40 protein-coding genes, 1 tRNA gene and 3 pseudogenes (1 of these 44 cut by a window edge) are annotated in these 57,671 nt (G+C 66.5%); 26 read left to right on the plus strand and 18 right to left on the minus strand.

Annotated features, from left to right (window positions below; translation table 11 throughout):
- The first annotated feature begins 43 nt into the window (after window positions 1-43).
- The 4 genes from fdhE (at window position 44) to WS69_RS22550 (ending at window position 4,521) form a co-directional block, all read left to right on the plus strand.
- Window positions 44-1,003: a formate dehydrogenase accessory protein FdhE gene (gene fdhE, locus WS69_RS22535; protein WP_059472879.1), complete on the plus strand. Its 960-nt coding sequence runs from the start codon at window positions 44-46 to the stop codon at window positions 1,001-1,003.
- Entirely contained in the window at window positions 1,000-2,442 is a 1,443-nt protein-coding gene (gene selA, locus WS69_RS22540; protein WP_059472880.1) for an L-seryl-tRNA(Sec) selenium transferase, read from the plus strand. The genes fdhE and selA overlap by 4 nt, the downstream gene beginning before the upstream one ends.
- The gene (gene selB / locus WS69_RS22545; RefSeq protein WP_059472939.1) at window positions 2,439-4,361 is read left to right on the plus strand and encodes a selenocysteine-specific translation elongation factor; all 1,923 of its coding nucleotides are present in this window, start codon (window positions 2,439-2,441) and stop codon (window positions 4,359-4,361) included. Before selA ends, selB begins: the two co-directional genes overlap by 4 nt.
- Before the next feature lie 64 nt (window positions 4,362-4,425).
- A tRNA-Sec gene (locus tag WS69_RS22550) sits at window positions 4,426-4,521 on the plus strand.
- A gap of 166 nt (window positions 4,522-4,687) precedes the next feature.
- On the opposite strand, the gene WS69_RS35030 is transcribed toward WS69_RS22550, so the two are convergent.
- Window positions 4,688-5,206 carry a hypothetical protein gene (locus tag WS69_RS35030; RefSeq protein WP_226382871.1) on the minus strand — a complete coding sequence of 173 codons (519 nt, stop codon included), beginning with the start codon at window positions 5,204-5,206 and terminating at the stop codon, window positions 4,688-4,690.
- A 398-nt stretch (window positions 5,207-5,604) separates the two neighbouring features.
- On the opposite strand from WS69_RS35030, the gene WS69_RS22565 reads away from it, so the two are divergent.
- Entirely contained in the window at window positions 5,605-5,934 is a 330-nt protein-coding gene (locus WS69_RS22565) for a hypothetical protein (RefSeq protein WP_059472883.1), read from the plus strand.
- Here WS69_RS22565 and WS69_RS22570 read toward each other — a convergent pair.
- Window positions 5,931-6,344, minus strand: coding sequence for a hypothetical protein (locus WS69_RS22570; protein WP_059472884.1), 414 nt, complete (start codon window positions 6,342-6,344; stop codon window positions 5,931-5,933). The two genes, WS69_RS22565 and WS69_RS22570, sit on opposite strands and share 4 nt — an antisense overlap.
- A 128-nt stretch (window positions 6,345-6,472) precedes the next feature.
- Between WS69_RS22570 and WS69_RS22575 the strand changes: the two genes are divergently transcribed.
- Both WS69_RS22575 and WS69_RS22580 read left to right on the plus strand, forming a co-directional pair.
- Entirely contained in the window at window positions 6,473-6,742 is a 270-nt protein-coding gene (locus tag WS69_RS22575; RefSeq protein WP_059472885.1) for a BrnT family toxin, read from the plus strand.
- Window positions 6,726-7,010, plus strand: a complete 285-nt coding sequence (locus tag WS69_RS22580; protein WP_059472886.1) for a BrnA antitoxin family protein — start codon at window positions 6,726-6,728, stop codon at window positions 7,008-7,010. Before WS69_RS22575 ends, WS69_RS22580 begins: the two co-directional genes overlap by 17 nt.
- Window positions 7,011-7,259: 249 nt before the next feature.
- On the opposite strand, the gene WS69_RS31905 is transcribed toward WS69_RS22580, so the two are convergent.
- Window positions 7,260-7,718: an avidin/streptavidin family protein gene (locus WS69_RS31905; RefSeq protein WP_162499003.1), complete on the minus strand. Its 459-nt coding sequence runs from the start codon at window positions 7,716-7,718 to the stop codon at window positions 7,260-7,262.
- 743 nt (window positions 7,719-8,461) lie between these two features.
- On the opposite strand from WS69_RS31905, the gene WS69_RS33670 reads away from it, so the two are divergent.
- Complete coding sequence (locus tag WS69_RS33670; RefSeq protein ID WP_156438324.1) at window positions 8,462-8,749, plus strand: hypothetical protein; 288 nt, start codon at window positions 8,462-8,464, stop codon at window positions 8,747-8,749.
- A 779-nt stretch (window positions 8,750-9,528) separates the two neighbouring features.
- Here WS69_RS33670 and WS69_RS22590 read toward each other — a convergent pair.
- A complete protein-coding gene (locus WS69_RS22590; protein WP_059472888.1) occupies window positions 9,529-10,020 on the minus strand; it encodes a hypothetical protein in 492 nt (163 codons plus the stop codon).
- Here WS69_RS22590 and WS69_RS34265 point away from each other — a divergent pair.
- Entirely contained in the window at window positions 9,973-10,359 is a 387-nt protein-coding gene (locus WS69_RS34265) for a hypothetical protein (protein WP_162499002.1), read from the plus strand. The two genes, WS69_RS22590 and WS69_RS34265, sit on opposite strands and share 48 nt — an antisense overlap.
- Window positions 10,360-10,377: 18 nt before the next feature.
- Here WS69_RS34265 and WS69_RS22595 read toward each other — a convergent pair.
- From WS69_RS22595 to WS69_RS22605, 3 genes and pseudogenes are all read right to left on the minus strand, one after another.
- A pseudogene (locus WS69_RS22595) lies at window positions 10,378-10,572 on the minus strand (helix-turn-helix domain-containing protein); the annotation flags it as partial.
- 210 nt (window positions 10,573-10,782) lie between these two features.
- A complete protein-coding gene (locus WS69_RS22600) occupies window positions 10,783-13,176 on the minus strand; it encodes a sensor histidine kinase (RefSeq protein ID WP_059472940.1) in 2,394 nt (797 codons plus the stop codon).
- Window positions 13,169-14,002, minus strand: a complete 834-nt coding sequence (locus WS69_RS22605) for a response regulator transcription factor (protein WP_059472890.1) — start codon at window positions 14,000-14,002, stop codon at window positions 13,169-13,171. The genes WS69_RS22600 and WS69_RS22605 overlap by 8 nt, the downstream gene beginning before the upstream one ends.
- A 1,499-nt stretch (window positions 14,003-15,501) precedes the next feature.
- Between WS69_RS22605 and WS69_RS31915 the strand changes: the two genes are divergently transcribed.
- On the plus strand, window positions 15,502-21,669 hold the full coding sequence (locus WS69_RS31915; protein WP_442854920.1) for a YadA-like family protein: 6,168 nt from the start codon (window positions 15,502-15,504) through the stop codon (window positions 21,667-21,669).
- A 163-nt stretch (window positions 21,670-21,832) separates the two neighbouring features.
- Window positions 21,833-22,495, plus strand: a complete 663-nt coding sequence (locus WS69_RS22620; RefSeq protein WP_059472892.1) for an OmpA family protein — start codon at window positions 21,833-21,835, stop codon at window positions 22,493-22,495.
- Window positions 22,496-22,648: 153 nt separating this feature from the next.
- On the opposite strand, the gene WS69_RS22625 is transcribed toward WS69_RS22620, so the two are convergent.
- A complete protein-coding gene (locus WS69_RS22625; protein WP_082716375.1) occupies window positions 22,649-23,530 on the minus strand; it encodes an IclR family transcriptional regulator in 882 nt (293 codons plus the stop codon).
- Between the two features lie 174 nt (window positions 23,531-23,704).
- On the opposite strand from WS69_RS22625, the gene WS69_RS22630 reads away from it, so the two are divergent.
- The 3 genes from WS69_RS22630 to WS69_RS22640 all read left to right on the plus strand — a co-directional run bounded on the left by WS69_RS22630 (window position 23,705) and on the right by WS69_RS22640 (window position 29,113).
- Entirely contained in the window at window positions 23,705-26,053 is a 2,349-nt protein-coding gene (locus WS69_RS22630) for a cytochrome P450/oxidoreductase (protein WP_059472894.1), read from the plus strand.
- Between the two features lie 60 nt (window positions 26,054-26,113).
- Complete coding sequence (locus WS69_RS22635) at window positions 26,114-27,481, plus strand: MFS transporter (RefSeq protein WP_059472895.1); 1,368 nt, start codon at window positions 26,114-26,116, stop codon at window positions 27,479-27,481.
- Window positions 27,482-28,111: 630 nt separating this feature from the next.
- Window positions 28,112-29,113, plus strand: a complete 1,002-nt coding sequence (locus tag WS69_RS22640; protein ID WP_059472896.1) for a patatin-like phospholipase family protein — start codon at window positions 28,112-28,114, stop codon at window positions 29,111-29,113.
- 220 nt (window positions 29,114-29,333) lie between these two features.
- Here WS69_RS22640 and WS69_RS22645 read toward each other — a convergent pair.
- The 3 genes and pseudogenes from WS69_RS22645 to WS69_RS22660 all read right to left on the minus strand — a co-directional run.
- Window positions 29,334-29,756, minus strand: a pseudogene (locus WS69_RS22645) (RICIN domain-containing protein); the annotation flags it as partial.
- A 415-nt stretch (window positions 29,757-30,171) separates the two neighbouring features.
- Window positions 30,172-30,402 carry a hypothetical protein gene (locus tag WS69_RS22655; RefSeq protein WP_059472899.1) on the minus strand — a complete coding sequence of 77 codons (231 nt, stop codon included), beginning with the start codon at window positions 30,400-30,402 and terminating at the stop codon, window positions 30,172-30,174.
- Window positions 30,403-30,653: 251 nt separating this feature from the next.
- The gene (locus WS69_RS22660; RefSeq protein ID WP_059472942.1) at window positions 30,654-31,454 is read right to left on the minus strand and encodes a hypothetical protein; all 801 of its coding nucleotides are present in this window, start codon (window positions 31,452-31,454) and stop codon (window positions 30,654-30,656) included.
- A 79-nt stretch (window positions 31,455-31,533) separates the two neighbouring features.
- On the opposite strand from WS69_RS22660, the gene WS69_RS31925 reads away from it, so the two are divergent.
- On the plus strand, window positions 31,534-31,875 hold the full coding sequence (locus tag WS69_RS31925) for a DNA-binding protein (protein ID WP_082716391.1): 342 nt from the start codon (window positions 31,534-31,536) through the stop codon (window positions 31,873-31,875).
- Between the two features lie 575 nt (window positions 31,876-32,450).
- Here WS69_RS31925 and WS69_RS22670 read toward each other — a convergent pair.
- Window positions 32,451-33,854 carry a hypothetical protein gene (locus WS69_RS22670; RefSeq protein ID WP_059472900.1) on the minus strand — a complete coding sequence of 468 codons (1,404 nt, stop codon included), beginning with the start codon at window positions 33,852-33,854 and terminating at the stop codon, window positions 32,451-32,453.
- 414 nt (window positions 33,855-34,268) lie between these two features.
- Entirely contained in the window at window positions 34,269-35,222 is a 954-nt protein-coding gene (gene speB, locus WS69_RS22675; RefSeq protein WP_059472943.1) for an agmatinase, read from the minus strand.
- 152 nt (window positions 35,223-35,374) lie between these two features.
- Here speB and WS69_RS22680 point away from each other — a divergent pair, with 152 nt between their 5' ends.
- Together WS69_RS22680 and WS69_RS22685 are read left to right on the plus strand one after the other, a co-directional pair.
- The gene (locus WS69_RS22680) at window positions 35,375-36,289 is read left to right on the plus strand and encodes a LysR family transcriptional regulator (RefSeq protein ID WP_059472901.1); all 915 of its coding nucleotides are present in this window, start codon (window positions 35,375-35,377) and stop codon (window positions 36,287-36,289) included.
- Window positions 36,290-36,521: 232 nt separating this feature from the next.
- A complete protein-coding gene (locus tag WS69_RS22685; protein WP_059472902.1) occupies window positions 36,522-36,965 on the plus strand; it encodes a hypothetical protein in 444 nt (147 codons plus the stop codon).
- Here the strand turns inward: WS69_RS22685 and WS69_RS35720 are convergent.
- Genes WS69_RS35720 through WS69_RS22700 form a run of 3 tightly spaced genes read right to left on the minus strand, consistent with a single transcriptional unit; the run spans window position 36,860 to window position 39,205 of the window.
- Window positions 36,860-37,480, minus strand: a complete 621-nt coding sequence (locus tag WS69_RS35720; protein WP_231747192.1) for a haloacid dehalogenase-like hydrolase — start codon at window positions 37,478-37,480, stop codon at window positions 36,860-36,862. The genes WS69_RS22685 and WS69_RS35720 overlap by 106 nt on opposite strands.
- The gene (locus WS69_RS22695; RefSeq protein ID WP_418230175.1) at window positions 37,443-38,747 is read right to left on the minus strand and encodes a type II toxin-antitoxin system HipA family toxin; all 1,305 of its coding nucleotides are present in this window, start codon (window positions 38,745-38,747) and stop codon (window positions 37,443-37,445) included. The genes WS69_RS35720 and WS69_RS22695 overlap by 38 nt, the downstream gene beginning before the upstream one ends.
- 29 nt (window positions 38,748-38,776) lie before the next feature.
- Window positions 38,777-39,205 carry a helix-turn-helix transcriptional regulator gene (locus WS69_RS22700; protein WP_059472905.1) on the minus strand — a complete coding sequence of 143 codons (429 nt, stop codon included), beginning with the start codon at window positions 39,203-39,205 and terminating at the stop codon, window positions 38,777-38,779.
- A 1,026-nt stretch (window positions 39,206-40,231) separates the two neighbouring features.
- Here WS69_RS22700 and bcsB point away from each other — a divergent pair.
- From bcsB to WS69_RS22745, 9 genes are all read left to right on the plus strand, one after another.
- The gene (bcsB, locus tag WS69_RS22705) at window positions 40,232-42,523 is read left to right on the plus strand and encodes a cellulose biosynthesis cyclic di-GMP-binding regulatory protein BcsB (RefSeq protein WP_059472906.1); all 2,292 of its coding nucleotides are present in this window, start codon (window positions 40,232-40,234) and stop codon (window positions 42,521-42,523) included.
- Window positions 42,524-42,863: 340 nt separating this feature from the next.
- Entirely contained in the window at window positions 42,864-44,243 is a 1,380-nt protein-coding gene (bcsZ, locus tag WS69_RS22710) for a cellulose synthase complex periplasmic endoglucanase BcsZ (RefSeq protein ID WP_162499001.1), read from the plus strand.
- Window positions 44,244-44,446: 203 nt separating this feature from the next.
- A complete protein-coding gene (locus tag WS69_RS22715) occupies window positions 44,447-48,484 on the plus strand; it encodes a cellulose synthase subunit BcsC-related outer membrane protein (protein ID WP_442854921.1) in 4,038 nt (1,345 codons plus the stop codon).
- Window positions 48,485-48,494: 10 nt separating this feature from the next.
- Window positions 48,495-51,014, plus strand: coding sequence for a cellulose biosynthesis protein BcsE (gene bcsE / locus WS69_RS22720; RefSeq protein ID WP_059472908.1), 2,520 nt, complete (start codon window positions 48,495-48,497; stop codon window positions 51,012-51,014).
- On the plus strand, window positions 51,011-51,223 hold the full coding sequence (locus tag WS69_RS22725) for a hypothetical protein (protein ID WP_059472909.1): 213 nt from the start codon (window positions 51,011-51,013) through the stop codon (window positions 51,221-51,223). The genes bcsE and WS69_RS22725 overlap by 4 nt, the downstream gene beginning before the upstream one ends.
- Entirely contained in the window at window positions 51,220-52,005 is a 786-nt protein-coding gene (gene bcsQ, locus WS69_RS22730; RefSeq protein WP_059472910.1) for a cellulose biosynthesis protein BcsQ, read from the plus strand. The genes WS69_RS22725 and bcsQ overlap by 4 nt, the downstream gene beginning before the upstream one ends.
- Window positions 52,002-54,536, plus strand: coding sequence for a UDP-forming cellulose synthase catalytic subunit (gene bcsA, locus WS69_RS22735; protein ID WP_059472911.1), 2,535 nt, complete (start codon window positions 52,002-52,004; stop codon window positions 54,534-54,536). The genes bcsQ and bcsA overlap by 4 nt, the downstream gene beginning before the upstream one ends.
- A 33-nt stretch (window positions 54,537-54,569) precedes the next feature.
- Complete coding sequence (gene bcsG, locus WS69_RS22740; RefSeq protein WP_059472912.1) at window positions 54,570-56,129, plus strand: cellulose biosynthesis protein BcsG; 1,560 nt, start codon at window positions 54,570-54,572, stop codon at window positions 56,127-56,129.
- On the plus strand, window positions 56,126-56,317 hold the full coding sequence (locus tag WS69_RS22745) for a hypothetical protein (RefSeq protein ID WP_059472913.1): 192 nt from the start codon (window positions 56,126-56,128) through the stop codon (window positions 56,315-56,317). The genes bcsG and WS69_RS22745 overlap by 4 nt, the downstream gene beginning before the upstream one ends.
- Before the next feature lie 179 nt (window positions 56,318-56,496).
- Here WS69_RS22745 and WS69_RS35035 read toward each other — a convergent pair.
- Window positions 56,497-56,809, minus strand: a pseudogene (locus tag WS69_RS35035) (ATP-binding cassette domain-containing protein); the annotation flags it as partial.
- Between the two features lie 30 nt (window positions 56,810-56,839).
- On the minus strand, window positions 56,840-57,671 hold the final stretch of the coding sequence (locus WS69_RS22755) for a tetratricopeptide repeat protein (protein WP_231747193.1). The gene runs 1,070 nt beyond the window's last position; the window shows 832 of its 1,902 coding nt (coding positions 1,071-1,902); the start codon falls outside the window, past its right edge; it ends in the stop codon at window positions 56,840-56,842.

The following is a 57,671-nucleotide window of genomic DNA, read 5'->3' on the forward strand; positions in this document are numbered from 1 at the left end:
AAAAGCGCCGACGATTCGGCGCTTGTTTTTTTAGGGCACTCACGTGACTGACGCAACCCAACGTATTCTCGAACCGAGCGAAATCGCGTCGCTCGATCAATCGGCCATTCCGCGCGTGCGGATGCCCGAGCGCGGCATTGTGTTCGCCGCGCGCGCCGCGCGGCTGCGCAAGCTCGCCGACCTGAGCCCGATTGCCGGCTATCTGCGGCTGATGGCGGTCGTCGCCGATGCGCAGCACGAATTGCTGCAGGCATTCGACGCGAACGCGCCCGCGAATGAATCGATCGAGCAGGCGCAGCGCCATTCGATGCCGCTCGCGCCGGCGCTCGGCGGCGAGCGCGACCCGCGCTGGCGCGACGTGCTGCAAGGCCTGCTCGACCGCATCGAAAGCGCGGGCCTCGTGAATCCGCCGCTCGCGAAGCTGATCGACGGGCTGCGGCTGCGCGCGGGCGCCGAGCTCGACGCGCAGGCCGACGCGCTGCTCGCGCAGCGCTTCGCCGAAATCGAGCCGGCGTCGGCGCCGTTCCTGATGGCCGCGCTGCAGGTCGTGTGGACCGCGCTCGCGAGCCGCATTTCGCCCGCCGACGTCCCGTATCTCGAGCAGCCCGGCCTGTGCCCCGTGTGCGGCGCGCAGCCGGTCGCGAGCATCGTGCGCGTCGGCGGCCCGTATCAGGGCTACCGCTTCCTCCAGTGCGGGCTGTGCTCGACCGAGTGGCACATGGTCCGCACGAAGTGCTCGCACTGCGATTCGACGAAGGGCATCGCGTATCACGGGATCGAAGGCGGCAGCGAAGCGATCAAGGCCGAATCGTGCGACGAGTGCCATACGTATCGCAAGATCGGCTATCAGGACAAGGATTACGACGTCGAGCCGCTCGCGGACGATCTCGCGAGCCTCACGCTCGATCTGCTGATGGGCGAGGCGGGCTACCGGCGCGCGTCGCCGAATCCGCTGCTGTGGCCGGATCTGCCGGCCGAATCCGCAGGAGACGACCGGACGTGAGCGAACCCGGCGCGAACGAGCTGAACGTGCTGCTGGCGCGCGTGCCGTCGGTCGAGCGCGTGCTGTCGTCGGACGAGATGAAGCCGCTCGTCGACGAGTACGGGCGCACGCGCGCGCTCGCCGCGGTGCGCGCGTCGCTCGACGCGTGGCGCGACGCCGCGCGGCGCGATCCGGCCGCGGCCGAGACGCTCGACGATGCGCGGATCGCCGCCGACGTGCGCGCGCGGCTCGCGGCCGACGCCGCGGGCGCGATCCGCGCGGTGTTCAACCTGACGGGCACCGTGCTGCACACGAATCTCGGCCGCGCACTGCTGCCGGACGAGGCGGTGCGCGCGGTCGTGCAGGCGCTCACGCAGCCGATGAATCTCGAATTCGATCTCGCGACCGGCCGCCGCGGCGATCGCGACGATCTGATCGACGATCTCATTTGCGAGTTGACGGGCGCGGAGGCGGCGACCGTCGTCAACAACAATGCGGCCGCGGTGCTGCTCGCGCTGTCCGCGCTCGCGCCGAAGCAGGAAGTGATCGTGTCGCGCGGCGAGCTCGTCGAGATCGGCGGCGCGTTCCGCATCCCCGACATCATGAGTCGCGCGGGCGCGAAGCTGCGCGAGGTCGGCACGACGAACCGCACGCATCTCGCGGACTACGCGGAAGCGATCGGACCGCGCACCGCGCTCCTGATGAAGGTGCATTGCAGCAACTACGCAATCAGCGGCTTCACGAAGGAAGTGACATTGCAGGAACTCGCGCCGCTCGCGCGCGAGCGCGGGCTGCCCGTGGCCGTCGATCTCGGCAGCGGCACGCTCGTCGACCTGACGCGCTGGGGGCTGCCGAAGGAGACGACGGTGCGCGAGACGGTCGAAGCGGGTGCCGATCTCGTCACGTTCAGCGGCGACAAGCTGCTCGGCGGCCCGCAGGCGGGCCTGATCGTCGGCCGGCGCGACCTGATCGGGAAGATCAAGCGGCATCCGCTGAAGCGCGCGCTGCGCGTCGGCAAGCTGACGCTCGCGGCGCTCGAGCCGGTGCTGCGCCTGTACCAGGCGCCGGAATTCCTGCGCGAGCGGCTGACGACGCTGCGGCTCCTGACGCGTCCGCAGGCGGACATCGCGGCGGCGGCCGAGCGCGTGCGCCCGGCGCTGCAACGCGCGATCGGCGCGGCGTTCGTCGTGAACGTCGAGCCGATGTTCAGCCAGATCGGCAGTGGCGCGCTGCCCGTCGATCAACTGCCGAGCTGCGGCGTCGTCGTGCGCGCGGCCGACGGCAAGCGCAGCGGCCGCGCGCTCGCGCAGCTCGAGAAACGCCTGCGCGGCTGGCCGCGCCCGGTGCTCGGCCGCGTCGCCGACGACGCACTGCGGCTCGACCTGCGCTGCCTCGAAGCGGACGATGAGACCGCGTTCGTCGCGCAATGCGCGCAAGCGTCGACGGATACGCACGCATGATCGTCGGAACCGCGGGCCACATTGATCACGGGAAGACGACGCTCGTGCGCGCGCTGACGGGCGTCGACACCGATCGGCTGAAGGAAGAGAAGGCACGCGGCATCTCGATCGAGCTCGGCTATGCATATACGCCGCTGCCGAACGGCGACGTGCTCGGCTTCATCGACGTGCCCGGCCACGAGAAGCTCGTCCATACGATGGCGGCGGGCGCGTGCGGGATCGACTTCGCGCTCGTCGTGATCGCCGCCGACGACGGCGTGATGCCGCAAACGCGCGAGCATCTCGCGATCCTGCAATTGCTCGGCGTCGCGCACGGCGCGGTCGCGCTGACGAAATGCGATCGCGTCGATGTGGCGCGCATCGCGCAGGTGCGCGACGAGATCCGCGCGTGGCTCGCGACGTCGCCGCTCGCCGATGCGCCGATCGTCGAGACGCGCGCGACCGAGCCCGATGACGTGGGTGTCGCCGCGCTGAACGCGCATCTGCGCGACACTGCGCTTGCGTGGCGCGCGCGGCGCGACGACGGCCTGTTCCGGCTCGCGGTCGATCGCGTGTTCACGCTCGCGGGGCAAGGCACCGTCGTGACGGGCACCGCGTTCGCGGGGCGCGTGGGCGTCGGCGATACGCTCGCCGTCGCGCGCACAGGCGAATCCGTGCGCGTGCGCAGCATCCATGCGCAGAACCGCGCGACCGACGTTGGCCACGCGGGCGAGCGCTGCGCGCTGAACCTCGCGGGCATCGACAAGGCGGCGCTCGCGCGCGGCGACGCGATCGTCGACGCGCGGCTCGCGACGCTGTCGCCGCGCCTCGACGTCGAGCTGACGCTGACGGCGGACGCCGATCTGACGATCTCGCACTGGACGCCGCTGCACGTGCATCTCGGCACGCTGCACCGGGTTGCGCACGTCGCGCTGCTCGAAGGCGATACGCTCGGGCCGAGCCAGCGCGCGCGCGCGCAGTTGAATTTCACGGAGCCGGTGTTCGCGGCGCCGGGCGACCGCTTCATCGTGCGCAACGCGCAGGCGACGCGCACGGTGGGCGGCGGGCGCGTGCTCGATCCGTTCGGACCGGCGCGCAAGCGGCGCACGAGCGCGCGCCGCGCGTGGCTCGACGCGCTCGCGACATGGCTCGACGAAGGCCGGCTCGACGCATTGCTCGACGAAGCGCCGCTCGGTGTCACGCGCGCGATGCTGATGCATCTGACCGGCTTGCCATCGGGCGCGCTTGCGCTGCCCGCCGATGCGGTGAACATTGCCGTGCCGGGCAAGCATGCGGACGACGCGCGCGTCGTCGCGCGCGGGCATTGGGATGCGCTGCGCACGCGCGTGCTCGACGCGCTCGCGACGTTCCACCAGCGTTCGCCGGACGAGCAGGGGCCCGATGTCGCACGGCTGCGCCGGATCGCGGCGCCGCTCGCGGACGATGCGTTGTGGCGCGCGCTGACCGATGCGTTGATCGCCGAAGGCGCGATCGCGCGCAGCGGGCCGTGGCTGCATCTGCCGTCGCACGCGGTGAGCTTCGATGCGAGCGAGGAGGCGCTGGCCGGGCGCTTGCTGCCGCTCGTCGCGGCGGGGCGCTACGATCCGCCCTGGGTGCGGGATCTCGCGACGACGACGGGCGTTGCGGAAGATGCGGTGCGCGCGCTGCTGCGCAAGCTTGCGCGGCGCGGCGACGTGCATCAGGTCGTGCGCGACCTGTTCTACCATCGCGACGTGATCGCGCAGCTCGCGCGGTTGATCTCGCAGCTCGTGCATGAGCACGGCGGCGCGCTCGACGCGGCGACGTTTCGCGACGCGACGGGCCTCGGCCGCAAGCGCGCGATTCAAATCCTCGAATTCTTCGATCGCGTTGGGTATACTCGCTTCCAGCGCGATCTTCACTGGTTGCGCGCCGACAGTCGGTTGCTCGGCTCGCCATAGTTCTCAATCGTTCGCGACGATTCTCGACGGGACCGCGTACGCGGTTTCCGCTCTCGTTTTCGCAGGAAGGCATCCGTATCCGGTGGTGCGGCTGGGCTTCAAACCCAGTTGGTGCGGTCAGCCCGCGCTAGGTAGGTTCGACTCCTGCTGCCTTCCGCCACAAGGCTTTGCGGCAGATTGGATGAACCCCATTCGGCGATTATTCGCCCTACGGTGGGGGTTTTTCTGCCCGATCCTTGTTGCGCCGATCTTTTTCACCGCGTCGGCGAGTTTGTCGGTCACCAGATGGGCGTACCGTTTGGATTTCCACGGAGCGATCGTGAACATCACTCGGCGCGCAGTGACCGCGATACGGGAATGGATCGGAACGATTCTCGGTCGCCCATTTTTTTCGTCCCCAGCGAAAATCCATTCTTGGTTGGCTTCGCCCGCAGGATCTCGTTGAATCGCATCCCCGAGTAGAAGGCCGCCCGAATGGCTGCGCGAGCCTGCCGATTTGGGCACGCACGCGCGATCTCCAGCATTTCTCGACGGCCTTTGTACACGTGACGCTCGTCGCTGGCCTGGGGGATCACCATTCCGACGGAAGTCGCCGACGCCGATTTTTTGTGATGGTTTCGATTGGCATGATGCGAGGTGTCGGTAGAGGGAATCGAGGTCGTAGACGTCAGTTTTATGACCGAGACGGAAGCGCTGGATAACGTTGCAATCTTTGTCGATGCGGCTGATGTTCCGATATGGGGCGTCAAGGATATCGGCGCGACGAGGCACGTCGGCATGTCGATAATGCGCCCTTGTGATTCGAAGATACTTCGCTTTGCTATATTTATTTGATTGATCCCCATCAGTGCCTGTTCCAAACAGTCAAAAGCCAACGGAGACGCATCATGTCGTCATGCGTTTACTTGTCCGCGTTGGGCGTGCCAGTATTGTTTTCGGGCTGTATCGCCCTCGATCGGTTTTACACGCGAGAGAATGGCGCGTCCCAGCTCGAACTGTCTCGCACAATTGAAGGTAAGATTTATACGTTCGCTGGCGCTATTTCGGAGAGCGTTATTACTTCCGCAAGTGCTCCTGCAAGTGCTCCTTGGGAGCTGACCAGCGCTTGAGGGGAACGATATATTTTGATGTATCGATACGTCGAAAGGTGAAACTACGCGGAAGCCATGTTACACGAGGCTTCTTCGCCCAGCAGGCAAGAGCTATATAACTGCTAGCATAAAGATCCACAACGGAGGCCGATATGTCTCGCGAGTCCGAATGGTTGGATTTCATACTGCATGACGATTTTCCATCAGACGTAGAGTTTCTGGAAGGGAATCGGAGTAACCATGTCATCGTCAGATGGCAGGTCGCAGATCGAGACGATTCGCTGCGTCGCAATACGCCGATGGTGATCGTGATCGATGTCGGCGCGATCAATCGCCATGAAACCAGCGATGTGATCGAGCAGACCAGAATCGAGAAACGCATACGCGAGATCGTCGCGGTGCGCATGGTGCAGTACGATCCGCTTGGCCCAGTCGATGTCCCTGAACCCTTCGTGATCCAGATCGATGAAGGGGATCTTTAGTATCCGAACAACTTTGCGAACTCGACGACCCAGACCCACGGATTCGCATTCCATTCGAAGCCGCGCGAGGCGTTGAGGCTATTCCAGAGGCATGGGAACGACTTGCGCGCGCTTTCGGTGCCCTCGCCGTTGCCGTACTCGTAGGCGCTTGCAAACATCCCCTCCGCCTCTGCGTCGTTCTCGGTGATGTCCCGCAGCCGCTCGACGCGCACGCTTGTGACTGCGAGCGTGATGCGGGACGTTGCGCGCGGCATGTGGATCGACGGCCGCGATGTCCAGTACTTTCCTTCCGGCGACTTCTCGCCGTCCGGCTCATGCGGATCATCGAAGTAGTCGGCGCGATGGAAGATCTCGCAATCTGGCTCGTATGGCCCGAGCGGGAAGTTTGAGTGCTGCCACGTCTTGCGCACCCGTATGCCAGCAGGCGAAGTGCTTGATTCTTGGGCCGCTAAAGCGCCGCGGATTGCTGAAGTGTTCCGAAATAGTGTGGTTACAAAAACCCCTGCATTCGATGATTATCGTAACTACACTAATTCAAATGGATATCGCTTTCGACCCGGCCAAGAACGAAACGAACGTTGCCAAGCATGGGGTTTCGTTGGCGTTTGCGGCGCAGCTGGATTGGGCGGATGTGTTGTCCTACGTGGATGCCCGACGCGACTACGATGAAGTTCGCGAGGTCGGGTTCGGTGTGATCGGCGATCGCTTTTACTGCATGATGTTCAAGCAGCGTCGCGACTCAATGCACATCATCAGCATTCGCAAGGCGAACAAGTGGGAGGCCAAGAGCTATGTCGAGCAACCGTAAGATCGTCATGCCGACGGACGGCGAAGATGCGGCAATCAACCGCGGCATCGCGGCCGACTCCGACACGTTCGAAGTGCCGGCAGAGGACTTTGCGAAGATGGCGCGTCGAGATAAGCGCGGCCGTCCGCCGCTTGAGGCTCCAAAGATGCAATTGACCGTGCGCTACGACATCGACATCGTCGACGCCTTCAAGGCGACAGGCGAAGGTTGGCAGACGCGCATGAACGACGCGCTGCGTGAATGGTTGAAGGAACATCAGCCGGCGTAGTCCTCATTCGATGACGTAATTGAAAAGGGGTTGTAAACCGCATCGTGTTTCTCTATATTGATGACATCGGGCGCAGGGTGCGCCCAAACGAAGCCCTGAGTGCGAAAGCCTCGGGGCTTACTTATGCAGTTCAGCCTGCGCCCCGCGCCGATTTTTCGGTAGCGGGGCGTTTTCTTTTTAGGTCCAGATGCTGGTACGCAAGGATGCTGGTACGCAAGCAAGTTCACGAAACTATCGGATGGCGTTCCCTTATTGCGAGCCAATTGGCTGGAAAATATCCTGCCCCACATTGATGTGCTTCCACGAATATTGGGCGAAAGCATTTGAGTAGTAGTAAAGCGCTGTGATCGTCGGCACGTTGTTCGTTACTCGGCAAAGCCCCGACCACGTCGTAATGCTGTTGTAGCGGGCCGCGGCATTGTTCCAATTTACGGAAAACGTGACCAATGTCACTTGATCTAGGCCGTTATTCGTAGGTGGCGCTGCATAGAACCAGCCAGAAAGCGAAAAAGTCTGTCCGGTTGTTCCAGAGGGGGAAACGTACGTGCCGGTAATGGCTCCAGTCCCATTGATGGAAGTGATCTTCATGGTCGAGCCCAATTCATTGAGCCATGAGCCGGATGGGTTCTGGCAATTCGGTGGAGTGTCAGCCCACGCGGGTGACGCGAGAATCCCCAGCATAGCGAGCGATGCGAGCATCTTTTTCATTTTCAGTTCCTTCTTTGTGATAGTGCGGATCTCTTGTATTGGCCGAGCCATGCTATGGCTGACCTCACACCCAATCCGACACGCATATTGCGCGAGCTCGACTGATGATGTCTGGTGTCGGCGATCATCTTTTTAATAAGCTTGGTCGAGCGGGTGTTGTATTTGTGTGATTGGTTTGTTAAAAAATCACGCGCAGAATGAAGCTTGAATTGAATTTAACTATTTAATCGCTAAATTAATTGATTTTCATATTCGATGTGCGGAAATGGCAAAAATTCAGCATAGGTTGAAAGGTCATGTTTGGCAAGTGTGCAATTTGATCGAGAGCGAATTCTGAAATCAATGTGGTAGTTTTTGTGGGGACGGCATGGCGTCGAATTTTAACGTTGTCAGATAAGTAAGAGTTAAATTAATAAGAGGCCGATCGATGTGTCTTCGATTGTTTTGATCGTGCCTTGATGACTGATGCTGATTAAGTGAAAAATCCGTCCCAGTGGTGATAGATACGCCAATAGAAAGCGAAGTCCGTAAGGTGAAAGCCCGCAGGCTTGCATTGGGGCGTAGAAATGCGAATGGAATCTGCGAACGCCGGCCTGAGCGAATTGTGGGCAGTGTGGGATGAGGATCGGGGCTGTGGCGTCACCGCGCGTTGCACCGTTCAAGACAGCTTACTGGATCAGATCGTGCGGGGCCGAGACGCGCGAAGCGAGGATTCGGCTCGGGGAACTAACGTTTGAGTGAGCATGCGTGTGACCTGCCTGATTTCTTCGAGCCATTTCAATCCTGGGGACCGCTCCCATTTTCTTACACAGTCTCTGCCTGTAGAGAGTTGCATCGGCCGGCTGTTCACCTCGCACGAAAGTCAATTTGTCCGGACCCGTTCGCATCAGCACCTGCTCGATCGTAACGGCTTTTTGCGGATTGTCGGGATCGGTGGTGAGGATGGTGCAACGTACTCTCGCCGGACCCGCCGGCATCCTGAATTCCTCATGGCTGATCAAGCTGCCCTGCGCGTCGACGGCGGCGGATGAGACAGTGGGTTCTTGTCTGGCACAAACAAGGGGGCAACCAAAGCGGCAAGCAACGTGACGACCAGAAGTTTCTTCATGTAATCGCGTTCACGATGGTGGATTGGCTCGCCTGTATCGAGGTGGCAATGCATCGCAAACTCGCGGCATCGCATTTGACCGGCATTGATTACTTGCCCATGTAAAAGACATCACGTTAATGTCCTGATATACGGCAAGAAACTGGCATTTCGCGGCCTCGTTTAGGTCTGGCGAGTGTAGATGGAGTGGCAGGGCGTCGCGAGAAATTTGTATTACTTTTTTGTCTGGAATGGCGCGTGAGTGAATGGCGGGGAATGGCTATTGTGAATAAAATAACTGACTAGTTTTTGGGTTTTGGAAACGAAATAAGGCCGCCAATCAAATTGCCTTTGATGAGAATCGCTCCACGCATTAACCGCCGGAATCGCTCGGTATCTTTTCAGCCGGATATTTCCTGAACCGGCGATGCGCGGTCGTCCGCATTTCGCTTATCCGCTCCGCTTTGCAGGCTTCTGCACCTGATTGGATAGAGGCGAGCGTGTGCGCGGCCCTGGAATCGGCCGATGGCCATCGGGCGGGTGCTTTGAGGCGCACGCGATGATTTCCCGATGCGATCAGCGCCGATTTCCGATGTCGTTCTGGAAAATCGACGGCGCCGGCGACATTGCATCGCCGGCGCGTCATCGGTCACTGCTCATCGCGTCCGAAGGTTTCTTGAAGTGATCGAGTGCCTTTCGAACGTTGAGGATCCGGTCGCGCGATCAGAGCAGCAATTGGCGGATCGTCGCGTCGGCCACGGAGACGGCGCTTTCGGGATCGTGGGGGAGGCCGTAGCTGTAGGCGGCATACCCGGTTTTCGATCCGACGGGAATCACCGCGTTGAGGTTGAAAATGACCTGGAGTTGAGGGCCGATGCCCCAGCGCGGATTCCAGTGCAGATTGGGATACCCGACCAGGCTGAATTGAAGGGTTCTGACCAGAAAATTCGGATCGTTTTGCTTCGAAATGGGCGGGACGTATCCGTAATCGCCGTGGATGATGAGATCGACGAAATCCGAGGTGACTTTCGGCGGCTTGACCTTGCCCCAGACGACTCGGCCGAACCCGGAAATGCGGTGATTGGCGTCGTCGAACTGCAGCTTGAGCTCGACGGCCGGGGTCGAGACGGACGACGGATTCACTTCTCCGCCGGTCACGCTGTAAATGTGATGAAGGATCTGCGGCAGGATTTCTTCTTCGGTGGTCGTGGCCATGATGCGAACTCCTTTCTTGAAGGTGATGACGGCGGTCGTGCCGATTTGGCGCTTTCGATCGCGCCATGTGTAAACCCGCTGCAGACGGGCTATGCTCCGATTCGTGAAATGAGCGGCGTCTTGAATGGATGGATGTTGATTAAAATCGCATTTTATGAATTTATTTTCTGTTTTATTGAGATGGTCTTGCTTTCTAATTTTTATGAGATGGGCGTATGTTGTGCTGAATGTGTGCTTGTTGGATTAATCATAGCTTGGAATGGCAGGTGTTCGAAACTACAATTTTTTGTAGTTTCGTTTGGAAAATATTTAAAGAAAGTCAATTTCGAGATGGGATGAGAGGGGGTGTTTGGCAGCCGATTTCAGGGGGGGCTGCTCCGGGGAAATCGCCTGCAGTGCAGCCTTTCCGCCCCGATCGTTCAGTTCCTTGAACCGGTAGACGCTGTCGCGCGAGTACCTCATCACGCGACAGGCCTGGCTGACGTTTCCGAGTTGCCGGGCCAGCTCGAGCGTGCCGACCTTGGCACGGATGACTTTCTGTTCCTGAGTCATGGCGGATTCCCTGCTGTTCGCGGCGCACATCGCCTCCACGGGCTACGCCCTCCGCGCCAATGTGCGCGAGCATGAGAAACCAACCACTGTCAGATTTAGTCTGGTTCACTGCAATTCAAGCGTTACCCCGTGTCTGGTTTTCGCGGGGGCCAGCCCAGGGCGCTTGTCCGCGCTTCGACGCGTCGCAGCGGCGTGGGACTCATGAGTGAATCATTGCGGACATTCGTCTTCAGCAGGATCGCTCGCGCCGGCCTCCGTTACCGGTGAAGGCCCGGCCGCTTCCGGCTCGTCGTCGACCGACGAACCGGCGTTGCCCGCGCGTTTGAGCGAGCCGACCAGCATCTCGATTCCATGAAGATCCAGCACGTCGAGATACTCTCGCACATCCTGGACGAACGCGGCGTAGCCGGAGTCGCCCACATGTTGAGCGAGCCATTCCTCGACATCAGTGAGGCGACCCTCCCTGGCCAACCGTGTGAGTTCGTCGAGTGCATGGGCGGGTGGGTGGCGCGTCGTGCGCGATGCGATCGCCCGTACGGCCTCAGCCTTGGTGCGAACCGGACGCAGGAGCTCCGACGGCGGCACGAGCGTGTGCCCGATGGCCGGCGCGACGGTCTGGAATGAAAACGACGTGCCGACGCCCGGCTTGCTGGAGACGACCAGCTCGCCCTGCATCGCCCTGACGATACGCTGCGCGATGAACAGGCCGAGCCCGGTGCTCCCGTTGACGGACTGGACCTGCTGATACGCGCGGAAAATATCGGACGTCCGGGTTATGTCGATCCCGATACCTGTATCGGCGACCTCGAAGACCATACGGTACGCGTCCTCGTCCCGGAACGCGTGGACCGACAGCGTCACCGTGCCGTTGCGCGTGAATTTCGACGCATTGGACAACAGGTTGAGCAGAACCTGCTGGAGGCGGGTGCCGTCGATCGACAGCGTTTTGGGCAGCGGCGTCAGCGGCCGATAGGCGAATCGATTGTGCTGCTGCGCGCATAACGCCATCGCATAGCTGCCGATGTCGTCCAGGAGACCGGGCAGATCGGTCGCGTCCGGAGCAATGCCGAGCGGCTGCAACTCGGCCTTCGTATAGGCGAGCAATTCGTCGATGAGCGTGAGCTGGTAGCGGATGCTTCGATCGATCGACTGGATCAGCCGGGTCTGGCTGCGCGTCGCGCTTTGCAACAGGAGCTTCGCGTATCCGTTGATCGTGGAAAGTGGCGCGCGCAGATCGTGGCTGACGTAGCCGAGCGTCTCGATCTTCTGCTGCATGCTGGTCTTCACTTGCTGCAATGCTTCGTTCAATGCAACCGTGCGTTTTTCGACTTCTTCCCGCAGGCGATCCTGTTCGGTGAGCTGCCAATGTTCGAGCCGTTTCCTCGCCTCGGTGCGCTGACGGCCCACGTGGTCGATCCATGCGGCCAGGACGAGCAGGTGCGTGGCGAGACCGATGATGGCGATCACCGGGTTGGGGTAGATGTCGGACTTCAGCCACGACAGCGCCGACGGTATTGCGTCCAGCCCGTCGAGCATGCGTATCAGGATATTGAAGCTCGCAAACGTGACCGCGATCAGCATCACGCGGCCCGTCGGCGTTCTGCGTATCGCGAGCGTTAGCGCAATGCCGATGTTCACGATCGACAGCACGGTGTTCAGTCGCAGGCAGAACCACGTGAAGGTGAGCAGATCGCCGAACGCAGCGCCGGCCATCCCGACGCATTCGAGGCAGAGGATCGTCACGTAGACCGCGCGCATCGGGATTCTGGCCTTCTCGCCGCGCGCGACCTTCAGGATGAAGACGATGAAGAGCGCCACGGCCAGGTAGGCGAAGATCACCTCGCTGCGCGCCGACCATTCCGTGGCGCCGGGCCACAGATACATCCCCTTATAGCCGCGGGTCGCTGCTTCGAACAGCGTCGTGCTCAGGCCCATCGCCGCCAGCACGTGGAACACGCCGTTGCCCGAAAAGAAACCGATCAGCAGTGCGCACCACGCGAGCGCCAGCAGCCCGCCGAAGAAGCCGAAGTTCCACATGGCGGCGCGCATCTCCTGCGCATGCCACGCGTCCTGCGTGAACGCGGCCGGCGCGAGCCGCATTTCCTTGCGCGACGTGACGCGTATCAGCACGGACATGCTTTCGCCCGGAAGCAGCGTCACGTCGAGCGTTGGGTATCGGGCAACTGGCCGGTTCGCGTTGCCGTCGTCGCCGGGAAATCGGCTGCCGAGCGTCCATCGACCGCTCCGGAGCATATGGAAGTCGACCCGGTCGACGCGTGCATCGCGAAGCACCAGCACGAGCGGGCGCGCAGCGCTGTCGCGATTGACCAGCGTCGCGTGGATCCACCATGCCGAGCGGGAAAACGCGATGTTGAACCGCGCGCCGGCTGCCGGCAAGAATCCGTGCTGCGGATCGCCGAACCGCGTCAGCACCTGATCGACGGACATCGTCGCGGTGGCATCCTCGAAGATCGATATCGTTTCTAGGCGCGCCGGGTTTTCGGTCGTCGCTGCTCGCGCGGTCGCGCACGCGAACGCCGCCACCAGCGGAAGAAGCAGCACGACGCGCCATCCCGGCGCGCATGCCGCGTATAGCCTATGCATCGCGCTGCAGTTCGGAAGCCATGCCGCGCGCATCGACCGAACTGTGCTGCCGTCGCCAATCGGACGGCGTGATGCCGAAACGTTCGCGGAATGCCGTCGCGAAATTGCCCTGTGTGGAAAAGCCGATCTCTTCGGCGATGTCGCCTATGCCCATCGACGTCTCGGCGAGAAAGTGCATTGCGGCACGCAAGCGCGTGTCGCGCAGATACTCGAAGACGGTCTGGCCGAGATTGTCGCGGAACACGCGCGACAGGCGCTTTTCGTGCGTGCCGACCAGCCTCGCGAGATCTTCGAGCGCGGGCGGATTGCGCAGGTCGCTCAGCAGGATCTCACTCGCGGCGCGCACCAGCGAGGCATCCAGATTGTCGGGAAGGGCGGGCAGATGCGCAAACGGTCGGCTGCGCACCGCCCTCTTCAGGTGATTGTGGATCCGGGCGATGACTTCGGCTGGCTCGAACGGCTTGACGATGTAGTCGATCGCGCCCGTCTCGAGCCCTGCAATGCGATCTTCGAGGTCACCTGCGGCGGTCAGGATGATGACCGGAATGGTCTGAGTGGATGGCGTCGACGCAAGCAGCCGGCAGGCGGCGAAACCGTTCAGGCGCGGCATGCGGACGTCCATCAGGATCAGGTCCGGAGAGATCGCCTGTGCGCGGTGATATGCCTGCAATCCGTCGAACGCGATGCTGATGCGGCAGCGCGTGACGCGCAGGATCTCGAGCAGGAGCCGGAGCTCGTTCGGGCGATCATCGACGACAAGAATATGTGCGCCACCGAGATCCGGCGCGGCGCGAGGCGACGTCGAACTTGACATGCGTGATGACATGATTGCGAACGAATCGGGAAGGTTGCCTGATCAGATTGTGTGCATCGCCGTGTACGGGCGCGCGATTGTTGCAAAAAATTATAAGCCGATGAAAGGACAGTCTGGGAGGATTCTGTGAGGCACGTCGGCATGTCCGACGGTGCACTGTGTGTTCGTTCCGACATCCTCTTGCGCAAACGGGCGGCGACAGCCGGTTTGAAGGAAAATGGAAAAGGAAAAACATGCCGAATTATTTGTTCTATTCGGTCGTTATTTCCGATTTTCGGGCGTCGGTATCGGGTTTCCACATATATGAGCCTATGTAACTTATGCATCGGTACAGACAATATCGGAGAGATCGTGGGTCCGTCGATTAACCATACTGTCTATTGGGTTGCATCGATATTTCTCGGATCGTTGTTTTTCATTGAAATAGGAAATAATTGAAAATGTATAAATGTAAATATTGTCCGCTCTGGAAAAGAATTTTTCCGCTCCGCAAAAGATTTGGCCGATCTAATGCTTGCACACTAGATCGGGCGGCGCTGGAATCGGTTCTCTTGGAGAATACAGATTGGATCGGAGATTTCAGCGTTTCGGCATGTTTGTCTTTTCATTTCCAATGGCATATTTCATGCTGAAATTCTCGCGGTATGGGAATGTCAGCATGAATGGATTGGCGGGCATGAGGGTCGTGCAATTTTCATAATTCTCAGAACATATCGATATATAAAGGCGATGGAACGGTTCAAGCCTTGTTCCAGGGCGATATATTCGATCTGAAAAAATTCTTCAAAGAAATTCAATCGATTGATTCACTGTGGGTGTCATTCGGAAAACTACCGATCCTATTCCGGAGATTCGGAAAAATCGGTTGGCAAGCCGATGGCAAATGTGAGTTGCTTCGCGTCAGCGGCCTTGCGGTCCAATCTATCGGAGGCGGTCGCGCGCAGTGCTCAATCGAACCAGGCGGGCACGAAAAATATGAGCACTTCAGGCGCGGCAGGTCACGACACCGGCTCGATCGAGCCGGTGTCGGTCATCAACATCCGCAATCGAGCGATGCACACTTCATTCCCGGGCGCCGAACGGCGTCATCCTCCACCCGAGTGAAATAAGCAGCGACGGGCCGCCCCGGGATTCGAGCGGCTCCTGTCCGGCGTCGCCCGAACGACGGGTTCCATGAGATTCGATGTCATCCCTTGCGCGGGGCGACAGCGTACGACCGCGCGTTCCTGCGGTGCGCCGGGTGTTACGCCACCGCCTCGCCGGCGACATCGGTTTCCGTGATTCGATAACCGGCGACGGCCATTGCGCGTCGTGGCCGACGAGCGCGCCGACCGCACGCCCATGGACGTGTTTCGCGAGAAACGTGCGGTGCTATTCCGAAGGATATTTAGTAAGCCGAAATCTATGAGGCGGAGCGAGACTGGCGTGGATGGAACAGGATGAACCGTCTTCGCTTGCCGGCGCGTTCGCTGTTGTGTCATCCAGCACATCAGAAGCGAGGGGAAACAGAGATGAACAAGTCGTTCAAGTCGATCTGGAACGAAGCATTGGGGACCTGGGTTGCCGCGTCCGAACTCGATCGTGCGCGCGGGAAGCGAGTTTCGTCGTCGAGAAGCGCGGCGGCGGATGATGCGGAGGTTGGCGAGTCGAGCAGCGAGAAAGCCCGCTGGAGTACGCCGCCAAGGAGCCTGGTCGTGCTGCTGCTGATTGGTGTGGGGGGATGGGATGCGCAGGCGCAGGCGCAAGTGAACTGCTCTACGGCACCCTACAACTTCTACAATGGCAGCGTGACGTGCGTGGGTTATCAGTCCATAGCCAATGGAGCCGGGGCGATGGCGCTTGGCTACCAGGCCAATGCCACGGGACTTTACACGGTCGCACTCAGCCAGGGTGCAGCGGCCACGGGCCAGGGTTCGATGGCGCTGGGCGCCGGCACGGTCTCGAACAACATCAATTCGGTGGCGCTGGGAGTCAGTGCCAGCGCTACGGCGGCCGGCGCCAGCGCGTTGGGCACCTTCGCCGTTGCCTCGGGGGGGAACTCCACTGCTCTCGGCGTCAGTTCCACCGCGTTGGCAGCGTATTCGTTGGCGGCCGGCTGGGGGAGCAGCGCCGGTGGGCAGAACGCGGTTGCTGTCGGCTTTCAGTCCATTGCCAGCGGTCTCAATTCCATTTACATGGGCGCGCGCAGTGCCGCTGGCACTGGATCGACTGGACTATCGTCCATTGGCATTGGCACTGACGTTGCCTCTACCGGCGACTATGCCACGGCCGTCGGTTTCCAGACGGTGGCGAGCGGGCCCGAAGCCGTCGCGATGGGTTATGGGGCCAACGGCTCCGGGCAGCATACCGCCGCCATCGGCTTCCAGGCCATCGCCAGCGGTCTCAACTCTGTATATCTTGGGGCGCGCACGGTCGCGGGCACGGGCGCAACGGCGCCGGGGGCGATTGCTGTCGGCACTGACGTAACTTCATCCGGTCCCTCTTCGTTGGCAGCGGGAACGGTGGCTGCCGCCACGGCGCAGAATGCGGTGGCATTGGGGGCGGGCGCTGCCGCCGTCGGCGTGAGCGCGCTCGGCATGATGAACGGCTCTAGCGCCAGCGGCGCAAACTCGATAGCGCTGGGTGGGGCGGATTCCGTCGCGGAAGGCGGTTCATCCGCACCGGCGGCTGCGGCGGGCGCCGCAGCGTCAGGCATTCGCGCCATTGCTATCGGCACCGGCGCCCGCTCCGCTGGTTCCTCGTCCATTGCGATAGGCGACTCGGCTCTGACGGGGGGCAATACCAATGCCATCGCTATGGGCACGAATGCAACGGCGTCAGGGAGCAGCGCTATCGCGTTGGGTAGCCAGACGGTTGCGAGCAATGGCGATGCGACGGCTGTTGGCTTCAAGTCGCAAGCTCTCGCGGGATCGAGCGTGGCCATTGGCGACAGCAACATGGTGGCGGCGACGGCCGGCACCGGCTCCATTGCCGGCGGCCATAACTCCCAAGTGCTCGGCGGTACCGGCGCAGTCGCGCTGGGTGAAGGGCAAACGGTGAGCGGCAATGGTGCGGTTGCAATCGGCGATCCAAGCACCGCGATCGGCACCGGCGCGGTGACGGCCGGTTCGAACAACACCGCCAACGGCAACGGCGCAGTCGCGATCGGCAATTCGAACAACGCGCAGGGGCAGGGCTCGATTGCGCTCGGCAACACGTCGACGGCGGCGGCGGCCGGCGCCGTCGCGTTCGGTTCGTCGGCGGTTGCGAACAATGCGGGCGATGTCGCACTGGGCTCCGGATCATCGACGGCCGCACCGAATCCCACGGCGAGCGCGACCATCGGCGGCGTCACGTACAGTTTTCAGGGAACGAATCCGACGAGTGTCGTGAGCGTCGGTGCGTCCGGCAGCGAGCGACAGATCACCAACGTGGCGGCCGGGCGCATCAGTTCGGCAAGCACGGATGCGATCAACGGCTCGCAATTGAATGCGACCAATCTTGCGATCGACTCGTTGTCGACGTCGACATCGGCGGGCTTCAGTTCTCTGTCGACCGGTCTCGTGTCGATCGGTAGTTCGGTGGCGTCGCTGTCGACATCGACGTCGACGGGTATCGCTTCGCTGTCCACCGGCTTGAGCTCTACCGACAGTTCGGTGGCGTCGCTGTCCACGTCGACGTCGACCGGCCTTTCATCGGCGACCAGCTCGATCACGTCGCTGTCCACGTCGACCTCGACGGGCATCGCTTCGCTGTCCACCGGCCTCGGCACGGTCGTCAACACAACGAACAATCTCGGCAACGGCACAGCTTCGGCACTCGGCGGAGGCGCGACCTACAATCCGACGGCCGGCTCGATCTCTGCGCCGTCGTATACGACGTACAACGCGAACGGCACGACGACGATCAACAACAATGTCGGGTCGGTGATTGACAACATCAATTCGCAGGGCATCAAGTACTTCCACGCCAATTCCACCGCAACCGACAGCCAAGCGACCGGCGCCGAAAGCGTCGCGATCGGTCCGTTCGCGGTCGCGAGCGGCGCGAGCAGCCTGGCCGCCGGAAACGGTGCGCAGGCCGCGGCGGCGAACGCGCTGGCGCTCGGTGCGCAGTCGAACGTGTCGGTCGCGGGCGGCGTCGCGATCGGTTCGGGCTCGGTGTCGGATCGGGCCGTTCTGTCGGGCGTCGGTTCGATCGCGGTCGGCAGTCACGCGATCCCGTTCAACACGTCCGATCGGACCTTGCTCGGCGCGGTTTCGTTCGGCGATGCAAGCGGCAACACCTATCGCCAGTTGACCAACGTTGCTGACGGCACACAGGCTCAGGACGCGGTGACCGTGCGTCAGCTGGCGGGCGCGCTCGCGTCGTTCGCGGTAACGGGCCAGAAATATTTCCATGCGAATTCGACGCAGACAGATTCGCTCGCCGTCGGAACGGATTCTGTCGCCGTCGGCCCGTCGACCGTCGTGAATGGTGACAACGGCGTGGGCATCGGACACGGCGCGATCGTCGATTCGACGGCGCCCGGCGGCATGGCGATCGGCCAGAGCGCGAGCTCGGCGCAGGCGGATGCGATCGCGTTCGGCAGCGGTGCGACGGCCGCCGGCGCGCAGTCGATCGCGCAAGGCGCGAATGCGAGTGCGCTGAATGCGGGCGGCGTCGCGCTCGGTTCGGGCGCGCAGAGTAGCGCGATCAACGCGCTGGCACTCGGCGCAGGCGCGAGCGCCACGTCGGCGAACAGCGTCGCGCTCGGCGCGGGCAGCACGGCGGCATCGCCGCACACGGGTGCGACCGCGCTTTATGCCGGGACCGCGGCCGGCCCGGCGACGGCGGCCAATGGCGTCGTGTCGATCGGCGCCCCCGGCCGGGAACGACAACTGCAGAACGTCGCGGCGGGCGTGATCTCGTCGGCGAGCACCGACGCGGTCAACGGCTCGCAGCTGTTCTCCGTCGTCTCGGGCGTCGATACGCTCGGCAACAGCGTCGCGGCCGGCCTCGGCGGCGGCAGCACGTACAACAGCGCGACGGGCGCCGTGACGACCAGCCTCAACTACGCGGGCAACACGTACAACTCTGTCCAGAATGCGCTGGATGCGATCGGTGGAGGCGGGACGACCGCAGGCGTCAAGTATTTCCACGCCAATTCGACAGGCGCCGACAGCCGGCCGTTCGGCGCCGACAGTGTGGCGATCGGCACGAACGCGGTCGCGAACCACGCGGGCGACGTTGCGCTGGGCGCCAATTCGACGACCACGACGGTAACGCAGACGTCCGGCGCGACGATCGGCGGCACGGCCTACAGCTTCGCGGGCACGACGCCCACGAGCGCCGTGAGCGTGGGTGCGCCGGGCGCGGAACGGCAGATCCAGAACGTTGCGGCCGGCCAACTGAATTCGGGCAGCACCGACGCGGTCAACGGTTCGCAGCTTTATGCGACGAACCAGCAGGTCGATGCGAACACCACGGCGATCAGCAACATGACGAACGGCGGCGGGATCAAGTATTTCCACGCGAACTCGACGGCGCCGGACAGCCAGGCGACGGGCGCGGACAGCGTTGCGATCGGCGGCAACGCGCAGGCGACGACCGCGAATTCGGTTGCGCTAGGCGCCAATTCGACGACGAACGCCAATCTGGGGCTGGCCGCTTTCAACCCCGGCACGGGAACGGTGGCGGGTGCGACGCCGGCCGGTGAAGTGTCGGTCGGTTCCGCCGGGGTCGAGCGGCGCATCACGAACGTGGCGGCCGGCGCGGCGCCGACCGATGCGGTGAACGTCAGCCAGTTGCAGGCGGTGAGTTCGCAGCTCAACCAGGTGCAGAACGATGCGCTGTTGTGGGATCCGGCGGCGAACGGCGGCGCCGGCGCGTTCAGTGCCGCGCACGGCGGCAGCGGTTCGAACACGATCACGAACGTCGCGGCGGCCACGCTGAGTCCGGCGAGCACGGACGCGGTCAATGGCTCGCAACTGTATGCGACCAACCAGAACGTGACCAACGTGACCAATGCCGTCAACGACATCCGGAACGGCGGGGGCATCAAGTACTTCCACGCGAATTCCACTGCGGCCGACAGCCAGGCCATCGGCACGGACAGCGTCGCGATCGGTCCGCTGGCGATAGCAAGCGGTACCGGCAGCCTCGCGGCCGGCAACGGTGCGCAGGCGCAGGTCGCCAATGCGCTGGCGCTCGGTGCGCAGTCGAACGTGTCGGTCGCGGGCGGCGTCGCGATCGGTTCGGGCTCGGTGTCGGATCGGGCCGTTCTGTCGGGCGTCGGTTCGATCGCGGTCGGCAGTCACGCGATTCCGTTCAACACGTCGGACCGTGCGCTGCTCGGCGCGGTTTCGTTCGGCGATGCGAGCGGCAATACCTATCGCCAACTGACCAACGTCGCCGACGGCACGCAGGCGCAAGACGCTGTCACCGTCCGGCAGCTCGCCGGTGCGCTGTCGTCGTTCGCGGTCACTGGACAGAAGTACTTCCATGCGAACTCGCTGCAGGCCGACTCGCTGGCTGTCGGCGTGGAGTCGGTCGCGGTGGGGCCGACGACCGTGGTCAACGGCGACAACGGAATCGGCATGGGCAATGGCGCGATCGTCGACGCGACCGCACCAGGAGGAATCGCGATCGGGCAGAGCGCGAGCTCGGCTCAGGCGGACGCGATCGCGCTTGGCAGCGGTTCGATTGCGGCAGGCGCGCAATCGATCGCGCAAGGCGCGAATGCAACCGCACTCAACGCGGGCGGCATCGCGTACGGTTCGGGCGCGCACAGCAGCGCGATCGACGCGGTCGCGCTGGGTGCCGGCGCAAGCGCGACGTTCGCGAACAGCGTCGCACTCGGCGCCGGTTCGCTGACGACGGTCGGCGCGCTGAACAACTACATCGCGTACGGGCTCGGTTCGCCGCAGTCGTCGGCGGGCGAAGTCAACGTCGGCAACCGGCAGATCACCGGGCTGGCCGCAGGACGCGTCGGCAGCGATGCCGTCAACGTGTCGCAGCTCGATGCGGTCGCCAGTCAGCTGACGACGCTGATCAACCAGCGGACGACGACTACCGGCGGGTCGTTCACGTCCAACCTGTCCGGGACGAACGGCGCGCCGGCGCCGAGCGGCACGAACGCGTCCGCAGGCGGCATGGGGGCCGTGGCATCGGGCGCGAACAGCACGGCGGTCGGCAACAGCTCGCAGGCGGCGGGCAACGGGTCGACCGCGATCGGCGTCGGCGCGACGGCAAGCGGCAGCAACTCGGTCGCGCTCGGCACCGGCAGCAACGACGGCGGGCGCGCGGGTGTGCTGTCGGTGGGCTCCGCGAACTCGGCGCGGCAGGTCGCCAATGTCGCGGCGGGCACCGAAGGCAACGATGCGGTCAACGTCAATCAGCTGAACGCCGTCTCGACCGCGCTGTCGACGTCGGTGAACAACCTGGGCAACCAGGTCAACCAGATGCAGCAGCAGATCCAGCAGACGGATTCGATGGCGCGCGAGGGGATCGCCGCCACGGCCGCGATGGCGTCGATTCCGCACATGGACCGCGATTCCAACTTCGCGATGGGGATCGGCACGGCGACCTTCGCCGGTCAGAAGGCGATGGCCGTCGGGATGCAGGCCCGCATTACGGAGAACATCAAGGCGACACTGAACGGCGGTTTCAGCGGAAGCCAGCGAGTCGTGGGCGCGGGCATGCTGTACCAGTGGAAGTAACGGAGAGGCCGGGCAACTCGTACGGGTGCCCGGCTTCGCGAGTCCGTCCGGTTAGTCGCGCTGCATCGGCACGAACGGCGCTCGCGGCCTCGACGATTGCGCGCGAAGCCGGCGCACGACTGCGCGGCTTCGCTTCTCTACACGGCTTTTCCGGAGCAATACAGTGAACAAATTTCATCTCGTCCCGATCCTGTCCGCCCTGTTTCTCACCGCGTGCTCGAGCGCCTCTGGTCCGACGTTCAACGCGTATGAACTGCAGCCAAGGGACGGCGTCAGCACGTATCAGGTCGACTGCCACGGGATCTTTTCGAGCCAGGCGACGTGCATGAAGGTCGCGCGGCGCCAATGCGGCGACCAGCCGGTTCGCACGGTCGACTCGACGCGGCCGCTGCGTGATCGCGCCGATCCACGCACGCTCGTATTCCAATGTGGGGCACCCGCCGCGCCGACGCCCGCGCCTGTTGCGGCGCCGCCGGCGGCTGCCGAAAGCGTGCATCTGTCGGGCGATGCGTTTTTTGCGACCGGCTCGGCGACGCTGGCTCCCGCCGCTCGCGCGAGGCTCGACGAACTGCTGAATCGGCAGGCCGGCAAGTACTTCTCGCGCGTGACCGTCACCGGCTTCACGGACGCGGTCGGTTCCGACGCATCAAATCTGCAGCTCTCGCAGCAACGCGCGGACGCCGTGACCCGTTATCTTCGCGATCGCGGGCTGCAGGCCGATACGCTCGTGTCGATCGGACGCGGCAAGGCCGATCCGGTCGCGTCGAATTCGACGGCCGAAGGGCGAGCCAACAACCGGCGCGTCGATATCGTGCTGCAGCGCTAACTGAGCGGCGTTTCCGTCGCCCGCTGCCGGTGTTCGAACGCCAACGAGGACTTTGCAGCCGAAGTCGACGCGACTTCCGATTGAGGGTAACGGTGCCGACGAACGCTTGCGCGTATTTGCAGCGCAATGCTCGATCAGCGCGGCGACGCGTCGCTACGTAGCCGGCCGATAGCCGAGCACCGCGCTCGTCGCGTCGGCTTCGCGCCGCAGCGCGGCCGCGGCTTCTCCGTCGAGCGACGCATCGAACGCCCCGGTCGCGCCGAGCACGGTCAGCGCCGCGCATACGTGCCCCGTGTAATCGCGGAGCGGCGCGGACACCGCGCTGATGCCCTTCAGATTCGTATCGCGCACCGCCGCGCAACCGGCCGCTCGCACGGCGCGACGCAGCGCGCCGATCGGATCTCGCGTGTCCAGTTGCGCGCGCAGCGCGTCGGGCGCCGTCGCGAACTCGGCCTGGGCCATCGCATCGATCGTCGAATCGTCGAGCAGGCCGAGAAACAGCCGGCCAGTCGCGGACCCGAGCAGCGATAGCACCGAACCCGCACGCACGTTGACGATCACGGGCAGCCCCGGCTCCTCGATGCGCAGGATCGTCGGCCCGCGGTTGCCCATCACGGCGACGAAGCACGTCAGCTCGAGCGCCTCGCGCAGCCGCACGAGCGCGGGCTCCGCCGCGCGGATCGGTTCGGCCTGGCGCATCGCGGCAACGCCGATCAGCAGCGCCTCGGTGCCGAGGCAGTACTGCTGCGTGCCGCGATCCTGCGACACGAAGCCTTCTTCGATCAGGCTCGCCAGATAGCGGTGCACTTTCGCCGGACTTTCGTCGATGTGCATCGCGAGGGCCGTCAGCGTCGCGCGTCCGCCGAGCCGCGCGAGTCCCTTGAGCACCGCCATGCCTGTCGCGGCCGCCTGCACGCGCTGCCGCCGTTCGCGCGGCGCGGGCGCTGAGCGGGGCGGCGGAGTCGGCGCGGGCGCATGGTGCGCACGGGTGCGGGTTGCCTTCGCGGGCTTCGGGGTAGGGGCCTTTTTTGTCATCAGCGCGATTGTAGAGCGTGTCGTAGCGGTCAGGCGGCGATCTGGCGGCGGCCGGCAGGCGCTGCTCGAGCGGCGTGACTACGATGGGAATGCGATGCAGGTTAACCCCGATCATTGATTTACGCAATGCGGACTAGAGTTACGCAAAACGTAATTGCCAATTGGAGAACTGCCATGACGAACGTCGCGTCCACGCCGGCTTCGCATGCCGCGCAGTGTCCGTTCCATTCCGCTTCGCCTGGCGCCGCCGCGCATCCGGCTGGTTGTCCGGCGAGCGCCGGGGCGGCCGCGTTCGATCCGTTCGACGACGCGTATCAGCAGGATCCGCCCGAATACGTGCGCTGGGCGCGCGAACAGGAGCCGGTGTTCTACAGCCCGAAGCTCGGCTACTGGGTCGTCGCGCGCTACGACGACATCAAGGCGATCTTCCGCGACAACCGGACCTTCAGCCCGTCGATCGCGCTCGAGAAGATCACGCCGACCGGAGCGGAAGCGAATGCGGTGCTCGCGTCGTACGGCTATGCGATGAATCGCACGCTCGTCAACGAGGACGAGCCCGCGCACACGGCGCGGCGGCGCTTGCTGATCGAGCCGTTCACGCCCGACGCGCTGCGCGCGCACGAGCCGATGGTGCGGCGGCTCGCGCGTGAATACGTCGACCGCTTCGTCGACGACGGACGCGCGGACCTCGTCGACCAGATGCTGTGGGAGGTGCCGCTCACGGTCGCGCTGCATTTCCTCGGTGTTCCCGAAGAAGACATGGATACGCTGCGCCGATATTCGATCGCGCACACCGTCAACACGTGGGGCCGGCCGCGGCCGGAAGAGCAGGTCGCGGTCGCGCATGCGGTCGGGCAGTTCTGGCAGTACGCTGGTCAGGTGCTCGACAGGATGCGCGAGGATCCGTCGGGACCCGGCTGGATGCAGTTCGGCATCCGCATGCAGCGCGAGCATCCGGACATCGTCACTGATTCGTACCTGCATTCGATGATGATGGCGGGCATCGTCGCCGCGCACGAGACCACCGCGAACGCGACCGCGAATGCGCTGAAGCTGTTGCTGCAGCACCCGCAAGCATGGCGCGAGCTCTGCGAAGATGCTTCGCTGATTCCGAATGCGGTCGACGAATGCCTGCGCCACAACGGTTCGATCGCCGCGTGGCGACGGCTCGCGACCTGCGATACGACGGTCGGCGGCGTCGCGATTCCGGCGGGCGCGAAGCTGCTGATCGTCACGTCGTCGGCGAATCGCGACGAACGCCGCTTCGCCGATCCGGATCTGTTCGACATCCACCGCGACAACCCGGCCGATCACCTGACGTTCGGGTATGGCTCGCATCAATGCATGGGCAAGCATCTCGCGCGCATGGAGATGCAGATATTCATCGACGAACTGACGCGCCGCCTGCCGCACATGCGGCTCGCCGAACAGCGCTTCACTTACGTGCCGAACACATCGTTTCGCGGTCCGGAGCATATTTGGGTCGAATGGGATCCGGCCGAAAATCCGGAGCGGCTGCGCGCGGATGTCCGACGCTTCGCGCTGACCGTGCGGATCGGCGAATCGAACGCGCGCAGCACGGGGCGCGCGTTGCGAGTCGACAGCGTGACGCCCGTGGCCGAGCGCATTCTGCGCGTGCGTCTCGTCGTGCCAGACGGTGCGCCGTTGCCGCGCTGGGGCGCGGGCGCGCACATCGACGTCGAATGCGGCGACACCGGTCTTTCCCGGCAGTATTCGCTGTGCGGCGATCCGGCCGAGCGCGGCGCGTACGAGATCGCCGTGCTGCGCGAGCCGGCGAGTCGCGGCGGTTCCGCATGGATGCACGAGCGCTTGCAGTCCGGCATGCGCGTGAAGATTCGCGGGCCGCGCAACCATTTCCCGCTCGACGAACGCGCGAGCCGCGCGATCCTGATCGCGGGCGGCATCGGCATCACGCCGATCGGCGCGATCGCGCGGGAAGCGCGCGCACGCGGCGTCGATTACGCGCTGCATTACAGCGGACGCAGCCGCTGTACGATGGCGTTCGTCGACGAGCTCGCCGCGCTGCACGGCGATCGGCTGCATTTGCACGTATCGGACGAATGCACGCGCCACGATTTCGCCGCGCTCGACGTCGCGCCCGGCACGCAGGTCTATGCATGCGGGCCGGCGCGGATGCTCGATGCGCTCGCCGTGTGCGCGCCGCGCTGGCCCGCGCACGCGCTGCGCGTCGAGCATTTCGCGGCCGGCGCGCCGCGCTTCGATCCGGCCGCCGGGCAGTCGTTCGAAGTCGAGTTGAAGGATTCGGGCGTCACGCTGACGGTGCCGGCGAACCGGACGCTGCTCGCGACGCTGCGCGCGGCGAACGTCGACGTGCAGAGCGATTGCGAGGAAGGACTGTGCGGCTCGTGCGAAGTGCGCGTGCTGGCAGGCGAAGTCGATCATCGCGACAGCGTGCTGAGCACGGGCGAGCGCGCGGCTAACACGCGGATGATGGCGTGCTGTTCGCGCGCGAAGCGCGGGCGGCTCGTGCTCGAGCTGTAGCGCCTGTCCGTCCCTCGACACCAGGCGGACAACGACGGAGACAAGACAAGGAGACAACGGATGAATACGCGAGTGGACGTGCGGGAGATGCTAGACAACAGCCGCTTCGGCGCGCATCAATGGGCGATCGTCGCGCTGTGCGCGGCGTGCCTTGTGATGGACGGATTCGACGTGCAGGCGATGGGATACGTCGCGCCGGTCGTGATCCGTGAATGGGGGATCGCGAAGGAGACGCTGTCGCCCGTGTTCGGCGCCGGATTATTCGGAATGCTGATCGGCTCGCTCGTGTTCAGCGCGCTCGCCGACAAGATCGGCCGGCGTCCGGTGCTGATCGGCGCGACGCTGTTCTTTTCCGTCTGCATGATCGCGACCGGCTTCGCGCAGTCGATCGCGCAACTGATCGGCTGGCGCTTCGCGGCCGGCCTCGGGCTCGGCTGCATCATGCCGAATGCGATGGCGCTCGCCGGAGAATACAGCCCGCGACGCATTCGCGTGTCGCTGATGATGATCGTGTCGTGCGGCTTCACGGTCGGCGGCGTGGTCGGCGGGCTCATCACCGCCGCGCTGATTCCGCACGTCGGCTGGCGAGCCGTGTTTTTCGTCGGCGGCGCGATTCCGCTCGCGATCGGCTTGCTGATGTTCGTCGCGTTGCCGGAGTCGATCCAGTTCCTGCTGTTTCGCGACGGCGGCGCGGCGCGTGCACGCCGGCAGCTCGAGCGCATCGTGCCCGCGGCGTCGCTGCCGCATGATGCGATGCTCGTCGGCGTCGAATCGAATCGCGCGGGGATGCCGTTCGTCGCGCTGTTCCAGGACGGCCGCGCGCGCATCACGCTGCTGTTGTGGCTCGTCAATTTCGCGAACCTGCTCGACATGTACTTCCTGTCGAACTGGCTGCCGACGGTCATGCGCGACGCCGGCTATTCGACGTCGACCGCCGTGCTCGCCGGCACCGCGCTATGGGCGGGCGGCGTGATCGGCACGCTCGCGCTCGGCCGCATCATCGACCGGATCGGCTTCACGACCGTGCTCGCGACGACGTTCCTGCTCGCGATCGTCGCGATCGCGTCGATCGGGCATCCGCTCGTGCTGGCGTCGCTCGTCGCGGTGTTCGCGGCGATCTTCCTGACCGGGTTCTCGATCATCGGCGGACAGCCCGCGCTCAATGCGCTCGCGGCGGTCTACTATCCGACTTCGCTGCGCTCGACCGGGATCGGCTGGAGCCTCGGCGTCGGGCGGATCGGCTCCGTCGTCGGCCCGGTGCTCGGCGGCGCGCTGATGCATCTGCAGTGGTCGTCGTCGTCGCTGTTTCTCGCGGCGGCGGCGCCGGCGTGCGTGTCGATGGCGGGGATCGTCGCGATCGCGCGTTTGGGCTTCGTCGGCGCGGGCGCCGCAACCGGTGCGCGACGCGCGGCCGCCGCGAGCGACTGACGCGGAGCCGGCGGCAGGCGTCGTGAAGACGCGGTCACAGGGGTTGACCGGGCTGCGATGTCGATGCGCCGGCAGGGCGCGGACGGTTCGCGACGAACGGCGGGCGCGATGGCCGCACGTCGCCGCGAATCCCGGCCGGCCGGTCGATCGTGCGCGCGTCGTCGAAGCGCGACGCGCGTGACGCATGCATGTTTGTTGCATCCCGGCCTGGTCAAAGCGGCTCGCACATCCTAATTTAAAAGTGCGCATCGAGTCGCCGCATGGCGCGATGTTCGTCGCTATCGGAACGGAACGGGGAAAGCCGCGAGGGACGCCGGCAGAAGACGCGGTGACCGGTTGCCGAGGCCGCTTGCGAACGGCCGGTTTCGCACGATCGGGTGCGAAGGCATCGTTGCGGAGAAATCGAAAACGACTGGCCGGTCCGAAGGGAATGCCGAACCGAATTGATGCTGCGATGGAAACGGACATGTGGCATCGGACGCGGCACGCGACACACTCGACACACTCGACACACTCGACGCGGGAACACAGAACTGACGTCACACGTGATCCACTCACGGATGCACCGAGCGACAAGGCGTTTTCCCGACAGAACGCTCGCATCCGCATCACCAGCCGAGGAGAACCGCGATGACCTTCAAGATTCTTAGTTGCGACGGTGGCGGCATCAGGGGATTGATCACTGCCTTGCTCATTCAGGATCTCGATCGGCGCAGCGGGATCATCGCGAAGGCAGACGGCTTCGCCGGCACGTCGACGGGCGGCTTGCTGTCGCTGGCGCTTGCGCGCGGCGTGTCGATTTCGCAAGTCGTCGACATCTACAGGAATCGGGGCGCGGAAATATTTCAGGAAAACCGGGCGTGGCGCGAGCAGAAGGTCGCAATCGAAACGGACGCCGCGACCTTCGCCGCATTCGCCGGGCCGGGACTCGTGGCGTGCCAGTACGTCAACACGGGGCTCAAGCACATCGCGCAGGAACTGCTCGGCGGCGGCGATCTGACCGAGCTGCGTCGACTGATCGTCGTCAATTCGGCACGCTTGTGGGATCCGGCCATGCAAAGCTGGTCCGCTTGCACGTTCTCGAACGCGAGCGGCAATGCATATCGCCATGTCGGCCTCGTCGACGCGGCGCTCGCGACGTCGGCCGCGCCTTCCTATTTCCCGCCGTACGAAGTTCCGTCGCTCGGCTACTTTGCGGACGGCGGCGTGTTCGCGAACAATCCGTCGATGACCGCCGTCTCCGAAGCGCTGGCGAGCGGCCTCGGCGGCAATCTCGGAAACTTGCGCGTGCTGTCGCTCGGCACCGGCGTCAGTCCGGCGGGCATCCGTCCGAGCGCGGTCGGCGATCCGCTCGAATGGGGCGTGACGACCTGGTTCTGGCCGTTCGAGCGCCATGATGTGCCGGCCTCCGCGTTGCTCGGATTGACGTTCGATGCGACCGCCATGCTGGCGACGCAGCAAGCGCAGCAATTGCTGGGCGCAGGCTACCAGCGCGGCGATTTCGTGCTCGGCGAAACCGTCGAACTCGACGACTGGCGCAACGCGCCCTTGCTGGAGAGCGAAACGATCGCGTACATGAGGACCTCCGAGTGGGAGCGCGTTTGCCAGTGGGTGGACGCGAATTGGCGTTGACGGCATGCGCGGCTTGCGGTGGCGCCGTCGCAGGCGGCTCCGATCACGGATCGCGGATCGCGGGCATCGCTGACGAACGAGGTTTTCCGCAGCCGATCCGGCAAGCCGAAGGAATGGCGGCGGACGTGTTGCCGCCGCGTTGCCCGATCGTGCTCGAATGAAGCGGCGGTCGCCCGATTGTCGGCTGGCCGGGCCGCAAGACCGATCGGCATGCGCCGCATGTTTGCGTCGTCTTGCCGCCGACGCCGTTCTGGAAGCCGAACTGCTGATCCGCGGACCACATCACGAGCTTGCCGTTCGGCGTGTTCGCGATGCCGGTCGGATTGACGGGCAGCGGAATCACCGGACTCCACGCGGACGGCAGCGTGACCGGGAACGACTGCGGCAGGCCGAGCGAGAACGGGGCGTTGAGCGCATTCGCGTCCTGGCACGGATACTGGATGAGCGGCGCGCCCGGCGACAGCGAGCCGCCGCTCACGTTCAGGCACAGGCCGCTCGCGACCGAGCTGCCCGGCACGTTCAGGCACAGGCCGCTGCCCTGCAGCACGATGTGATGGCGATTGCCGACGGGGACGAACGACCGCGTCGTATCGCCTTGGCCGGAGCACGACGTCTGAACGACCCCCGCGCCCGACGCGGTCGATCTGATCGTCTCCGACATGCGGATGCCGAACATGAGCGGCGCGGAATTTCTCGCGCGGGCGCGCGAGCTTCGTCCCGACGCGATGCGCAACCGCTGCGCTCGAGCGGCGCGACATCGACCGGCTGACGTCGCGAATCGTGCGGCCGTCATGTTCGACGAGATGTCATCCGACGAACGGCGCGTGCGCTTCGCTGCGTTGCCGTTTGGGTGGAGTCGGCGCTTGCATCGAATGCTTCTTCATCATTCGATGATTCGCCGTTCGTGACACGATTCGCCGTCGCGCCACATCGCGTCGCCTTGCCGATCGACGGCGGCCGAGAGGTGGATGGCGTGACGAATCGATGTCACGGAAGAAGGGATGCGGTTTTTTTTCGACAGATCGGCGCGCTGCGCGTCGTTCGAACGTGAAGCGGACTCAGTTGCGTTTGCGTGCGCGCATGCGGACCGCCGAATCGAACAGCGCCTGAGCCCGCGCGAGCTCATCCAGTGCGCGATCGAGCCGCGACACTGCCGCCGCGTATTCGACGCTCGACGTCGTGTCCTCCGCGTCACCGCGAACGGCGCGAAAGGCGAGATCGACGTTGCGCGTCGCCTCGAAAAAACGCTGCGCGGCCTGGGCTTCCCGTGAATGCGGGATGGTCGACATGGACGTTTCTCCTCTGTTGCCAAACATGACAGGCCGATGGCAAGCGTTCGCATCGCGCGACGCGCACCGGCGTGAACCACTGAATGCAACTGCATCGGCCGCCGCGCGCGACGCTTCGTGCCGATTCTCTGCGTCTCGATCGAGCCGCCGTGGCCGGATTGCAACACGCGACTGGCGCGTGCGAAGCGGCGTGAGCCTTCGCGTGCTGCCGGGCGTCGCGCGTCCGGTTGCGCACTCAGGCGCTCGATCCGTTACCACGCATGGTTCGCATGCGCGTGTGAAGCATGGCCGAACGGCGTGAGGGATTCGACGGGCGGCAAATCGAACAGATCCCGCGTGAACCCGCGCGCCTGCTCGGCGGCGGGCTGGCTGCGCAGACGCGCGACCTGCTCGACGAACGTGTCGAAATCGCCGTCGCGCGTCGCCTTCATGACTTCCGCGAGATCGCGCGCTTTCAGCACGCTCGGCTGCGTGAGCCGTACGAAGTACGGCGCTTCGAGCTCGATCGACAGCGCGAGCGGATAGTGCTTGCCGGTCTGCCCGGATTCGCGGCTGATGCAATCGACGACCGCCGCGCTTTGCGCGGCGCCGAGCACCTTGCCCGTGCTCACGCTGCGCAGGTGATCAGGATGCACGCGCAGGCGCGTGCCGATGCTGAGCTCGGTCGGCGATGCGCACACGAGCGCGTAGTAATGCTCGCGGCACCGCCCCGAAGGCAGCGTCGCGCGGCTCGTGATGAACGTATGCGGCGGGAGCTGACGCACCTGGCCGCTCGCATCGATCCACGCGTTCCAGAGCAGCGCGTCTTCCTGCTTTCTTTCCGCCTGTCTCGGCTTGCTAGACGCCGGCGAGAACAGCGCGATCAGCGAGCCCGTTCGATGCGCGGCGATCTGCGCGCTGTTGCCGAGTGGCTGGCCGATGCCCCACAGAAACCGCCCGCCTCCCAACCGGCGCTCCCATTCCTTTCTCAGCACGATGGTCGGGAGTGCTTCGCCGGACTCGTTACCGATTTTGGTCCAGCAAAACGTCGGGGGCAGGTGTTTCAGTGTCATCAACTTTCTCGGAATGCGGCCGATCGTCAGATTCGACGATCAATTCATTAGGCATTAATGTATATGTATAATGCATACTATGGAAGCCCCCAAGACACATTTTTCTGTTCAGGACCTGTTGAGCCGATTGTTGGCCGATACCCGCTCGTCCAGCGAAATAGCTAGGCTTTCTGGCGTCAGTCAGCCCACCGTCTCGCGACTGAGGTTGTCGAGCGGGCGTCGGCTGCGCAGGAGCTCGTCATTCAATAAGCTATGCAGTTTCTACGGCGTCGAGACGCGGCAGTCGGGCCGGCTTTCGGCGCCGTACAACGACTTGCTGCGCGAGGCGATCGTCGAAGCGTGGGACGGCACCGAAGAGCACGGGCGCGCGCTGCTCGGCGTGATCAGGGGATTGAAGGAGCTGAGCAGCAAGCCGAGATGACGGCTGTTGCGATGCGCGTTTTCGACGCTGTGCAGGTGCGGCGCACTGTGCGAGGCGTCGCGATTGCGTGCGTTTGCCTTCATGCACGAATCACGTTGCTGATTGCGAGCGAGGAACTTCGTTCGGCGATGTCGGACGTCGCTCGCGTTGCGGCGCACGCGCACGCGATCACGAATGCGAGATCGACATCCGCCGTGCAGAGCGTGAATGGTCGAGGGGAAGGGGCGTGTATTCGTGCGAGCGTCGCCTTCGGCGACGGCAACCGCTCGATGCGGAACTGTGTCGGCGCGCGCCTTGACGACACAGGCCATACGGCGATGCGACGCGCAATGCAATCAACTCGCGCGCGTAGACGCGGAAAGCGGGCCGTCGAGGCGGCGTTCTCGTCAATTGCCTGAGCCGGCGATCGAGCGCGGCGACGAGTGCCGCGCCCGCGTTCGACATCGTACGAAGCGGTCCCTTGTCGATTCGACGACAGGTTCCGCATTGACTGATTCAGCAGGCCGGTCGGCGCGCGACGCGTCGACCGGCTTCATGCAAGGCGGTTCGCTGAAAGCGAGCCGCCTTTTTCGCACTTATTTGCGGCCGAGATAGGTTTCGGTGCAGATATGCGTGAAGCGGGCGATCGATGCGCTCTGATGCAAGTTCCCGTTGTCGAGGTAGGCGACCGCGAACGAATACGGGTTGTAGGTGATCCGCCAATGATCGGAGGGCACTGACATCGTATAGAAGTCGCCGGTCACCGTCCCGCCGCCTTGGCACAGGCCGACTTTCAGATCGACCAGCAGGTTGCCGTTCGCATCGGTATAGCCCGACGTTTCCGTCAACAGCGTGTTGGGGCCGTTCGGTCCCGCGCTATCGTATGCGCGCACCCAGATTCGCTCGCCCGGCGGCAGGCGGACGTTGCCCGTCGAATCCCACGCGGCGACGCCCGGCGTCACGACCCGTGCGACGTTTTCGCCGCCGGTGCGTACCAGATGCGTGATGTTCTCGGTGTCGAGGAAGCGGTAGAAGCCCGCGGTGCCCGCGCCGTCCGACACGCGCAGCGTATAGGCTTGCGCGGCCGGCGCCGTCGTGCCCTTGTCGTAGACTCGGAACATCAGCGTCGCGCCCGCAGGCGACGTGATGTTGTACGACGTCCCCGAAGCCAGCGTCGCCCATGTGTTCGGCGCGGTCTCGAGCTCGGCCGTTTGCGTGCCCGCGCCCTTGAACGTCACGTAGTTCGTCGTTTGCGTCGAAGGCACTTGCACCGCGTAGTAGTCGAAGTCCGCGACCGTATCGAGGTTCGCGTTGATCTGCTGGTTGCCGGACAACTGCGTCGGATGCAGGATCGAATCGTTCGGCTCGTAGCTGTCGTAGCCCGTCGTGCCGAGCACCTGGAACTGGAACGTCGCGTTGCCCGCGCCTTGCTGCGCGCTGACGAGCAGCAGCAGACGCACCGGGCCGTTGGGGATCGCTTCGACGATCTTGTTCGGCGACAGGTCGGCCTGGCTGTCGAGCACTGTCCACGAACTGTCTTCGTTGACCTGCACGAGATGGACGTCGTGCTGTTCGTTCGCGGGCAGGTTCACGACGTACGCGACGATCTTCGTCGCGCTCGGCGCGACGAACTGGAAGCAGTCGGCCTGGCCGGCAGGCGCCGTGGGCGCGTTGTACGCGGCGCCGATCGTCACGTCGGTGCAGTTCGCGACGCTCGGCGCGACGGTCGCGGCGGCCGCGGCGCCGAGCGTCGATTGCCGCGTCGCGCGCGACGCGCGCGCGCCGGCTTGCCGGATCGCGCTGGCGGACAGCGTCGGCAGTGGACGCGGCAGGTTCGGCAGCGACGCGCGACGCGCAGCGAGCTGCTCGCCGATTTTCGTCGGCTCCGCCTTGCTGATGCCGGAAACGTGCGATTGCGCGGTGAGGATCGGGGGTTGCGCCCATGACGAGCTCATCGCCGCCGCGGTCAGCAGCGCTGCCGCGTACTTCAGTGTTTTCATTAAGGGTCTCCTTGCGTGTACGTGAATGCGCTTGACGCGCGGCAATCATCATACGTTTGCTGGAGAAAAAAGGGACGGGAAAGTTTCGGATTCGATGCCGAGATAATGGCCGATGTCGATGCAGTCATTGGATGCAACGGGTGTGCGCCGTCCGGAAAGGCTCGTTCGTCTCGAGCGGGATTGAGAAGGAGCGGGCGAGGCGGCCGACGCCGGCGAACTGCAGGCGCGATTCGGCATGCCGGGAGCGGCGTGGCGAACGCCGGAATGCGGCGGCGGCCCGGCCGAATCCCGATCGATGCGCGCCGTCGGCACGTGGTGTCGCGGCACGCCGCTTCGCGCGTGCCGCGCTGCATTCGCGATTTCGGCGAACGTCCTCGACCGGCCTGGCTTGCCAGTCGGGTCCGCCGCCAGGGATCAGGCGCGCCGCTTCACGCCGGGCAGCACACAGAGCATCTCATATGCAAGATTCGCGCCGAGCAGCGCGGTAGTGCCGAGCGGATCGTACGGCGGCGCGACTTCGACGAGATCGGCGCCGACGATGTCGAGCCCCCACGCGCCGCGCACGATCTCGAGACCCTGCGGCACCGTGAGACCGGCGATTTCCGGCGTGCCCGTGCCCGGCGCGTACGCGGGATCGATGCCGTCGATGTCGAAGCTCAGATAGACGGGGCCGCCCTGTACGCGCGAGCGCACTTCGTCCATCAGCGGCGCGAGCGACCGGTTCCAGCACGCCTCGGCCTGGACGACGCGAAAGCCCTGGCTGCGGCACCAGTCGAAATCCTCGGCCGCATAGCCGGTGCCGCGCAGGCCGATCTGCACGACGCGCTTGCAATCCAGCAAGCCTTCCTCCACGGCCCGGCGAAACGGCGTGCCGTGCGCGATCTTCTCGTCGAACATCGTGTCGTTGACGTCCGCGTGCGCGTCGACGTGAATGAGGCCGACTCGCCCATGCTCGCGATGCATCGCGCGCAGGATCGGCAGCGTGATCGTGTGGTCGCCGCCGAGCGTGACCGGGCGGCAGCCGTGCGCGAGGATCGCGTCGTACGCGGCTTCGATCCGCGCGATCGAGTCGGCGAGGTTGTACGGATTCGTCGCGACGTCGCCGACGTCGGCGACGCGCAGCGAATCGAACGGCGCCGCGCGCGTCGCCATGTTGTACGGGCGCAGCAGCACCGATTCGCTGCGGATCTGGCGCGGGCCGAACCGCGCGCCCGTCCGGTTCGACGTGCCGAGGTCGAACGGCACGCCGACGAAGCAGGCGTCGAGCCTCGCGGCGTTCGCCGCTTGCGGCAGCCGCATCATCGTCGCGATGCCGCCGAAGCGGGGCATCGCGTTGCCGCTTTGCGGCTGGAAATAGTGATCCGGCATCGTCTTGCTCCCATCGTATCGGTTGCGCCGTATCATCCGAATACGACGACAGGCCGTGTTGTACGTCGCCAAAAGTGCGACTTGAATCACGAAGATCCAACGTTCACATTGATGAAATTCCATGTATCGGCGGCGCTTGCCGCGGAGGAAGCATGCTCGGCACCCTGACGGATCTGGACCTCCGGCTGATTCGCGTGTTCGTCGCGGTGGCCGACGCGGGCGGCGTCAGCGTCGCGCAATCGACGCTGAACGTCAGCCAGCCGACGATCAGCACGCAGTTGTCGACGCTCGAGACGCGCGTCGGCTTCCGGTTGTGCGAGCGCGGGCGCAGCGGCTTTCGGCTGACGACGAAGGGCGAGCGCTTCTACGCGCTCGCGAAGAAGCTGTATGCGGCCGTCGACGCGTTCAGCAGCGAAGCGCGGCACATGGACAAGACGCTCGTCGGCACGCTCGCGATCGGCCTCATCGGCCACACGCCGATCAGCGAGAACGCCCGCATCAGCGACGCGATCGCGCGGTTCCGGCAGCGCAACGAAGCCGTGCGCTTCGTGATCTCGGTGCGGCCGCCGGGCGACCTCGCAGAGCGTCTGCTGAGCGGCGACGTGCAGATCGCGATCGGCTATTTCTGGCATCGCGTGCCGACGCTCGAGTACACGCCGCTCTTCGTCGAACGTCAGGTCGCGTACTGCGGGCGCGGCCATCCGCTCTTCAGGCGGGCGGGGCGGCTCGCGCCGTCGAGCGTCGCGGATTTCGAGTGGGCGTGGCGCACCTATCCGCTGCCCGAAGCGGCGTTGTCGACGACGCCCGCGAAAGTCACCGCGCAAGCCGACAACATGGAGGCCGTCGCGCTGCTGATCCTGTCCGGCCATCATCTCGGCTATCTGCCTCGGCATTTCGCGGCGCCTTACGTGAAGCAGGGGCTGCTCAAGGCGCTGAATCCGGGCATGCTGGGCTACGACGTGACGTTCCAGGTGGTTACGCAGCGGCGCGGCCGGCAGGATCCGATCGTGCAGGCGTTTCTCGACGATCTGACTCACGCGCATCGAGGCGGCGCGTCGCGCGCTTGAAGGGGATCGCGCGCGCCGCGGCGTTCACGGGCGGCCGCGCGTTTCGAATGGGCGCGCGCATCGATTTCGCCCGGTGGTGCGAGATCGGCTTTTTTCGCGATCGGGCGCGTGGAGGGACCCGTTCCATTTGAGCCAGGTCAAGCCGGTTTGCTGCAACTGCACGCAGTATGCATCCGGGCGAATGGAGTCCCGTCGGCGCCGCGCGTCCACGGGATCGCAACGGAGCAATGCGATGGAACACAGGTACGAGCATCGTCGACATCGACGGCTAGCCAGGTGGATTCATGCGGTAGGCCTGAGCGCGCTGTTCGCAATCGGTGTGACGTGGATCAGCGCGATCGTCGATCATCCGGTCGAGCAGGCGATCGTCGACGGAATGACGGCGTTGGAATGCGCGGAAGTGCGGGCGATGCCGGCGGGCTCGCTGCTGTCGGCGACGCAGCCGGACAACGCGGTCTGCCGGTCGTTCTTTCTGTACCGGGCCGCGTACGTCGACGCGGCGAGCAGCGCGGCCGGCTATTCGGCGGCCGTGATGCGGGCGCGCGTCGACGAGTTCTGGCAACTCGTCGGCTACGTACTCGCGCTGTGGTTCGTATTTGTCTGCATTGTCGTCGGCATCGTCCTGATCGTGCGGCGGCTGTTCGAGCAGCACGCCGGGCATCGCAAATCCACTTGAGCCGAGCGGGCGAGGCGGCGCCGGGGCGGCCCCGGCCGAGCGATTGCCCATGTCCTCGAGGCGCCGGTCTGGTCGCAAGATGCGTTCGCCGCCGAGCGGCTGTTCCATGTCCTGCAAGCGATAGCCGAGCGACGCGAGCCAGCGCTCGGCTCGATGCGGGCGATCTTGCCTTCGCGGAACGTCGGCACGCCGACCGCATTGCCGGTATAGCGCGCGTGCGGATCGTCTCCCTCGGCGCCGAGCTCGATGCCGAGCAGGCGGTCGAATCCCAGCGCCTTGCCGATCGGCGCCGTGACCAACACGTTGGCGGCGGCCACGGTGCAGCACGGATCGCCCGCATCGCGATGCCGCTGCACGAGCGCGCGGCGAGCCGGATCCCGGATCGCCGGCCCGATCACGTCGCCCATGAACCGCGTGCGCCACGCATCGAGTTGCACGCGCGACAGGGTTCGCGGCAACGGCCGCGCCGCTTCTTCGCTATGCTCGCGCCGGCGACGCCGCGGCGAGCTTCGCATTCAGACGAAGCATCCCGCTGAAGATCGCGTCGGCGACGTCTCGCGGAAAATCGCGCGGCAGCCGCGCCGACACTTCGTCGACGACGCCTGCGGTTCGCGCGGTCAACGCGTCGATCATGTCGTCGACTTCGGCCGGCGCGAAGCCGACGCGCTGGCCCTGCGCGATCCAGTGCCGCCGCTGGATCTGGTTGATCGGATAGTGGAGGTTCTTGCCGCGCACGCCCATCGCGAGCCGCGCGCGCTGCGCCGGCAATTGATTCGCACCCCGACCGATCACCGGATGCGCGGACAGCACGTCGTAGAGCGGCGTCGATCGAAAGCGATTACCCGGCAGATGCGCGATGCTGAAGTTCTTCGCATGGCCGTCGGTCGCGGCGAGCAGCCAGAACACGATCTGCGCCGCGAAGAATGCGTAGCGGTCGGCCGCGTGCTCGGAGCCGGCGAGCACGTCCATGATCGCCTCGATACCCGGTCCGCCGTCGGCCTGATATTTGTCGAATGCGGACGTGCCTGTCGCCTGGCACATGTCTTCCTGCGGCAGGCGCAGGAGCCAGCGTGCATCGCTCGACGGCTTGCGGTCGAAGCGCTCGACGACGAGCGCCTTCCGATCGTCGAAATGCGCGATGTCGCAATGCGCGATCGGCAGTCCGTACGCGGCGACGATTTTCGAGCACAGCCATTCGTTCTCGACCGACGTGCGCATGTCGGCGCGCCGGTTGCCGACGAGCCCGAGCGGCAGCTTCAGGATATGCGTGGTCGGCGTGCTGCCTTCGGGCAGCAGCCAACGGCCGCGATGGCGCAGCAGCGCGGTCTTTTCCTGCGCGCCCGCGATCGACAGGCGCAGATCGTCGAGCGGCTCGTGCTGCCCGGCCTGCGGCGCGGACGTGATCTCGCGCAGCAGGCGCGCGATGTCCGCGTCGGCGAGCGCGTGCCCGCGAATGCGATCGAGATCGTCCGGCGTTTCGTCGGGCGGCAGCATCTGCAGCGCGCCGACGCAATCGCGGCCGAGCGTCGAGAGCAGCTCGAACGGCGACGTGCCGCCCGTTCTGTAGCGCATCGCGATCCGGCGCCGGATCGGTTCGCTGTCGGGCAGCAGGTTGTCGAAGTAGTCGCTGACGAGCCGGCCGCGATACGGCTGGTTGCCCGGCGTGAACGGCAGCGAAAGCGACAGGGGGCGGCCTTGCGGGTCCGCGATCCATTCGTCGAAGTAGACGAGGCGCTCGCCGTCGCGGGCATGCTCCCAGTAGCCGACGGGCAGGCCGTTCATCCACAGATGCAGGCGCGCCGTGCGCGCGCTCACCAGTCCTCCCGCTTCTTCGGGGCGGCGCTCTTGCGCGGCGAGCGGGGCAGGCGCTCGGCGGCGTGCAGGTCCGGCACGGATGGCCTCGCAGGCAACGCGGGACGCTTTGCGGCGACGCGTCCGCCTCCTGTCGTTTTCGCGACTTTGCGCGCGGGCGCGGCGACCGTTTGCTTCGCGGCGGGCTTGGCAGAAGCGACGTAGGTTTGGGTCAGTGTGAGCTCGACGTCGAGGATGCGCAGCACCTTGACCAGCCGCTCGACGCTCGCCGACGCCGGGTTTGCCTCGAATTGCGCATACGTCTGCTGTGTGACGCCGAGGCGGCTCGCGAGCATCGCTTGCGTCAATCCGGCGGCCTTGCGGAAGCCGCGCAAGATGGGCCGCCATTGGCTGAGTGTCTTGATCCCGTGTTCGATGGTGATGGCCATGCGTGCACCCGATTGATATGCAAAGTACTGCCTATATTCGAAGAAAACAGTCTATATGCTGTAAATTGAATTTACAAGCTTCAGGCTGTATTTGTTAAAAACAGTCCATGACCTGTTTTTATGGGTGCATGGACATATCGGACGACGACGGCGGCGAGTCGATTTGTCGCGGTGCGTCGAGCGTGCCGATGCGGTCGCCGATGCGGCAACGTTTGCGTGCGCCCGGTTGTTCGTTTGCGCGTGCCAAAGTGTGCATCGACCCTGTTTTCGTGCGATTCCGGGCTGCGCCGCACCCGCCGATTTCCCGTCAAAAATTGCGTTGGCCCGTGTGCTTTTGGGTGGCCACGTCCCGTATAATTCGCAGCTTTTTGACAATCTGACAATCGGCTCCAGCCGAGATTCGCATCGCAGCCGGACACGACCGGCGGCGATCGTGCAGATCAGGCGATGTCGAGTGGCGGCGCAACGGAGCGCCTGTCGCGTCGAGGGGTAATCGAGCGCCGGCATGTGCCACCATCCGGCCGATTCGCGATCGAAATTGTCAGATTAAAAACGGCACGCTGGCGAAGCCGTTTCGACGCCCCTGCGCGATTGCGTTTCCGACGCGCGCGCCGGCGTGTGAAGGTTGCATTTCCCGGCAGGGCGACGCGCGGGTGGAGAGATTTCCGCGCGTTGTCCGCCGGACGCGAACGATCGAAACCCATCGTTCGCCGTGTGCGGAGCGACGCCGGCGAGGCCGGCGTCGAGTGACATGACGGGGGCGTTGCCGTCGGGACGGGATGACGGCGCGCGGTCACGCACGCGAACAATCGACAGCCGCAGGCCGCCAACGGTCCTGTCGGCGGGCAGGCGGCTTGCGCCTGTGCGGGCGATTGCGCGCGACTCGATATCGAGACAGTCAGCAGGCCAATCAAAATGTTCGCCCATAACAGGCCAGGTTTTTTGCGGGGAATGTTGGAATATCGACGGACGGCGGTGCCAGCCGTCCGGCTTCGAAGCCGGCTTCGCATTCGATCGGCTCTGCCGATGAAGCCGATTGCAACGTTTGCGAGCGCACTCGCGATCGCCTCCGCGCTCGTTCATCCCGGTTCATCGATCGCGGCGCCGCAATCGCAATCGCAGCCGCCGCAGAAACAGCCGTCGGCGTCGACCGCCGCCGGCGCGTCCGCGCCGCTCGCCGCACCGAAGCCGCCTGGCCTTGCCGGCGCCGCGATCCGCGTGCCGTTCGCGACGCTCGGCGCGTACGAGACGCTGCGCCTGCGCGGCAGCGACACCGCGCGGACCGTCAACGCCGGCGTGCGGCTCGACCGGATGGTCACGGCCGCGCGGCTGCGGCTCACCTATACGTATTCGCCGTCGCTCGTGTTTCCGGTGTCGCATCTGAAGGTGTCGATCAACGGCGAATCGGTCGCGACGCTGCCGTTCGACAGCGAGCACGCGGGCCGCGCGGTCACGCAGGAGATCCCGCTTGATCCGCGCTATTTCACCGACTTCAACCAGATCGAGCTGCGCCTCATCGCGCACTACACGCTCGATCATTGCGAAGACCCCGAGCATTCGGCGCTCTGGGCCGACGTAAGCCCGACGAGCGAGCTGATCTTCGACGAGGCGTCGGTGCGCTTGCCGAACGATCTCGCGCTCCTGCCCGCGCCGTTCTTCGACCGGCGCGACAACAGCCGGCTGCGCCTGCCGTTCGTGCTGCCCGCGACGCCCGACGACGCGACGCTGCGCAGCGCGGGCGTGCTCGCGTCGTGGTTCGGCGCGCTCGCCGATTACCGGCAGGCGCGTTTCCCGGTGTCGTCGACGTTGCCCGCGAACGATCATGCGGTGATCGTCGGCGCCGCCGCTCAACTGCCCGCGTCGCTGCAACTGCCGCCGATCGACGGCCCGATGCTCGTCGTCGCCGACAACCCGGTCGCGCCCGACAAGAAGCTGCTCGTCGTCACGGGCCGCAGCGCGGCCGACGTCGACGCCGCGACGAACGCGCTCGTGCTCGGCAACGCCGCGCTGTCCGGTCCGTGGGCGCGCGTGTCGCGCATCGACATCGGCGCGCCGCGCAAGCCTTACGACGCGCCGCGCTGGGTGCCGGTGAACCGGCCGGTGACGTTCCGCGAGCTCATCGGCAACCCGGCCGATCTGCAGGTGCGCGGCAGCGCGCCCGATCCGGTCCGGCTGAATCTGCGCTTGCCCGCCGATCTGCATTCGTGGAGCGGTTCGGGCGTGCCGCTGTCGCTGCACTATCGCTACACCGCGCCGACCGTGCGCAGCGATTCGATGCTCGCCGTCGAGATCAACGACCAGCTCGTGCAGTCGTACCGGCTGTCGCCGCGCAGCCAGGACGCGCGCGGCCGCGTGCAGCTGCCTTTGCTGTCCGACGCGGACAGCCGCGCGACGAACGACGTCGACATCCCGGCGTTTCGCGTCGGCAGCGCGAACCAGCTGCAACTGCGCTTCACGCTCGATTCGGAGAAGACGGGGCTCTGCACGGGCGTCGCGAGCGAGCCGCAGCGCGCGGCGATCGATCCCGATTCGACGATCGATTTCTCGCGCTTCATCCATTACGCGACGCTGCCGAACCTCGCGTACTTCGCGAACAGCGGTTTTCCGTTCACGCGCTACGCGGATCTGTCGCAGACCGCGATCGTGCTGCCCGAGCGGCCGTCGCCCGTCGAGCAGGAAGCGTTCCTGACGATGCTCGGCCACATGGGGCAGTGGACCGGCTTCCCGGCGCTGCGCATGCAGGTCGCGCGGACGGCGGACGCGCCGCGCATCACGGACAAGGATCTGCTCGTGATCGACGGCGCGCCGCCGTATGCGCAGTTGTCGGGCTGGCGCGACGCGCTGCCGGTCGCGATCGGTGCGGGCGCGGACGGCGGCTTCGCGCGCGCGACGTTCTCGGTGAAGGAGCGCTGGCGCGACGATGCGCGCTCGCCGTCGGGCGGCGCGCGCTTCGAGCAGAGCGGCGCGCTCGCCGCGCTGTTCGGCTTCGAGCTGCCGGGCAGCGACGGGCGCAGCGTCGTCGCCATGACCGCGACCGACGCGCGGCATCTCGGCGATCTGCTCGACGTATTCGAGAAGCCGGGCCTCGTCGCGCAGTTGCAGGGCGACGTCGCGCTCGTGCGGGCCGGCGCGGTCGAGAGCATGCGTGTCGGCGAACCCTATCTCGTCAGCTACGTGCCGTGGTACGCGCGCGTGTGGACCGCGGTCGCGAAGCATCCGGTGCTTCTCGGGCTGCTCGGCGCGGCGGCCGGGCTGCTGCTCGCGCTCGGCGCGTTCGGCGCGCTGCAGCGGATCGCCGCGCGGCGGCGGGGGATCTGAGCCGATGGCCGGGCGGGCGGTGCGCGGCGCGCGGGCGCGGTGGGGCAGGCGATGCTGGCGGGCGTTTTGTCGGGCGTCTGCGGGCGTCGCGGTGGTGAGCGTCATGACAGCGAGCGTCGCGACAGCGGGCGTCGCGGCGGCTTCGGGAAGCGCCGCACGTGCGACGGAGCGCGCGTCAGGCGATGCCGGATGGCGCGACGTCGCCGGTCCAGCATCGGCCGCTTCCGCATGGCCAGGTTCGAGCGGAAATCGGGGCTTCGGCGCGAACCCGGCCGCACTCGCGGCCATGAGTGCGGACGCGAGTACGGACGTCGTCCCAAACCTCGGCGCGAATGCGTCAATGGCTGGCGTGAACCCGGGTGGCCGCGCGCTTCGAGCCGAGCATGCGAGCCGGCTTGCAAGCGCGAAAGCGGGTCTGGATGCGGTCGCCAATGCGACGCGAGGCGGTTACGCGAGTTCGAGCGACGGCGCGCCGGCCGAGTCGGGTGAGCGCGTGAGTGTCGTCGCGAGTGAGCGCATCGTCGCGAGTGTCTTGACGAACGAGATTGCAAGCGAAGGCAAGCGTCCGCGCGACGCAACGGACACGATCGCGATGTCGGCGTCGCCCGCGGCGAAGTCCGCTCGCACGTCCGCCGCCGCTGTCTGCACGCCTTCCTGGCCGCGCTGGGATCGCTTCAAGCGCGACTTCATGTCGGCCGACGGCCGCGTGATCGACGTCGGCTCGGCCGACGAACGGACCGTGTCCGAGGGGCAGGCATACGGGCTGTTCTTCGCGCTCGTCGCGAACGACCGGCCGGCCTTCGATGCGCTCCTCCACTGGACAGAGAACAACCTCGCGCAAGGCGACCTGACCGCGCATCTGCCCGCGTGGCTGTGGGGCCGCGCGGCCGACGGCGCGTGGCGCGTGCTCGACGCGAACGCCGCATCCGACGCGGACGTGTGGATCGCGTACGCGCTGCTCGAAGCGGGGCGTCTGTGGCGCGAGCGCAGCTACACCGCGCGCGGCGCGCTGCTCGCGAAGCGCGTGCTCGACGACGAGACCGCGACGCTGCCGGGGCTTGGCCTCGTGCTGCTGCCCGGGCCGGCGGGCTTTCGGCCGATGCGCGATCTGTGGCGGCTGAATCCGAGCTACTCGCCGCCGCAGGCGATTCGCGGCATCGGCGCGCATCTGCCGGACGACGCGCGCTGGGCGCGGCTCGCGGCGAGCGTCGGCCGCGTGCTGATCGATACCGCGCCGCGCGGCTTCGCGCCGGACTGGGCGCTGTACCGGTCGGGTCACGGCTTCGAGCCGGATGCCGACTCGCATGCGGAAAGCGCGTACAACGCGATTCGCGTCTATTTGTGGGCGGGGATGCTCGACGCGAGCGACGCGCTCGCGCAGCCGCTGCTCGCGCATTTCGCGCCGTTCGCCGATCACGTCGCCGCGCACGGCGCGCCGCCGGAAACGGTCGACGCGACGACGGGCGTGGCGGGGCCGCGCGACGGCAACACCGGTTTTTCCGCGGCGGCCGTGCCGTTCCTCGACGCGCGCGGCGAGCACGCGCTCGCCGATGCGCAAGTCGCGCGCCTCGCGCGGCTCGAGCGAGAGGCGGCGAGCGGCTACTACGCGAACGTGCTGACGCTGTTCGGGCTTGGCTGGCGCGACGGGCGCTACCGGTTCGCGGCGGACGGCACGCTGAACGTTCGATGGAGCGAGCCGTGCTCGACGCCCGCTCGCTGACGATGACGCGCCTCGCGGTGTGCGCGCGGCGCCGTGTCCGGCTCGCCGGGATCGCGGTGATCATCCGCAATGCCGCGCTCGGCCTGGCGTTCGGCGCAGCGCAAAGCGCCATTGCGGCTTCGGCGTCGCAAGCGGCTCCAGCTCCCGTTCCCGTTTCCGTTCCATCGGTGGCGATATACGACGCTCCGGTCCGGGCCGTCCCGATGACGCAGGCGTCGTCGGTGCGACTCGTGTCGATCCCGCGAACGTCGTCGGGTGCGATGTCGGCGAATGCCGCGTCGATGCGGCAAGATGTGCCGCGTCGACGCTCGCCGACGTCCGAGACGCGCGCGCGCGCGGCGGCGTCACAGCCGTTCGCGCGCACAGGCGCGTCGATGCCGCTTCGCTTGGCCGCGCCGCCGTATTCGATATCGACGACGCAATCGTCGCAGATCCGCTTCGTCCCGACGCAGCCGCGCGGCGCGCCCGCGACGCCGCAGCCCGTCGCGACGCCGCACTCGCCCGATGCCGAAGCCGCGCATCAGTTGTACGCGACGGCGCGCATGTGGGCCAACAAGCATCGCGACGACCTCGCGCGCGACGCGCTGCGCAAGGCGCTGCTGATCGCGCCCGACGATCCGTCGCTGCTCGCCGAGCAGACGCGGATCCTGCTGCGCGTCGGCGATGCGAATGGCGCTCGCGCCGCGCTCGCGCGTCTGAAGGCGGCGGCGCCCGGCGCGGTCGCGACGCGCCAGGCCGACGACGAATACCGCGTCGCGACGAGCGGCCGCGAGGAGATGGCGCAGATCCGCCTGCTCGCGCGCAGCGGGCGCGGCGACGACGCGGCCCGGCGGATCGTCGCGCTGTTTCCGCACGGCGCGCCGACGGGCACGCTCGGCGCCGAGTATTACCAGATCGTCGCAAGCGCGCCCGATGGCCGCGCGCGGGCGATCGACGCGCTGCGCCGGACCGTCGCCGCCGATTCGTCGGACGTCGACGCGGCGACCGTCCTCGCGAAGCTGCTGAACCAGCGCGGCGACACGCGCGCGGAAGCGAACCGGCTCGCGTGGACGCTTGTCGCGCGGCCGGACACGGACCGGCGCGCGGCGCTGTCGCTGTGGCGCAGCGTGCTGCAATCGGCGGGCCGCGATCTCGCGTATCTCGACGCGTTCCGCGCGTACCTGACATTCGTTCCCGGCGACGACGAATTCCGCGGCAACGCCGCCGCGCTCGAACAGCAGCGCGAAGCGCAACGGCGCCTCGAACGCGATCCGGACTACATCGCGCAGCAACGCGGCCTGCAGGCGCTCGCGCGCGGCGACTTCGCGGCCGCCGAGCCGCTGCTCGTGCGCGCCGCGCGGGCGCGCGCGGGCGATCCCGACGCGGTCGGCGGCCTCGGCTTGCTGCGCTTGCGCGAGGGCCGGCACGACGAAGCGCGCGCGCTGTTCGTGCGCGCGGTCGCGCTCGCGCCGGACAATCGCGCGAAATGGACGAGCCTCGCGGGCACCGCGCGCTTCTGGGGCACGCTTGCGCAGGGCCGCGCGGCGGCCGCGCAAGGGCGGGCGGACGACGCGGAGCGCGCCGCGCGCGCGGCGCTCGCGCTCGAGCCGGACAGCGCCGACGCGAAGCTGCTGCTCGCCGATTCGCTGCTCGCGCGGCGCGACTGGCGCGCGGCGGAACCGCTGCTGCGCGCGCTGCTCGCCGCGCGCACGCCGAGCGTGTCGGCCGTGCGCAGCGTGCGCACGCTGTACGAAGAAACCGGTCGCCTCGACGCGCTCGGGCCGCTCATCGACGCGCTGCAAAGCCGCTTTGCCGCGGCTGACGATCGCCGGGCGCTCGCGCGGCTGCGCGCCGATCTGCTCGCCCAGCAAGCGGACGCGCTCGCGGCGTCGGGCAAGCGCGGACCGGCCGCGCAGCGCTACGAAGCATCGCTGCGCATCGCGCCCGACGCGCCGTGGACCCGCTTCGCGCTCGCGCGGCTGTATCGCGACATGGGCCTGCCGCAGCTGGGTCGGGCGGTGATGGACGACGGGCTGGCGGCGTCGGACGCGGCCGACATGCGCCACGCGGTCGCGTTGTATCGAAACTCGCTCGACGACGTCGCGGGCGCGCAGGCGGCGTTCGCGGCGATCCCGGACGCGAGCCGCACCGACGGCATGCGCGCGTTCGCGCGCAGGCTCGATGCCGAAGCGTCGCTCGCCGACGCGCGCGCCGCGCTCGCGCGCGACGACCGCGCGGCCGCCGCGGCCGCGCTCGATCGTGCGCGAAGTTTCGCACCCGACGATCCGGACATGCTCGCGGCCGTCGGCGCACAGTGGATCGACAGCGGCGACATCGAGCGCGGCCTCGCGCCGCTGCGCGACTGGATCGCCGCGCATCCGCAGCAGGCCGACGCCGATGTCCGGCTGCGCTACGGCGATCTGCTCGGCGGCGCGCAACGCAACGACGCGCTGGCCGCGTGGCTCGACGCGCTGCGGCGCGGCTCGCCGCTGAGCGCCGCGCAGACTGCGCGCCTCGAGGATCAGTCGCTGCGGCTGATTCTGCGCGAGACCGACGATGCGCTCGAGCGCAACGACTACGCGCACGCGCAGCGCCTGCTCGATCGCGCGAGCCCGGCGGGCAAGGCCGATCGCCGCTACGCGCTCGAGGTCGCCGAGCTGGCGCGTGCGCAGGGCCGCTACGATGCCGCGCGGCTCGCGCTCGCGCCGCTGCTGGCGCGCACCCCCGACGACGCCGACGCGCGGCTCCCGCTCGCGCGCATCCTCGACGACGACGGCGAGCATGCGGAGGCGCTCGCGCTCGTGCACGACGTGCTCGCGCGCACGCCGCCCGACGATGTCGACGCGCAACTGTCGGCGGTGCGCCGGCTGACTGCGCTGCGCCTTCCGCGGGAAGCGGCGCGGCTCACCGCCACGCTGCGCGTTGCGTATCCGGCGCGTCCGGACGTGACGGTCGCGGCCGGGCGGGTCGCGCAGGCGCTCGGCCGCTACGACGACGCGGAATCGCTGTACCGGCAGTCGCTCGCGCAGGAGCGCGCGACGGGCGCCGCGCCGCGACGCGACGGCGCGACACCCGCGCAGGCCGCCTGGACCGACTTGCAGCAGCGCCGCGATCCCGAGATCGAAGCGGGCTGGCTGCCCGCGTACAAGTCCGGGGACGAAGGAATTTCCGCGTATCGCGCGTATCAGGCGCCCGTCTATCTGCAGCTTCCGTATCGCTACGACGGCCACGTCTTCGTCCATCTCGACGCCGTGCGGCTCGATGCGGGCACACTCGACACGAGCGATCCGCGCGCTGATGCGCTCAACACGTTTGCGACCTATCCGGTGCTCGCCGATCCGTCGGCGGCGCCCGGCGGATCGCTGCGCCAGCGCGCGACGGGCGTCGGCGGCGGCGTCGGCTACCGGACCGACGCGTGGCGCTTCGACGTCGGCACGACGCCGCTCGGCTTTCCGGTGCATTACGTCGTCGGCGGCGCGCGCTATCGATTCGACACGGGCCCGGCGAGCTTCTCGGTCAGCGCGTCGCGGCGGCCGGAGACGGGCAGCGTGCTGTCGTACGCGGGGCTGCGCGATCCTTGGACGGGCGCGACATGGGGCGGCGTGCGGCGCGACAGCGTCGATCTGCACGCGTCCGTCGACATCGGCCGCGTGAACCTGTTCGCCGATCTCGGCGCGGGGCTGCTGACGGGACGCAGCGTCGCCGGCAATTCGGCCGTCACGCTGCGCACGGGGCTCATGGCGCCCGTCTACCGGCGCGCGGACATGCGCGTGAGCGCGGGACTCGTCGGCAACGCCTGGCACTACGCGCAGAACCTGCGCTTCTACACGTACGGGCAGGGGGGCTACTACAGCCCGCAGCGTTATCTGTCGATCGGCATGCCGATCGAATGGGTGGGGCGGCGCGGCCCGTTCACATGGGACGTGACCGCAACGACCGGCGTGTCGAATTCGTATGAACGGGATTCGCCGTACTTCCCGAACGGACTGCCGGACTCGACGCTCGTCAAGACCGCGCAGGCGCTCGGCCACCCGGTGTTTTCGGGGGGCTCGACGCGCGGCGTGTCGTTCTGGTATGGGTTCACCGGCGTCGCCGAGTATCGCGTGAACGCGCGGCTCGTCGTCGGCGCGCGGTTCGACATCGATCACGCGCACGACTACGCGCCGAGCTCCGGTCTGGTGTACGTGCGCTATTCGTTCGACGCACGCAAGGACAGCGGCGGCTTTTCGCCGTCGCCGGTTCGACTCTATTCGAGCTACTGATGGACGCGACATGAACGACACACGCGTGAAATCCGATTCGACCTTCATCCGTTCCGAACGCGACGCCGCCGAGACGGGCGCGTTCGGGCGCTTGCGCGCGCTGTGGCGTGCGTGGTCGCGTGCCGTGACGCCGCACGACCGAGCGGCGGCGCCGAACCGGCTCGCGATCGACGCGCTGCCCGACGAGTGGACCGAGCTCGAGCCGGGCGGGCTGTATGCGGTGTATGCGGCGGCGCGCACGCCCGCGTGCGATGCGCTGATCTGGGAGAGCGTGCGGCATGCGCGCACGCGTGACGTCACGGTCGTGCTCGCGCGCGAGCGCGCGGACGTCGCGGCGCGGCTGCGCGAGATCGGCTTCGACGAAGATGTGCATGCCCGGGGCTGGCCGCGACGATTGAACGTGCTTGCGATGCCGCTCGATGACGCGGACGCGGATGAGGCGCTGCGCACGGGCCGGGTCGATGTCGCGGCCCGCGCGGGTTTCGATGCGCGGGCGTCGAAGCATCGACGGGGAGGCGAGGCGGGTGCGTCGGCGGTGGATGTCTCGTCGGGCGCGTCTGCGTCGAACTCGACAGGCGCATCGGGAGTGCCGAAGGTGCATGAGATGCCGGATGTATTGGATGCGCCGGATGCGCCGGATGCGTCGAAGGTGTTGAACGCATCGAACGCATCGAACGCATCGAACGCGCCGAATGCATCGAACGCGCCGAATGCATCGAACGCGCCGAATCCGCTAGAAGACGCCGCGTCGCCGCCCGCGTTCGCGCGTCTCGTCGGCGGCCTGCGCGCGCTGAAGCGCTACCGTTTTCGCGCGAACGCGCTGTATTTCGTCGAAGGCGCAGAGTGTTGGTTCAGTTGGCACGATCCGGTCGCGCTGACGCAGGAAGGGCGCGCGCTCGCCGGCTGGTGCCGTGCACATCGGATCGCGCTCGTGCTGCTGATCGACCCGCGAGCGGCGGAGGCGGACGCGAGCCGCGCCGACGGGGCGCGCGCGATCGCGTCGCGTGCCGCGGCTGCCGTTCGTGACGAGGCCCGCAACGATGACCGCGCCGGTGATCGATCCGACGACCGAACCGCAGACCGCGCCGCCGCATTCGCCGGCGACGGCGCGCGCTCCGCACGCGGCGGATTCCACGGCGCATGTGCGGGCGTCGCGCAGTTGCAGCGTACGCACGGCGAGCTGCGCTGGATGGTCGACTTCTGGCGCTCGCGCGGCGCGGTCGCGACGGGTGAGGTTCGCGCGCTGCGCTTCACGGGAGACGGCCGGCTGACGGCCGTGCCGGCGGCCGGTGCGCACGCGCTGCGCGGCGGCGCACAGCTCGCGTTCGACGAGACGCGCGTCGTCGTCTGCCGACGCGTCGTCGAGCGCGAATCGTGGGCGCCGGGCGATTGGGACGTCGTCGACGACAACGCCGCGGTGCTCGCCGCCTGCGAAGGCGCGCACGCGGCGACCGCCGTACTCGCGTTCACCGGCCGCGCGCAGCTCGAAGCATTGTGCTCGGCGATCCACGCGCTGCGCTTGCGATGCGGCGGCGCGCTGAAGATCGTCGTCGTCGAACGCGGCGAAGCGCTGCGCCATCAGTTCGAGCTGCTCGCGCTGAACCTCGGCGCGAATCAGGTCGTCGCGCGCAATCTGCCGTTTTCGCGCGTGCTCGCGGTGCTGCGCTCGCTGCAGGGACAGTTGTATGCGCGCCCGGTCGCGGCCGATTATCGGGCCGCGCTCGCCGCGTCGCTCGGCGATACGGTGCTCGGCTATCTGCCCGTCGGCGCGTTCTGCGCGCATGTACGCGCGGTGCTCGAGCGCAGCACGGTGCTCGCGCTGTCGCATACGCTCGTGAAGCTGACGCTGCTGCCGGGCGTGCCGCATGCGGACGCGCTGCGCGCGTGCGCGTTGCGCCGTGCGGGCGACGTGCTGACCGCCGACGCGCAGCATCTTTATCTGTTCCTTTTCGCGTGCGAGCTCGCCGATGCGAGCGACGTGCTCGGATACATCTTCAGCGTGCCGGTCGAGCGGATATCGGATCGCGGCGCGTATCTCGCGGAGGAGAGCATCGAGCATGAGCTGAGCGCGCTCGATGCGGCAAACCGGCGCGCGCCGATCGCCGATTACAGCGACCTCTTTTCGGCGGCGGCCGTTGTGAAGCGCGAGCCCGACGCGCGCACTGCGGTCGAGCATCCGGCCATGCCGCGCATCGAAATCCCGCCGGACGAACGCATGCCGCGGCATGCGCCGAGCACGTCGACGCCAACGAGCGCTCGATCCGCATCACATGCGCTGCCGCGACGATCGGCGTTCCCCATATCGCCCGCGTCGCGCGCACCGACCGAAACGGCGCAGATCGTCGTATCGCCATCGCCCATGCCGATCGCATCGACTGCATCGACCGCATCGACCACATCGACCACATCGATCGCGACGCCGCGCCTCCCGCATCCGCTCCGGTCTCCGGCCGCCGGCGCGATCGTCCACACCCGCACCCGCACCGCCACGCGCGATGCGATGCCGCTGCACATCAAGGAGGCCGAATGATTTCGCTGATGATCGCCGGCTTTGTCGTCGGCGTCGTGATCGCCGTTCCGATCCGGCTCGTGACGTCGCGCGCCGGCGTCGGAAAAGGCCTGTCGCTGCCACGCGACTTCGATCGCCGCGACGCGGTGCACTGCACGCTCGAGCCGGTCGCGCTGCACGCGCGACTGCTTCCCGCAGCCGCGGCGCGCAAACGGCGGGGCGCGCAATGAAGACGATCGCCATCGTTTCGACGACGGGCGGCGCGGGCCGCACGATGCTGACGGCGGCGCTCGCGGTGCTGCTCGCGCGCCGCGGGCGGCCGGCTGTCGCGCTCGATTTCGATCCGCAGAATCTGCTCGGCGTGCAGCTCGGGCTGGACGCGTTCGCGTCGGCGGGCATCGCGCACGCGCTGACGGGCACGGATGCCGTCTGGCACGCGCACACGTGGCGCAGCGCGGACGGCGTGCTGTTCGTGCCGTACGGACACGTCGATCCCGCGCAAGCGCTCGCGTGCGACGGGCGGCTGGCCGCCGAACCCGGATGGCTCGCCCGCGCGCTCGCCGACGTCGACCTGCCGGCCGACGGCGTGGCGCTGATCGACACCGCGCGCTACCCATCGCAGCAGGCGGCGCACGCACTGCGCTGCGCGGATCTCGCGTTGTGCGTCGTGCCGCCGGATCCCGCCGCGTGCGCAACGGCCGCCGCTCGGCTGCCGGAACTGCGTGCCGCGCATGCCGCCGCGCTGCGCATCGTCGTGAACCGCTTGAACCCGGCGCGCGACATGCAGCGCGACGTGCTCGCGATGCTGCGCGCGGCGGCGGGGCCGGGCGTCGTGCTCGAGCAGCGCGTTCATCTGGATGCGGCGCTGCCCGAGGCGCTCGCGCGCGGCACGTGGTTCTTCGACGACGCGCCGCATTCGCAGGCGTCGCACGATCTGCACGGCGTCGCTAACTGGGTCGACGCGTGGCTCGACGCATCGGTGGGGCGCGGCGCGACGGGGACGATCGCATGAAACCGCACACGACATTCCGCCGGCGGATCGGCGACGCAGTGGTGCGCGCTCGCGATTGGATCGCGCGCGGCCTCGGCGTGCCCGACGAACGCTCGTCGTTCGACTGGCTCGTGCGCGTGCTCTTTCACGCGCCCGCGCCCGGCAAGCGCGACGTCGTGCGCGACTGGCTACGCGCGGCGATCCTGTGGGCCGCCGCGCAATGGGGCGTGGCGCGGCCGCGCCGCGCGCGCGACTGGCTCTGGCGAGCGTTCGTGCGCGCGCCGCATGAAGCACGATCGCGCGCGCGCGATCCGCTCGCATGGATCGACGCGACGTTCGTGCCGGCATGCCTGTTCGCGCGACGCGTGCAGCGACGCGTCGACGGTTGGCTCGCGCGTCTGCCGTGGCATCGCTGGGGCGAGCGCATCGAGCGCGGCGCCGAGCGTGCCGGCGCGCGTCGCTGGCTGCTGCCGGCAAGCGGCGCGGCAGGCGTCGCGCTGTGGCTCGCGGCCGGCACGTCGCCGCTCGCGCCCGCGGGCCAGTTCGCGTTCTTCGCGACGGTCGCCGCGCTCGCGCTGATGCTGCGCCGCGTGCCGGGCCGTCTGCCGACGCTCGCGCTCGCGACGTTCGCGCTGCTCGCGATGGCGCGCTACATCTGGTGGCGTAGCACCGAGACGCTCGATTTCCGCACGCCGGTCGAGGCGTTCGTCGGCTATCTGCTGTACGCGGCCGAGGCGTACACATGGCTCATTCTCGTGCTCGGCTTCGTGCAGACCGCATGGCCGCTCGAACGTCCGGTCGCGCGCCTGCCGGACGATCCGGCCGAGTGGCCGAGCGTCGACGTCTACATTCCGACCTGCAACGAGCCGCTCGCCGTCGTGAAGCCGACGGTGTTCGCCGCGCAGAGCCTCGACTGGCCCGCCGACAAGCTGCGCGTCTATCTGCTCGACGACGGCCGTCGTCCGGAGTTCGAAGCATTCGCTCGCGACGCGGGCATCGGCTATCTGACGCGCGACGACAGCCGGCACGCGAAGGCGGGCAACATCAACAGCGCGCTTGCGCAAACGCAAGGCGAATACGTCGCGATCTTCGATTGCGATCACGTGCCGACGCGCTCGTTCCTGCAGACGACGATGGGCGCATTCCTTCGCGATCCGACATGCGCGCTCGTGCAGACGCCGCATCATTTCTTCTCGCCGGATCCGTTCGAGCGCAACCTCGGCACGTTCCGCCGCGTGCCGAACGAAGGCAGCCTGTTTTACGGACTCGTGCAGGCGGGCAACGATCTTTGGAACGCGGCGTTCTTCTGCGGCTCGTGTGCAGTGTTGAAGCGCGGTCCGCTCGAAGAGGTGGGCGGCGTCGCGATCGAGACCGTCACCGAGGACGCGCACACCGCGCTGAAGCTGCATCGCCGCGGCTATGCGAGCGCGTACCTGCCGACCGTTCAGGCCGCCGGCCTCGCGACCGAAAGCCTCGCGGGCCACATCCGGCAGCGCGCGCGCTGGGCGCGCGGCATGGCGCAGATCTTCCGGATCGACAACCCGTTCGTCGGCCGCGGCCTCGGCGTCTTCCAGCGCTTGTGCTACGGCAACGCGATGCTGCATTTCTTCTACGGCATTCCGCGGCTCGTGTTCCTGACGATGCCGATCGCGTACCTGTTCTTTCATCTGTATTTCATCAACGCGTCGGCGCTCGCGCTCGCGAGCTACGTGCTGCCGTACATGGCGCTCGCGCACGTCGCGAACGCGCGGATGCAGGGGCGCTTCCGTCACTCGTTCTGGGCCGAAGTGTACGAATCGGTGCTCGCGTGGTACATCGCGCTGCCGACGACGATCGCTTTCCTGAGCCCGAAGCACGGCAAGTTCAACGTGACCGCAAAGGGCGGGCGGATCGACGAAGGCTACGTCGACTGGGCGACGTCGAAGCCGTATCTCGCGCTGTTCGTGCTGAACGTCGCGGCGATCGGCGCGGGCTTCGTCCGTCTCGTGCTCGGAGGCGGCGACGAGGCGTCGACGATCCTGATGAACGTCTCGTGGGCGCTGTACAACCTCGCGATGCTCGGCGCGGCGCTCGCGGTCGCGCGCGAGGCGAAGCAGGTGCGCGTCACGCACCGGATCGCGATGCGCGTGCCGGCGACGCTGCTCTTCGCCGATGGCACGACGGCCGCATGCCGCACGAAGGACTATTCGGCGGGCGGCCTCGGCCTCGATGCGGTGCCGGGCGCGCGCCTCGCGCTCGGCGACACGCTCGACGTCTGCGTGAGCCGCGGCGACCGGCCGTTTCATTTCCCGGTGCGCGTGACGCGCATCGACGACGCGCATCTCGGCGTGCAGTTCGAGCGCCTGACGCTTGAGCAGGAGCGGCAGCTCGTTCAATGCACGTTCGGCCGCGCGGATGCGTGGCTCGACTGGCGCGAAACCGGCACCGGCGACGCGCCGCTGCGCGGGCTCAAGGAGGTGCTGTCGATGGGCGCCGAAGGCTATGCGCGGATGCTGAGGGCGGCCGCGAGCGAGATGCACGCGATCCGCACGGCCGACCGCACGCGTCATTGACGCGCCGATTCAATTGACGACGGAGTCACGTCGATGACGTTCTGGAATCTGTACTTCATTCTCAAGATCTACCTGTTCGCGGCGGGGCACCTGAAGCCGCTGTGGATCGCCAACATCGGCTTTGCGCTGGCGCTCGCATTGAGTTCGCCCGTGAGGCGGCGCGGCTGGCGATGGCTGCGTCACGCGCTCGCGCTCGCGATCGGCGTGCCGCTGATGTATTACGAAGCGGACGTGCCGCCGTTCGCGCGGCTCATCGAGACGCTCGGCAGCCTGCGCTCGTTCAGCTTCGGCTACTGGATGGAACTCGCGCCGCGCTTCGTGCCGCCGATGCTTGCATTGATCGCGCTCGGCGTCGTGATCGGCTATCTGATCGTCAACCGCTGGCTGCGCGTCGCGACGTTCGTGTTGCTCGCGCTGATCGCGCTGCCCGTATGGCAGGCGGGCAGCGCCGCGCTCGCGCGTTTCGACGCGGCTGCGGCCGCCGCCGCCGCGAAGCCCTCCGATCTCGCCCGCGCCGCGCAGCCGCAGGATGGCAACGCGGCGCTCGCCGCGTTCCGCTCGCAGGAATCGCAGCGGCAGGTGACGTTCGGCCGCCCGCCCGCCGATCCGGCGACACAGTTCGACGTGATCGTGCTGCACGTGTGCTCGCTGTCGTGGGACGATCTCGACGTCGCGAAGCTGCGCAATCATCCGCTGCTCGGCCGCTTCGACTATCTGTTCACGAACTTCAGCACGGCGGCGAGCTACAGCGGGCCGGCCGCGATCCGCGTGCTGCGCGCGACGTGCGGACAAGAGGCGCACGCGGACCTGTACAAGCCCGCGCCCGCCCAGTGCCACCTGTTCAAGCAGCTCGCGGACGCCGGCTTCGCGCCGCAGACACTGCTGAACCACGACGGACATTTCGACAATTTCATCCAGTTGATCCACGACAACATCGGCGTGCCGAACGCGCCGATGATCTCGAACGCGGACGCGTCCGTCGCGATGCACGCGTTCGACGGCTCGGCGATCAAGGACGACTACGCGACGCTCGCGAACTGGTACGCGAAGCGCGGTGCGACGGCGGGCCCGGTTGCGCTGTACTACAACACGATCAGCCTGCATGACGGCAACCAGTTGTCGAGCGGCCGGATGCCAAGCCTCGAATCGTATCCGCTGCGCGCGCGCAGGCTGATGGACGACTTCGACCGCTTCGCGGACCTGATCGCCTCGTCGGGCCGGCGCGCGGTGATCGTGTTCGTGCCCGAGCACGGTGCGGCGCTGCGCGGCGACACGAAGCAGGTCGCGGGACTGCGCGAGATTCCGACGCCGCGGATCGTGCACGGGCCGGTCGGCGTGCGGCTCGTCGGCTTCGCGGGCGACCATGGCACGACGACTGTGATCGACGCGCCGACCAGTTTCCTTGCGGTCGCGCAACTGCTGTCGAACCTCGTGTCGAACAGCCCGTTCAAGCCGGGCGTGACGCTGTCGCAATACGCGGCCGATCTGCCGCGCACGCGGATGATCGGCGAGAACGAAGGCACCGTGACGATGACGACCGCGACGGGCTACGCGGTGAAGACGCCGGACGGCGTGTGGATCGACGAAAAATGACACATTCGAATCGGAACGCGGCAGCGCGCGACGAGGGGCCGCTGCCCGCAAACGACATCGCGGGGCTCGCGCGCCACGTGCCCGAGATCGATCCGGCGCGCTACCTGGACGAGCAGGCGCGGCTCGCGTATCGGGACGCGCTCGACCGGTGGCCGGTGCTTGCGAAGCTGATGGGGCTGGCGGATTGATGTCCGGCGGTGGTGTAGCGTGGTCGCTGTCGCTTGTACGGCGTCCCGCGAGACGAGCGTGCAGCCTGCATGCGGCGCATCGGTCGCGGAAGAGGCGTGTGGGCGCGACGCGATCGTCGGCCGATGCGTGCCGAGCGGCGTCGCGCAGCACGCACGCCACGCCGTCGCCCGCTCGTCCGTCATTGAATGAGCCGCTGCAGCTCGACGGCTTGCGGATGCTCGAAGATCTGATCGAGGAACCTGCTTTCGCACACGCGCCCTTGGTGCATGCACGACCGTGTCGCCGACCGCGCGCACGAAGTGCATTTCGTGCGTCACCATGATGAGCGTCATGTCTTCGCGCGCGAGGTTCTCGACGACGCCCGGCACTTCGCCGACGAGCTCCGGATCGCGCGCCGACGTGATTTCGTCGCACAGCAGCACGGCCGGCTTCATCGCAAGCGCGCGGGCAATCGCCACGCGCTGCTGCTGGCCGGACAACTGTTCCGGATAGATACTCAGCTCGAAGACGGCCGTGGTCGCTTACATACGATCGAGCGACAACGCGCAATTATTCTTGGTCGGCTTGCAGTATTCGGCAAGCCATTCCCGCGCTTTGTCATAGTCCTTTTGCTGGTCGGGCGTCAAGCTGCCCATGCCTTTATAGGCCTGCGTCAAGCCAAAATAGGCCCAGACGTTGTCTCTGAAGTTCGTGTACGGGATGCGGTCCGGGTCGTCGTCGCCGAGCGACTGGTGAAGCGTCTCGATCGCTTTGTCATAACGATGGAGGTCGATCAGGAGTGCGGCGAGGGTTTGCCTGACCGGGACCATCCAGTAAGGCGGCTCGTCATAGTTCATGGCGTCCTGCCGTTTGACTGAGTGTTCGAGAGCGCGCACCCCGCTTTGCGAGTTGCCTTTCATTTGGTCGATCCGTGCTTGCGCGATCGATTTCATGATTTGCACTGCCTGCTGGTTCATCACTTCGTCGCGCCGCTCCTTCTCGAATGCGGCCACGTCCTTCATAAGTTTCGTATACGCATTTTGCGCATTGCGATCATCGTGGTTACGGACATATGCAAGCACTCGTGCGTAGTCCCAGGAAACGCTCGAAAAGCGCCAGTCCTTTTCCACCCCGTCGGGCGGTGGTTGATTGATGATGTCGTCCGGGGACATGAAATACGGTAGCGATTGGTAATAGACGCCGCGATAGCGATCGGTCCGGAACGTAATACCCTTGCCCTCCGACTTCAAGAGGCGGTCTGCCGCCCATTTCATGTTCGCGACGTTGCCTGTCATGATCGCCGAAGCAAGCGCAAAATGAATGTTGTGCCGGTAGTAGCCCCAGCGATATCGGTCGCCGTCCGGGTGATCGATG

The sequence above is a fragment of the Burkholderia sp. BDU5 genome, assembly GCF_001522845.1.
Classification (GTDB): Bacteria; Pseudomonadota; Gammaproteobacteria; order Burkholderiales; family Burkholderiaceae; genus Burkholderia; species Burkholderia mayonis.

Bases quoted from the DNA above. Each gene is read 5' to 3' on its own strand.
- selB (WP_059472939.1), top strand. From the start codon at position 2,439: ATGATCGTCGGAACCGCGGGCCACATTGATCACGGGAAGACGACGCTC.
- WS69_RS35030 (WP_226382871.1), bottom strand. From the start codon at position 5,206: ATGGGGATCAATCAAATAAATATAGCAAAGCGAAGTATCTTCGAATCA.
- WS69_RS22565 (WP_059472883.1), top strand. From the start codon at position 5,605: ATGTCTCGCGAGTCCGAATGGTTGGATTTCATACTGCATGACGATTTT.
- WS69_RS22575 (WP_059472885.1), top strand. From the start codon at position 6,473: ATGGATATCGCTTTCGACCCGGCCAAGAACGAAACGAACGTTGCCAAG.
- WS69_RS22580 (WP_059472886.1), top strand. From the start codon at position 6,726: ATGTCGAGCAACCGTAAGATCGTCATGCCGACGGACGGCGAAGATGCG.
- WS69_RS31905 (WP_162499003.1), bottom strand. From the start codon at position 7,718: ATGAAAAAGATGCTCGCATCGCTCGCTATGCTGGGGATTCTCGCGTCA.
- WS69_RS33670 (WP_156438324.1), top strand. From the start codon at position 8,462: ATGCGTGTGACCTGCCTGATTTCTTCGAGCCATTTCAATCCTGGGGAC.
- WS69_RS22590 (WP_059472888.1), bottom strand. From the start codon at position 10,020: ATGGCCACGACCACCGAAGAAGAAATCCTGCCGCAGATCCTTCATCAC.
- WS69_RS22600 (WP_059472940.1), bottom strand. From the start codon at position 13,176: ATGCATAGGCTATACGCGGCATGCGCGCCGGGATGGCGCGTCGTGCTG.
- WS69_RS22605 (WP_059472890.1), bottom strand. From the start codon at position 14,002: ATGTCATCACGCATGTCAAGTTCGACGTCGCCTCGCGCCGCGCCGGAT.
- WS69_RS31915 (WP_442854920.1), top strand. From the start codon at position 15,502: ATGAACAAGTCGTTCAAGTCGATCTGGAACGAAGCATTGGGGACCTGG.
- WS69_RS22625 (WP_082716375.1), bottom strand. From the start codon at position 23,530: ATGACAAAAAAGGCCCCTACCCCGAAGCCCGCGAAGGCAACCCGCACC.
- WS69_RS22630 (WP_059472894.1), top strand. From the start codon at position 23,705: ATGACGAACGTCGCGTCCACGCCGGCTTCGCATGCCGCGCAGTGTCCG.
- WS69_RS22635 (WP_059472895.1), top strand. From the start codon at position 26,114: ATGAATACGCGAGTGGACGTGCGGGAGATGCTAGACAACAGCCGCTTC.
- WS69_RS22640 (WP_059472896.1), top strand. From the start codon at position 28,112: ATGACCTTCAAGATTCTTAGTTGCGACGGTGGCGGCATCAGGGGATTG.
- WS69_RS22655 (WP_059472899.1), bottom strand. From the start codon at position 30,402: ATGTCGACCATCCCGCATTCACGGGAAGCCCAGGCCGCGCAGCGTTTT.
- WS69_RS22660 (WP_059472942.1), bottom strand. From the start codon at position 31,454: ATGACACTGAAACACCTGCCCCCGACGTTTTGCTGGACCAAAATCGGT.
- WS69_RS31925 (WP_082716391.1), top strand. From the start codon at position 31,534: ATGGAAGCCCCCAAGACACATTTTTCTGTTCAGGACCTGTTGAGCCGA.
- WS69_RS22670 (WP_059472900.1), bottom strand. From the start codon at position 33,854: ATGAAAACACTGAAGTACGCGGCAGCGCTGCTGACCGCGGCGGCGATG.
- speB (WP_059472943.1), bottom strand. From the start codon at position 35,222: ATGCCGGATCACTATTTCCAGCCGCAAAGCGGCAACGCGATGCCCCGC.
- WS69_RS22680 (WP_059472901.1), top strand. From the start codon at position 35,375: ATGCTCGGCACCCTGACGGATCTGGACCTCCGGCTGATTCGCGTGTTC.
- WS69_RS22685 (WP_059472902.1), top strand. From the start codon at position 36,522: ATGGAACACAGGTACGAGCATCGTCGACATCGACGGCTAGCCAGGTGG.
- WS69_RS35720 (WP_231747192.1), bottom strand. From the start codon at position 37,480: ATGCGAAGCTCGCCGCGGCGTCGCCGGCGCGAGCATAGCGAAGAAGCG.
- WS69_RS22695 (WP_418230175.1), bottom strand. From the start codon at position 38,747: ATGAACGGCCTGCCCGTCGGCTACTGGGAGCATGCCCGCGACGGCGAG.
- WS69_RS22700 (WP_059472905.1), bottom strand. From the start codon at position 39,205: ATGGCCATCACCATCGAACACGGGATCAAGACACTCAGCCAATGGCGG.
- bcsB (WP_059472906.1), top strand. From the start codon at position 40,232: ATGAAGCCGATTGCAACGTTTGCGAGCGCACTCGCGATCGCCTCCGCG.
- bcsZ (WP_162499001.1), top strand. From the start codon at position 42,864: ATGGCTGGCGTGAACCCGGGTGGCCGCGCGCTTCGAGCCGAGCATGCG.
- WS69_RS22715 (WP_442854921.1), top strand. From the start codon at position 44,447: ATGACGCAGGCGTCGTCGGTGCGACTCGTGTCGATCCCGCGAACGTCG.
- bcsE (WP_059472908.1), top strand. From the start codon at position 48,495: ATGAACGACACACGCGTGAAATCCGATTCGACCTTCATCCGTTCCGAA.
- WS69_RS22725 (WP_059472909.1), top strand. From the start codon at position 51,011: ATGATTTCGCTGATGATCGCCGGCTTTGTCGTCGGCGTCGTGATCGCC.
- bcsQ (WP_059472910.1), top strand. From the start codon at position 51,220: ATGAAGACGATCGCCATCGTTTCGACGACGGGCGGCGCGGGCCGCACG.
- bcsA (WP_059472911.1), top strand. From the start codon at position 52,002: ATGAAACCGCACACGACATTCCGCCGGCGGATCGGCGACGCAGTGGTG.
- bcsG (WP_059472912.1), top strand. From the start codon at position 54,570: ATGACGTTCTGGAATCTGTACTTCATTCTCAAGATCTACCTGTTCGCG.
- WS69_RS22745 (WP_059472913.1), top strand. From the start codon at position 56,126: ATGACACATTCGAATCGGAACGCGGCAGCGCGCGACGAGGGGCCGCTG.